This window comes from Asanoa ferruginea (assembly GCF_003387075.1).
GTDB lineage: Bacteria > Actinomycetota > Actinomycetes > Mycobacteriales > Micromonosporaceae > Asanoa > Asanoa ferruginea.
In genome coordinates this window covers 6,125,696-6,183,366 of sequence record NZ_QUMQ01000001.1, presented here as the reverse complement: position 1 = coordinate 6,183,366, position 57,671 = coordinate 6,125,696, and the positions used below count along the sequence as shown (strand labels likewise).

Sequence of the window (57,671 nt, the reverse complement as noted above, 5' to 3'; positions counted from 1 at the left end):
ACTCGCGCCGGTCGAAGACGATGCAGGTGTAGTGCGGCGACAGGGCGTCGACGAAGCCGACCTGCCGGTAACGGCCGAACGACGTCCAGTTCTCGAGGCTGGCGTCGAAGCCGCCGGGGCTCAACATCAGCAACGCCGGCCCCTGACCGACCGCCTCGTAGCGGGTGTGAATGCCGTCGAGCTCGACGGTCGGCATGGTGCCTCCTACTGCTTGTCGACCGGGATGCCGCCGCGGATCTGACGGCCGGCGCGCACGTCGTCGATGCAGGCGGTCAGCGCGTCGTAGGCCACCCGCGCCACGTTGGCGTAGGTGTCGGGCTCCTCGTCGAGCCACTTGGCGGAATAGCCGATCGCGGCCGTGGCCATCCGGATCCGGCCGTCCAGCCAGGGCCCGCCACCAAAGCCGCCGAGCACAGGGATCGACACCGCCCGCACGACGGCGGGCCCGACCACCGGCCCGGAGTTGGTGAAGTTGAGCGCCACCGCGCCGGCGGACTCGAGCCGCTTCGCCTCGGAAACCAGCTCCCCCAGCATGTCGTCGGGGACCTGGACCGTGTGGGCGGCCGAGTATTCCACGCCGTATTTGAGCGCCGTCTGTGGCGTGATGCCGAACTGCGCGAACACCGGGATCCCGGCCCGCGTCACGGCCTCGACCGCCGCCGGGAAGTCGGCGGCGCCGTCGAGTTTCACCAGGTCGACGCCGGCCTCCTTGACGAGCCGGATCGCGGCCGGGACGGCCTCGCCCGCTTGGAGCGGGCCGAACGGGAAGTCGCAGCTGAGCAACGCGTCCGTGACGCCGCGGCGCACCGCCTTCGCGACGACGAGCAGCTCGTCGAAGGTGATCTCGAGCGGGTTCCGCTGCCCCCAGAGGTTGACCCCGACCGTGTCGCCGACCGACACGATGTCGGCGCCGGCCCGGTCGGCGATCCGAGCCATTTGGTAGTCCCACGCGACGATGCAGACGCTCTTCGCCCCGGACGCCTTCATCGCCTGGAGCTTCGGGACGGTCATCGTGCTCATGCCCGGGTCGCCCTCAGCAGCTCGGTGAGGTCGTCGGGCTCGGCGGGCACCAGCAGGATCCGGGCGTGCGGGCGCAACGCGACGAGCGCCTCGCTGGTGAGCTGGCCGGGCGTGACGACCAGGCCGGCCGTCATGATGCCGCGGACCTTGCAGGCGGCGCCGATGGTGGCGGCGGCCTCGGCGTTCTGACCGTTGGTCGAAACCATGACGACGGTGTTGCTGTCCTCCAGCTCCCCAGCCAGATCGACGGCGTCGCCGTCCATGGTGACCAGCTCGTGGCCCGGGTCGGTGGTCGAGTAGAACCGCGCCTGCCCCCACTCCTCCGCCGCCGCCGCGCGCACGATCGACTCGGCATCGGCGTCCAGCGCCACGACCCGCGTGTTTCGGGCCGCGGCGAGCGGATAGTCGATGCGGAACGCCGCCTCTTTCGCGGTGGTCGCGACAGCGCAGGCGCTGACGCCAGCGGGAACCGACAACTGTCTGGGCATCTTCCGCCGCCTCAAACCGTGGTCTGCGGGACACCCGGCTTGGCGATCATCGCCTCACCGATGCCCTCGACGAATGCCTGGTCGGCCGGCAGCACGATGGCGACCGAGCGGACCTTCTGGTCCTGGGGGCGGTTGCCGACCGGCTCGACACCCTCCTGGAGCGCCAACGCCGACTTGCGCAGCTTCTGGCGCGCTTTGATGATGCCGGCGTCGGTGGCGACCAGGCGCTCCTTGGTGCGGTCGACGATCGGACCCATCGACTCCTGGATCGAGGAGTCCTGAAGCGCGATGCCCCTGATGCCGGAGAAGGTCTCGCCGCGGCGCTGGGCCTCGCGGTCCATCAGGTAGTCGTTGTCCTTGTTGGCAACCGGCCGGTAGGCGGCGTCGTTCTCGCTGTGCACCCCCATGCCGGCCCGCATGGCCGCGACCTCGACGTCGGTGAGGTGGCGGGTCGGGTGGTAGTCGAAGCTGTAGGCCCAGCAGTGCTCGTCGTCGATCGGCACCCAGAAGTGGCCGTGCACGGGGTGGTCGCCGCGCGGGGGCACCATCGTGAAGTTCGGGAGAACCCACGGCGTGACCCGCCAGTAGTAGTGGTTCTCCTCAGCGTTGCGGCGCGCACCGATGAGCAGTCCGCCCTCGTAGTCGACGACCTCGAAGAAGGGCTTGAGGTCGCCCTTGTTGTATTGATTGCCCTTCGAGCCCTTGAACAGCGGGTCGCTGTCGAGGTTGCCGGAGTGCAGGAAACTCACGTGGCTGGAGTCGATGCCGCCCTCGAGCGCCTGTAGCCAGTTGCATTCCTGGAGGCGCTTGGAGGTGAACGCGTGGCCCTCGGGAACGGTGACGAACTCCCACTCGGGTAGCGGCGGTTGCTTCTCGGGGTCGCCGAGGTAGGCCCAGAGCACGTCGCCGAGCTTGACCATCGGGTAGGACTTCAGTTTCACGTTGGCACAGAAGTTGCTGGTCTCGGGCTCGCTCGGAACCTCGATGGCCTGGCCGGTGACGTCGTATTTCCAGCCGTGGTAGGGGCAGCGCAGGCCACCCTGCTCGTTGCGGGCGAACCAGAGTGAGACGCCACGGTGCGCGCAGAACTCGTCCATGAGCCCGTAGCGACCCTCGGAGTCACGGAACGCGATGAGCCGCTCGGAGAGGATCTTCGCCCGGACCGGCGGGCAGTCGTTCTCGGGGAGTTCTTCGGCCAGCAGCACCGGCTGCCAGTAGCGGCGGAACAACTCTCCCATGGGAGTGCCGGGGCCTGTCTGCGTCAGCAGTTCATTGATCTCGGTGCGCAGCATCTATTTCCTTCCAAGGACCCGTCTCGAAGCCATCAACACCCGGCCATCGCATGGATGGCATTTGCGGACTAATGGCCTAACCATCATGCCCTCGCCCATTTGGTTCGTCAACCGCCGCCGGCGTGACCTTGACAGCGGCCAGATAGTCGAGGACCTCGGCCAGGGGTACGACATCCGCGTACTTCTGATCCATGTCGAAGAGGTTGATGGCCCGCGGCGCCTCGTGCCGGTCGTAGACGCACTCCTCGACGACGATCATGTTGAGCCGGTAGGAGCACCCGTCGACGACGGTCGCACGGACGCAGCCGCTCACCGACTCGCCCGCGACGATGAGGGTGTCGATGCCCAGGTTGTTGAGCTGCATGAGCAGGGGCGTCCCGAGGAAGGCGCTCGGGGTCGTCTTGCGGAGCACCACCTCGCCGGGCAGCGGGGCGGCCTCGTCGACGATGTCGTAGCGGCGGCTGTAGCGTTCCGCCGCCGCCACCGGGTCGCCCTCGCCGAGCGTCGTGCCGCGCTTGCCGCGTCGTGACGACCATCCCGGGACGCCGGAGTCTTCCTCGCGAAGCCCGGTGATGTGGATGATCGGCACCCCGGCAGCGCGGGCGCCGGCGAAGAGCACCTTGATGTTGTCCAGCGCCGCCCAGCCGGCCAGTCCGGTCGCGCCCGGCCACTTCTTGACGGCCTCCATGAGCGGGAGCCGCTCGTCGCCGACGACACCGCGGTAGTTGTCGATCGAGATGACGGCGGCGCGATTCCCGTAGCCGTAGCGGCGCTTCGGCTTGCTCGCCGCAATATGCGCTCTGTCCTGCTCCGACAAGAACTGGTCCCACACCCGCGCCATGATCGTTCCTCTCGAGCTCACGGCTTCCCGGACAGTTGCTTCTGCGCCTCCGCCTCCACCGCCGCCTCCTCCCGGTGGCGGCGAACGCCAGCCAGCGTGGCAAGGGGCGAGTACTTCGGCGCCCAGTAGGCGAATGCGAGGGCGGCCAGGACGCCGAACGAGCCGACCGAGACGATGCCCAGACTCAGGGCCGCGGCCGCGGTCACGGCGGACACGGCGACGGGACCGAAGGCATTGCCCGCGTCGGCCATGAGTCGCCACACGGACAGGAACCGCACCTTGCCCTCCGCCGGAGCGACGTCGGCACCCAGCGTCATGCCGATGCCCGCCGTGAGCCCGTTGCCGGCACTGAGCACCATCGCGACGACGACGAACCACAGCGTGTTCTGCGTGAGGGGCAGCAACATGACGCCGATGCCGTTGAGCGCGTTCCCGGGAACCGCGATGGCGAGCCGCCCGAACCTGTCCATGATCTTGCCCGCTGGATAGAACAGGGACATGTCGACGGCACTCGCGATGCCGAAGATGAGGCTCGTCTGGGCCGCGTTCAGCCCGAGATGGTTGGCCCACAGCGGAAGCACGATCTGGCGTGAGGCCCGCACCGCCGTCATGAAGAAGATTCCCCAGCCCAACGTCGCCACGACCCGCCAGTGGCTGCGGAAGATGTCGCGCAGGCCGACCGTCACGACCGCGACGCCCTGTGCCTTCGCCCGCCGAGCACCCGAATCGGCACCCGGCAGATCGGGCACCACCAACAGGACGACCATGGTGATGACGGTCGCGGCGACAGCGACCCAGTACGCCGCGCGCAGATCGAAGAGGGCGATGGCCGCCGCACCGGCGAACGGGCCGGCGAAGCTGCCGATCCGGTTGGAACCACCGAGGCTTGACATGGCCCGGGCTCGCAGCAACGGCGGCACGTTCTGGGCGATGTATGCCTGCCGGGCCAGTGCGAAGGTCGCGTTGGTCATTCCGACGACGAAGATGGCGACTTCGAGGAGGATGACGGACCGCACGAGCGGGGCGGCGATGAGGGCGGCGAGTGCCACGGTGGAGCTGTAGAGCATCGCGCGCCGCTCGCCGACCTGCTGGGCGAACCATCCCGAAGGCAGTTCGCCGACGAGCAGCCCGATGCCGAGCAGCGACACCGTGAACGCCGCGCGGCCGGGACTCGCACCAAGGTTGATGGCCGTGAGAACGAGCACCGGCGCGATCGCCCCGCCGGAGAGCCCGAAGGTCACCGACGGCAGGAAGGCCGTCGGGATGAGCGAACGGAGCGTGACGGGCGTGGCCACCGTCGAGGGATCAGACATGGCCGTGTCCAAACGCGAGGGACTTGATCGTGATCGGGACGTTGCCCGAGATCGGCCGGGGGCGACCGAGATCCACGTGGTCGAAGGCGCGCAACTGGATCCCGTCGAGCACCACGAGCGAGGCACCGACGCCCAGCTCGTCGACGAGGATCCGGCCCACGGTCATCGCGATGTCGCCATCCACCAGCAGGTAGACGGTGCGGCCGGCGACGGCACGGTCTCCCAGCCCGACGACCACGGCGCGGGCCAGCGCCGCGATGCGGCGGTAGCGTGGTTCCCCGCGCCACGTGAACGCGAGGACGGCCTCGCGGTCGGGGTCGGCCAGGTCGCGGGTCTCGAATGCGCACCGGATGCTCGCGGCGAGGGCCGCCTCGTCGAGCTCGGCGGCGGGCACGTGTGCGACCGGCAGATTCCGCCTGGGCAGGCTGGCGTCCGGATCGCTGACATACCCGGTGAGGCCGGAGAGCTGCACGGTGTGTTCCGACGCGCCCACGACGGTCGCCCGGATCGCCTCCTCCCCGACGCGCAACGGCCCCGGGAACACTCCCTCGTCGAAGCGCCGCTTCAACCCCGCGGCCAACGAGGGGCCGAGGTCGCCGAACTCGCGCGTCTCGCGGCCGTGCAGATAGGCCGAGACACCACCCGAGACGACGACCCCGTCGACACGCGCCGGGACGGCGAGCGGTGGGGTGAGGAACAGGTCCGGCCGTCCCCCGACGGCGTCCGCCAGCTCCTGCGCCAGGTGCTCGCCGACCGCGGCGAGATCAGCCGGCGCCACCGCGGCACCGAGCGCCCAGTCGAAGCCCGCCGCGGCGGCATGGCGCACGCCACCCGGCTCGAGCCGGATGAGCCGCCCGTCACCATCGACGGCGACGAGCCGCCCACCGACGAGGAAGGCCGCGGTGCCGACGACCCGGCCGGCGTCGACGAGCGTCAGCTTCGTCGTGCCGCCGCCGATGTCGATGTTGAGGATGACGCTGCCCTCGTCATGTGACTGGCGCACCGCTCCCGAGCCGTAGGCCGCGAGCAGGGCCTCCATGTGATGGCCGGCGGTGGCGCAGACCAGTTGGCCGGCCCGCCGCGCGACCACCTGGGCGATCGCCTCGGAGTTCGCCCGCCGCAACGCCTCACCGGTGAGGATGACGGCGCCCGTGTCGATGTCGTCGGCCGTCCAGCCCGAACCGGCATAGGCGGCGTCCAGCATCTCGCCGAGAGCAAGGGCATCGATCAGATCGCCATCCACGTACGGCGTCAGGCGAACGCCGCCGTCGAACACGAGCTCGCGGCTGACCACGACGTACCTGCTCGTGAGGTCGGCCGAGTGCCGTTTGAGGTGGAGCCGCGAGAAGGCGATCTGCGTCGTCGCCGAACCGACGTCGACGCCGACGCTGTTCAGGATGACGTTGTCGACCGCCCACATCGCGTAGTCGTCGGGCTCCCCGTCGAAGTGCTCGTCGTCCACCACGCCCGTCACGACTTGGGCGGGAGGTCGGGCAGCTCGGCCTCGTAGGCGGAGTCCATCTGTGGCACCAGGCCGTTCTTGGCGAGCGCGGCGGCGAAGGTATCGCGGACCACGGGCGCCTCGTCGACGTAGTCGATCTGGTCGCCGCCGATGCGCTGGCTGATCCAGGCCTTCGGCACACCCTGCGCGTTGCGGATCGAGACACCCTCGTGCTTGAACGCGAGGTAGCGAGCGGGCTCCGTCCCGGTGTTGAAGTGCTGGTGGTACCACATGTTCGGCGGAACGATCAGGCTGCCGGGCTGCCAGTCGTAGCGGTGCGGTTCCTCGCCCTCGGGCCACATGAGGCTGAAGCCCTCACCCGACAGGATGATGACGTGCGCGCCCGGGCCGTGCCGGTGACCCTTCTTGTAGGTCGCGGTCGGGAACTGCGAGATGTGGCTGTTCATCGACCCGCGGGCCATCGAGAAACGGATGTGCCCGCCACCCGCGCCGCGCTCCTTGGCCGAGATCAACTGGAGGTTGACAGCGTCGGCGACGAAGTTGGTCTTGAGCAGAAGGCCGTCGACCTCGTCCTTGTCGGCGAAATAGTCCGGCTCGCCGGCGAACTTCGCCGTGAAGTCATAAGGGGTGTTGAAAACGAACTCCGCGTCGTCGTAGAGGTTGACGATGGGCGGCGCGTTCGTCGATGAGACGAAGCGGGCCACCGCGCTGCCCGAGCCGTTGAAGTGCTGGTGCCACGTGTTGAGCGGGATCGCGAACATCGACCCCGGGCCCCACTCGAAGGTGACCTTCTGTCCCGCGTCGTTCCACACCGAGGTGGAACCGTTGCCCGAGAGGATGAGGATCATCTCCTCGAAGAGCTGGCGCTGCGGGTTGAGCTCGCCGCCGGTCGGGATCTCGCAGACGTAGCAGTCGTTGGAGGTGCGCGACGCCTCGTGGTTGATGTAGACCCCGCGCCCGCCGCGGCGGGCCCACGGCTTGAGCTCCACCTCGTTGAGGTCGGGAACCCAGTGGGCGCCGATGATGTCGAGCCCTTCTGCCGCGACCCAGCGTACGTAAGGCGAGGACTTCTCGGTCTTGAACTTGCTTGCCAGTTCGTCGGAGACGGTGGCATCTTTTTCGGCCACAGTGGACCTCCTTGGTTGTCGCAGTATTGGGTCGCTACGCCGATGCCGGTTCGAAGTAGTGCACGGCGTCGTAACCGAGGTGCTTGAACAGGCGATTCTGCGACGAGATCATGCGAAGCGGCGTGCCGTCGGCCGCGAAATGCTGTGCGATGGTGTTCTGGGGGATGTAAAGCGTGTCACCCTTGTTGAAGTCGTAGCGCTTGGGCTCGAGGGCGATGCGGGCGTAATACTTCTCCGCGATCTCGGCCTGCACTTCCCAGTGCAGCGAATAGCCGCTGCCGGACTTGATATACATGACCTCGTCGGCCATCTTCCAGTATTTGCCCGACCGGCCGCCGGCGGGAATGTCGAGCTCGTAGACGTCGACGCTCCACTGCCGGTGGTTGTTCTGTGCGATGGAGTTGATGGTGCGCACCCGGCCGAGCGGGGTGTTCTCCCAGGTGGTGTCCTCGACGCTGACGACCTTCTTGCGATCGACCGAGCCCGGCGTCCAGATCCGGCCCCACTCCTCGCGCTCGCCGAACTCGTCGGGCCGATCGATCGGACCCGGGCGGCCCTGCTGGATCAGGCCCATGAACATCCACGTGGACTTCGCCTTCATGACGAGACAGAGGGCCTTCTCGTCATAGGGGTTGTTGTGCTGGTGGAACGAATCGGGGTGGACGAAGACGAGGTCGTCGGTCTTCCAGTCGTAACGGATGCCGTCGTGCATCTCGAAGCCGCGGCCGTCGAGAATGTAGAAGCACGCCTCGTTCTGGTGCCCGTGACCGTTCGCGCGGCTCCGCGGGGCGAGCTCGACGAAGTGGATCTGGAGCGTCTGGGTGAGGAACTGGTCATCGCCAGGCCCGATGCGCCACCAACCGCGCCCCTTCGAGGATGCCCGCTCCTCGGCCGTGCCCGAGTGCCCGACCGAGCCGTCGTCGACGACGACCGACTCGTCGCGCACCCGGGGCGCCGCGAGCTGCGCCTGCCGGATGTGGTCGAGGCCGTAGGACTCCGAGTACATGCCACGAACGAAGGTGCGTTCTGCCTTCTCCATATGCGATCTCCTTCATTGATAGGTGGGTCGTGTCTAGACGGGTACCGGCTGCACCCTCTGCGGGCCGTCGTACACCCGGACGGCGTTGCGGTGCAGGAGGAACGATCCCGAGAAGACGAGCGTGACGAGACCACCGACCGCCATGCCGCCGGCGGGCCCGAAGGCGGACGCGAGCGTCCCGACGACGATCTGCCCGAACGACGGGCCACCACCGGAGGCGACCTGGTAGAGCGAGGTCACCCGGCCGCGTAGTTCGTCCGGGGTATCGAGTTGCACCGCCGACTGCCGGATCACCGTCGCGAGCGCGTCCGTCCAGCCAACCGCCAGGGCCGCCACGACCGTGAACACGAGGATCGACGACAACCCGAGGCCGATGCACGCCACGCCGTACGCCATCGTCGAGTACAGGACGATGAGGCCTTGCCGGCCCCCGCTGCGCACCACCCGGAACACGGTCCAGGTCGCCAACAACGCACCGGCACTCGGCAGGGACGAGAGGATGCCGTAGCCGAACTCACCGACATGGAGAACGGTCGTCGCGAGGGCGGGCAGGACCACCCGGTAGGCACCGAAGAGCTGGGCGGACAGGTCCAGCGCGATGAACTGGAGGATGAGTGGACGCTTGGCTACATACTTGGCGCCCTCGACGAGATCGGCGGCGAATGTTGCCGCCTTCTTGCCTCCCGGCAGCGGCTTGACGCGGATGAAGCCCACGAGCACGACGAGCACCGCATAGGACAACGTGTCGAAGACGTAGACCCAGCCGACACCGGCCACCGACATGATGAGACCGCCGAACGCCGGGCCGACGAGGATCGCCAGCTCGCGTGACGGGTTGACGATGGCGATCGCCTCGGGCAGTTGCTCGGGCCGCACCAGGGCCGGGATGAGCGCCGTACGCGCCGGCCGGTCGAACGACGATGACGCCGTGACGAACAGGACCGCGACGAGGATCTGCCATACCTGGATGTTCCCGAGGAAGGTGAACACCGCGAGGAACAGCGCGCCCAGCAGCGATACCGACTGGCTGGCCTGCAAGAGTCGACGCCGGTCGATGCGGTCCGCAAGCACGCCACCGATGGGGTTGAGGACCACGGTGCCGATACCCTGGGCCACGCCGACGAGCCCGGTAACCGAGATCGAACCGCTGATCTGGTAGACCTGGTAGAGCACCGCGGCCTGGGTGGCACGGGTGCCCAGGTTCGACACCACCGTGCCTATCCAGAAAAACGAGAAATCCCGGTTGCGCAGCAACTGGCCCAGCGCGCTCAGAGCAGCCCCACTTCCCGGTAGTAGCGCTCGGCGCCGGCGTGCAGCGGGAGTGGGTCGCCCATCGTCACGCTGGAAGGCTCCCAGGCCATCTGGACGGCCTGGCCGAAGAACGTGCCACGGTTGGTGTCGTAGAGCTTCGTGAGGTCGTAGACGAACTGCTCGTCGGTCGACTCGGGCAGGTAGATGAGCAGGTCGCTGATCCGGTCGAGGGCCTTGACCCAACGGTCCACGCCGCGCAGGAAGTGGAACGGAACCTCGCCCGGCGTGCCGTGACCGTCGGCGGTCAGCTTCGCGAGCAACTCGTCGTCGAGGTCGAGGAACCTCAGGTTCATCAGCTCCGTCGCGGCCGACCAGTGCCGGGTCACCATGCTGCGTCCCATGTAGAGGTTGCCGATGATGACGTCGAAGTCGGTGGAGCGGTAGTCGTTGCCACCGATCTCGCGAACCGTGCCGCCCTTCGCCTCGATCTCTTCCTTCGTGAGGTGGTAGTACTTCAGCACCTCGTTGGGCACGACGGAGGCGATGGATCTGAGGTTGTGGGTGACGAGCCGGATCGGGTAGTCGGACTCCCCGATCTCCTTGAGGCTGGTGAACCCGAGCTCCCAGCGAGCCGCCGCGGTCAGCCAGGACGGGCGGCGCACCCGACCGACGGAGCGCAGCGGGACGAACGTCTCACCCTGGAAGAGGTGCTCGCCACGAACGGCCCAGCCGAGGGTCTGCGGGACGGTGGCGCCGAAATCCGCCTTGCCGCCGCCGACATACCGGGGGTTGTTCGTCGATCCGGACTCGCTGAGCACCTCGACCTGGTAGCCCAGCGGCTCCAGCAGGCGACGGGTGATGTGGCCGATGATCCACCACGGCTCGCCGACGCCACTGCCGGCAAACTTCAACTCTTTCGCCATCGCCATGACCTGCCCCTACCCATCTGTCCGCCGGTGTTCCTGAGCCTCGAACAACGTACACGCGCAATGGTTTGTTGGTCTATCCTTTTGCCCTCGGTCTACAGACGCCCGGCCTCTTCGTAGTAGCGCCGGGCACCCGCGTGCAGTTCCAGCGGAGCGGTCGACGTCACGGCCGCCGGGTCCCACACCATGTGAACCGCCTGGTTGAAGAACACCTCGCGGTTGGTGTCGTAGAGCTTCGTGAGGTCGTAGACGAACTGCTCGTCCGCCGACTCCGGCAGGTAGATGATGATGTCGAGATTGCGCTGCAACACCTTGACGCGTCGGTCGACCCCGCGCAGGAAATGGAACGGGATCTCACCGCGGGTGCCCTCGCCGCGTGCCTCGAACTGGTCGAGCAACTCGTCGTCGAAATCGAAGAAGCGCAGGTTCTCGTGCTCCGACGCGGTGTACCAGTGCTTCGTGACCGCCGTGCGTCCCATGTAGAGGTTCGCGATGATGACGTCCGCGTCGCCGGCCCGGAAGTCACCCTTGCCGATCTCCTTGACGGTGCCGCCGCGCGCCTCCACCTCGTCCTTGGTCAGGTGGTAGTACTTCAGCAGCTCGTTGGGAACAACCCCGGCGATCGACGACAGGTCGTGGGTCTGGACCCGCACCGGATAGTTCGACTCCCCGATCTCCTTCAGGCTCGTGAAGCCCAGCTCCCAGCGTGCCGCGGCGGCAAGCCAGGCCGGACGCACCAGGCGGCCGACCGCGCGCAGCGGCGCGATGTCGTCGTCCTTGAAAAGGTGCTCCCGGCGGGTCGCCCAGCCCAACGTCTGGACGACACACGCACCGACATCGGCCTTGCCACCGCCGACATACCGGGGGTTGTTGGTGGACCCGGACTTGCTGAGCACCTCGACCTCGTAGCCGAGCGGCTCGAGCAGGCGCCGGGTGACGTCGCCGACCACCCACCACGGCTCGCCGACGCCGCTACCGGCAAATATCAGACTCTTAGACATCAGTGTCCCTTCGATTCGGTTAGAGGATTCCGACTTCGCGGTAGTAGCGCTCCGCACCGGGATGCAGGTCCAGCGGCGGGTTCGTCCTGGCGACCCGACCCGGGTCCCATGCCATGTGGAGGGATTGGTTGAAGAACATTCCGCGGTTGGTGTCGTAGAGCTTCGTGAGGTCGTGGACGAAGTCCTCGTCGAGGTCCGCCGGGCAGTAGATGATGAGCCCGAACTCCCGCTCCAGCGCCTTGACCGGGCGGTCGATGCCGCGCAGGAAGTGGAACGGAATCTCACCCGGTTTGCCGTTGCCCTCGGCGACGTATTGCGCGAGCAGTCCGTCGTCGATGTCGAAGAAGCGCAGGTTCAGGTGCTCGGAAGCGGTCATCCAGTGCTTCGTCACGGCGGTGCGGCCCAGGTAGAGGTTGGCGACGATCAGGTCGACGTCGCCGGCGCGCAGGTCGCCGCCCTTGCCGAAGTTGCGGACCGTGCCACCCCGCGCCTCGATCGCTTCCTTCGTCAGGCCGTGGTAGGCGAGGTACTCGCGGTGCAGCAGGCTGCCGATGGAGTCCCAGGCGTGCGTCTCGACCCGCACCGGGTAATCGGATGCGGCGAGTTCGGCCATGCTGGTGAAGCCGAGCTCGTGGCGCGCGGCCACACCGAGCCACGCGGGCCGGGACAGCCGCGCGATGGCCCGCAGCGGCACGAACTCCTCACCCGTGAAGTTGTGCTCACCCTTGACCGCCCAGCCGACGATCTGTTCCACGACGACACCGAAGTCGGCCTTGCCGCGCCCGACGAACCGTGGGTTCTCGTCGGCCGCCGACTGCGTCAGCACCTCGACCGAGTAACCCTCCGGCTCGAGCAGGCGCCTCGTGATGTCGCCGATGATCCACCAGGGCTCACCAACGGTGCTGCCTGCCCATTTCAGGTCCCTTTTCACAACTCTCCTTCTGACGGTGCTGACTGCGAGTTCGACGCCTCCGGGGCCTGGAGCAGGCCGGCCTCCCGGTAGTAGCGCTCGGCGCCCGGGTGCAGTTGGAGCGGGCCGGTGTGCACGGCTCGTGCCGGGTCCCAGGCCATGTGGAAGGACTGGTTGAAGAAGATGCCCCGGTTGGTGTCGTAGAGCCTCGTCAAGGTGTGCACGAAGTCCTCGTCGGCGTCGGCCGGGCAGTAGATGAGCAGGTCGATGGCCTGCTGGAGGGCCTTGATCGGGCGATCCACCCCGCGCAGGAGGTGGAAGGGGATCTCCCCGGGCTGGCCATGTCCGTTCGCCGTCAACTGGGCGAGGATGTCGTCGCCCAACTCCAGGAACCGCATGTTCTGGTGCTCGGTCGCGGTGAACCAGCTCTGGGTCACCGCGGTGCGACCCAGGTAGAGGTTGCCGATGATGAAGTCGGCGTCGCCCGCCCGGTAGTCGCCCCTGCCGATGACCCGGGTGGTGCCGCCCTTCGCCGCGATCTCGTCGGGCGTGAGGTGGTAGTGGGTGAGCACCTCCATCGGGAGGACGGCGGCGATCGTGTCCAGTGCGTGCGTCTCCAGGCGCAACGGATAGCCGGAGGCGGCGACCTCTTCGATGGTCGTGAAACCCAGTTCGGCGCGCACCGCGATGCCCAGCCAGGCGGGGCGAACCAGCCGCCCGATGGCGCGCATCGGCGCGAAGGTCTCGCCCTGGTAGAGATGCTCACCGTTGACGGCCCAGCGGATCGTCGGAATGACCGACGCGCCGAGCTCGGCCTTGCCGCCGCCGACGTAGCGCGGGTTCTTCGTCGAGCCGGACTCGGAGAGCACCTCGACCTGGTAGCCGAGCGGTTCCAGCAGTTGCCGGGTGACGTCACCGACGACCCACCAGGGTTCGCCGACCGAACTGCCCGCGAATCTAATCCTTGGCATTGAGGAAGAATCCCTCCTGGACGGCCTGGTTCCACTGTCGACAGACGGCGGGCAGAATGCCTTGCGGCAGGTTCGGCTCGGCACCCCAGAGCTGGTGTACGCCGGCCTGGAAGTGTGTGAGGGCGGTGCGAGGGGCCGGGTTCATCGCCGCGAACGCCGGCAGGACGACCTCCTCGTACACCTCCTTGCTGTGGTCCCGGCTGTTCTTGGAGATGCCGAACAACGTGTTCGGCACCCGCTTGACCCCGGGACCCGTCAGCTCACGCGCGAGGCCCAGGTAGTGCTGGACCAGGTCGTCCGTCTCGGTCTCCGACAAGCCCAGCCGCTCCGCCGTCACCTGCGCCGCCTGGGTTAGCGCCGGCTGGATGTCTTCGGTGATGACGTACTCGCATTTGAAGAGCGGCCGCGCCAGCAGCTTGTCCCACTTCTCGAAGATCTCCTCCATGAGGGAGGGCAGCCGCATGAGCGCCGCGGGCCCTTCCTTGCCCAGTGCCTCTGGGCCCGCATACCTGGCCAGGTCGCGCCACGAGCGGATGTTGACCTCGTAGAACGGGTCGGCGCGCTTCGTGTGGTTCGCCGCGGTCTTGACTCGCTCGTAGCCCTCGACCTTGCCCAGCGCGCCGCCCCACGCCTGTAGGCGCTCGGCGATGTAGCCGAAGGGAGAGTTCTCCGTGGCGAGGATTCCCTCGATGTTGGGCACCCGCTGGGACAACATGCACACCTGCGGGCCACCCGTCGAGTGGCCCTGCACGTAGATCGAGTATTCGTCCACCGGGAAGTGCCGGCGCATCGCCTCGACGAAACCCGCCTCCATGACGAGTGGCCACGCCGCCATCCGGTACCAGAACGTGGTGCCCGGCTTGGCGTGGACGAGGGTGCGCGTCCCGTACCGGGCTGCCTTCGACGTGTCCTGGACAACCTCGTACTGGTCCGGGGTGATGAACTCGTCCTTGAGCCAGATCGGGGTGCGGACCGTGCCGTCCGGGTTCATCGTGTCCCCGGGCCAGTTGCGGCTCGGATCCTGGAGGTAGAGCCGGCCCGGGAACGTCCCGCACACCACCCGCCAGCCGAACTTCGAGGAGAGCATCGTCGCGAACGGGATCATCTGCCGCCAGTCGTCCTGACCGCCGTGCAGGAGGAACGCGCCGATCTTCTTTCCGTCCGCGCCCACCGCGATCGCGGCCGGGTCAGCGGGTTCGTAGACCCGGACGCCGATATCCCATTGCAGGCCCGCGACCTCGATGCGGAACACGTCCTCCGTGTCCGTGATCTCGATCGTCGGAAGCGCGGCGACCTCCGCGGTCGCCTGCACGCATTCGTCCGTGCTCATCACCCGTGCGGGCTCCCAGTGGCCGGTCATCGGCGCCCTTCCCGGACGAAGAATCCTTGGGTGATGGCCTGATCCCACTGTTGGACCACGGCGGGCAATATTCCCTGCGGAAGGTTGGGCTCGGACCGCCACAACATGTGGGTTCCGGCCTGGAAGTGCTGCAGTCCGACCCGGGGCGCCGGATTCATCGCGGCGAAGTGCGGCAGGGTGATCTGCTCGAACGCCTCGGGGCTCGCGTCCCGGCTGTGCCGCGCGATCCCGAACAGCGTGTGCGGCATCGGCTTGACCCCGGTGCCGGATAACTCCCGCGTGAAGCCGAGGTAGTGCTCGACCAGGTGCTGGGTCTCGGCATGGGAGAGGCCCAACCGCTCCGCGGTCACCTGCGCGCCCTGCGTCAGCGACGCCACGATGTTGTGCGTCACCGGGTATTCACACTTGAAAAGTGGCCGCACCAGTTGCCTGTCCCAGCCGTCGAGCACTTCCTCCATGAGGGAGGGCAGGCGCATCAGGGCCGCCGGACCTTCCTTGCCCAGGGCCTCGGGACCGTAGTAGCGGGCGATGTCGCGCCAGGAGCGCAGATACACCTCGTAGAACGGGTCGACGCGCCCCTCATAGCTGGCGGTCTCGGTGAAGAGGTCGTAGCCCTCGACCTTGCCGAGCGACCCGCTCCACATCTGCATCCGCTCGGTGATGACCCCGAACATCGAGTTCTCGGCGGCGAGCAGACCCGCACAGTTCGGCACCCGCTGGGCGAGCATCATGGTCATCGCGCCGCCGGTCGAGTGTCCCTGCATATACACGGAGAACTCGTCGACGGGGAAATGCCGGCGCATCGCCTCGACCATGCCCGCTTCCATGGCCAGCGGCGACGCCGCCATCCGGAACCAGAAATTGGTCCCAGGCTTGGCGTGGACCACCGTTCGCGTCCCGTACCGGGCCTTGAGCCGGGTGTCCTTGACCACGTCGTACTGGTCCGGGGTGATCAGCTCGTCGGTCAACCAGATCGGCGTGCGGACCGTGCCGTCGGGGTTGATGGTGTCGCCCGGCCAGTCGCGGCTCGGATCCTGCAGATACAAGCGGCCCGGGAAGGTGCCGGTCACCACCTTGTAGCCGAACTTCGCGGCGAGCATCGTCGCGAACGGAAGCATCTGGCGCCAGTCGTCCTGGCCGCCGTGCAGCAGGAACACGCCGATCTTCCTGCCGTCCGCGCCCACCGCCGTCGAGCCACCCACCGGCTCGTGCACATGGACGCCGATGTCCCATCGCATCCCGGCCTCATCGATGCGGAACACGTCCTCCGTGTCCGTGATGTCACGCGTCGGCAGTGCCGCGACATCCGCGGACGCCCGCACACACTCCTCGACGCTCACCACCCGCGCGGGCTCCCAACGACCGGTCATGCTTGCGGGAGCACGGTCTTCGGGCCGGCGAAGTGGCAGGCCGCGGAATGGTCGGTGCCGTCGAGGTCGCGCAGCGCGGGAGACTCCTTCGAACAGATCTCCTCGGCCCGGAAACAGCGGGGATGGAAATGACATCCCGACGGTGGATTGCTCGGGCTCGCGGCGTCGCCGCGCAGCACGATGCGGTTCGACATCCCGCGCTGTTTCGGGTTCTCGATCGGCACGGCCGACAGGAGCGCCTGCGTGTAGGGGTGGGACGGGTTGTCGAAGATCTCTGCCAACGGCCCGGTCTCGACGATCCGGCCCAGGTAGATGATGGCCACCCGGTCGCACATCTGCCGCACGACCGACAGGTCGTGGGAGATGAAGAGGTAGGCGAGCCCCAGCTCCTGCTGGATGTCCTTGAGCAGGTTGACGATCTGGGCCTGTAACGAGACGTCGAGCGCGGAGACCGGCTCATCGAGAATGAGCAACTGAGGGTTGAGCGCCAGGGCCCGTGCGATGCCGACCCGCTGGCGCTGCCCGCCGGACAGCGCGTGCGGGTAGCGATCGCCATGACTGGTCTCGAGCCCGACAAGGCTGAGCAACTCGTTCACTCGCGCGACCCTGGAGGCGCGATCCCCGACGCCGGCGACAACCATCGGCTCCGCGATGATGGAACGCACCGTCATTCGAGGGTCGAGGGACGAGTACGGGTCCTGGAAGACGATCTGGAACTGGCGCCGGAACTTGCGGAACTCGCGTTCGGAGACGTCCTGCACCGGCCGGCCGTCGAAAACGACGCGACCGCCCGTGGGGCGCTCGAGCCGCATGATCGCTCGTCCGGTCGTCGTCTTGCCGGAACCGGATTCTCCGACGAGCCCCAGGGTCTCGCCCAGCGCCAGCGTGAGGTCGACACCGTCCACCGCCTTGATGGTGGAGCGGCGCTGCCCGAAGAAGCCCGCACGAACCGGGAAATGGACCTCCAGGCCCTCCGTCTTCAGCAGCGGCTGCGTCTCTACCGCACTCATGACTGCGCTCCCCGCAATTCGTCGCTGAAATGACAGGCGGTCCAGCGGCCGCCGACGTCGATGAGCTCTGGAGTCTCCGTGCTGCACCGCTCCCGCCCGTTGGCGATGGAGCACCGGGGATGGAAGGAACAGCCGGTGGGCAGGTGGGTGATGTTCGGCGGATTGCCGGGAATCGAGTTGAGTCGCTCGACCCGCTCGCTGACCCGCAGCGCGCTGCCCAGCAGACCCTTGGTGTAGGGGTGGCGGGGATCGTCGAACAGCTCGGTCACCGTGCCCGCCTCGACGACGCGACCGGCGTACATGACCATGACCCGGTCGGCCATCTCCGCGATGACGCCGAGGTCGTGCGTGATGAGGATGACCGCGGCGTCCGTCTCGTCCTTCGCCTTGCGCAGCACGTCGAGGACCTGGGCCTGAATCGTCACGTCGAGCGCCGTCGTCGGCTCGTCGGCGATCAGCACCCGGGGCGAGTTCGCGATCGCCATCGCGATCATCACGCGCTGGCGCATACCACCCGAGAACTGATGCGGATACTGCTTGACCCGCTGCTCCGGGTCGGCGACACCGACGATCCGCAGCAACTCGACGACGCGCTCCTTGCGCGCCGCTTTGTTGAGCTCCGGGCTGTGGAGCTTGAGGGTCTCCTCGAGCTGATGCCCGATGCGCTGCACCGGGTTGAGCGAGGACATAGGGTCCTGGAAGACCATCGCGATCGGGCCACCGCGGATCTTGCGGCGTTCCTCGGCGGACATCTTCAGTAGGTCTTTGCCGTCGAACCGGACCTGCCCCGACGTCACGCGGCCGGGGGTCAACCCGAGCATCGACATCATGGAGACCGACTTCCCGGAGCCGGACTCGCCGACCACACCGAGCGTCTCGCCCGGGTAGAGCCCGAAGGCCACATCGGTGACGGCCGGCAGCGTGGCATCGAGCCCGACGAAGACGACGGAGAGCTTCTCGACCTCGAGCAGCGGGTCGTCGGATCGCCCGGGAACCCTGGTCAGGCTATTCGCGGCAATAGTCATGACACCTTTTCCTCAGCGATCTGTGGAGCATCCAGATGCTCCGCCAGGAACTTGACGATCCGTTCGCCCTGATCGCGCATGGTCTCGCGATACCGCAGCAGCGAGTGATCGTCGTCGGGGTACTCGACGTAGTCGACCAGGTCGCCCTTTCCGAGCTCCTTCATCCGAGCGACCCAGCGCCGCGACTCGTTGAGCGGCACCGACCCATCCCGGCGGGCGCTCAGCAGCAACTGCGGAACGGTGACGTGCTCGACGAAATTCAGCGGCGAGCGCTCCTCGTAACGGTCGGGAATCTCGGTGTACGAGCCGCCCATCTCTTCCCGGGCCCGCTGCGGGTCGCGCGTCGCGGTCGCGTATCGCGCCTGGCCGGTGAACCGATCCATCGCGATCCACTTCCACGCCGAGACAGGCGCCCGGATCACCTGTGCGTCGAACACCTGCGGGGCGCGCGTGGCGATCAGGAAGCTCATGTAGCCACCACCGCTGCCGCCCCACGTCGCCTTCCGGTGGACGTCGACGTAGGGCAACTCGGCGATGAGGTCGAGCACGCCCATGACGTCGGAGAACTCGACCCCGCCCCAATCACCGTCGTGGAGATCGTGGAAGGCCGCGCCGAGCCCCTTGGTGCCGCGCGGGTTGGGCGCGACGAGGACGACGCCACGGCTGATGACCCACTGCCACAGGGCGTTCATCGTGTGCGTCCAGCAGCCGGGGTGGCCGTGGAGGGCGACGACGACCGGATACTTCTTCGCCGGGTCGAAGTTCGCCGGCTTGAAGACGAGCGTCCGGATCGGCAGGCTGTCCTCCGCCGGATACCAGGCCTCCTCGGCGACGGACAGGCGGGCGGCGTCGAGGCTGCCCATGGAGAAGGTGATCTGGCGTGGCTCCCCGCCGTTCGGCGAAACCGCCCAGATGTCATGCACCCGGTTGGAGGCACCCTCCAGGTAGTAGACCGAGGCGCCGTCGGGCGAGAACTGTGGGCTGCCGCGCATCGCGGTGCCGCCCGTCAACGTCACGAGCTCGCCGGCGCCATCGGCGCGCAGCACCCCGACCTGGTTGCTCAGGCCTACGCCGTCGGCGAACGTCAGCGTGATCGACTGCCCGTCGGGCGCCCAGGAGCCCGCCGAATGCTGGCGCGGGAGCCGCGTCAGGCCGGTCACCTCGCCGGTGGCGACGTCGACGACGGCGAGCTGACTGAATCCGCTGTCACTGGCCGAGACGAGGACGCGCCCCGAATCCGGCGCGAAGACGGGGCCGGTCACCTTGCTCCAGGCGTCCGCGGCGAGTCGGCGCTCGTTGCCGGTCGCGACCTCGTGCAGCCAGGTGTCTCCGCCGCGCTCGAACGCGATCCACCGACCGTCGGGCGACCAGACCGGAAACCGCTCGTTGTCGCTTCCCGGTGACAGGAGCCGAGGCCAAGCCGCGGGTGTACGTACGTCCAGCAGGAACACCTTCGTTCCCCGGCCCGTGCGCGTGAAGTAGGCAAGCGTCGAGCCATCCGGCGACGGTGCGGGACTCGTCTCGATCATCGCGTCGTGGAACGTGTGCTGACGCAGGTCGCTGCCGTCGAGCGAGACCGAGAAGATGTTGTCGATCGCCTGGTAGTAGCGCGAGCTGGTGAAGAAGACCCGCTCGGCGGTCACGGCGAGCTGCGCCTTGGGTTCGGCGCGATGCTGCGCCAATGGCGAGGTCTGAAGTTCAGGGTGAAAGACGCCCGTGAGCCGCACCGGCTCGCCACCGCTGGCATCCGCCCGGAAGATCTCCGCCGTGCCGGTCTCGAGCGAGTCACGGACGAACACGAGCCCCGACCCATCGGAAAGCGGCGCGAACTCCTTGACGTGGGCCGCGGAAAGAAAATCACTCAGCGAGTACGACGGTTCGGTGGTCATCCAGGCGCCCTCTCATGGGGTCTCACGGCCCCCACGGGGTGGTCCGCCGGCACTTTCGGCATGCGGACCAGCCCCGCGGGGGTCCAACAACTACTTCTGAAGGACGTCGATGTCAGTGCCGTTGATCCACTCACCGGCGTTCGGTTGCCACTTGATGTTGTCGGCGGTCGCCCACAGGTTTTCGTAGGTGCCGAACCAAATGGCGGCGTCCTGGTCCACGAGCATGTTGCCGGCGTCCTTGAGCAGCGCTTCGCGCTTGGTGGTGTCAGGTTCGGCGGCCTGCTTGGTGAGGACATCGTTGAGCGCCGGGTCGTCCCACATGGTTCGCTTCGACTGCCCGGCGAGCCAGTACTGCGTGTAGACGGCACCGGCGTCCTGGTAACCACCCTTGGTGATCAGGTAGAACCCGACCTTGCCCTTGCTCTGGTTCGCGGACAGGACCGCGAAGTCAGGTGAGTCGAACTGGACGTCGAAGCCGACTGCCTTGAGTTGCTCCACGACCACCTGGTTGACCTGGGTGTCACCCGGGTAGTTCCCCGTCGCCGAGGTGAACGTGATCTTGACCGGCTGACCACCGCCGATCTCCTGCACGAGCGCCTTGGCCGCCTCCGGGTCGTAGACGTGGCCCTTCCAGCTCGGGTCCGCACCGGGGATGAAGTCCGGCATCGGGCCCTTCATCTCCGTCACCGTGCCGTCGAACACGCCGTCGACGATGGTGTGCACGTCGATCGCCTTGCTGATGGCCTCGCGCACGCGGGGGTCGTCGTACGGCTTGATGGTCGGGTTGAACGGCATGAACAGGATGCGCACACCGGGGTTGGTGACGACCTTGACCCCCGGGGTGTTCTTCACCGTCGGGATGTCCTGCGAGGGCAGTTCACGAATGATCTGGACCTCACCGGACTTGAGCGCCGCGAGCCGTGCCGCGTCGTCCGGGATGACCTTGAGCACGAGCTTCTGGACGCTCGGCTTGTCGCCCCAGAAGTTGTCGTTGCGAACCAGCGTCATCTGCTGACCCTCGACCCAGCTCTCCAGCTTGAAGGGGCCGGTGCCGATCATCGCGTGGTTGGCTTTGTCCTCGCCCATCGTGTCGTAGGCGTGCTTCGACACGATCATCCGGCCCTCGATGTCCGAGAGGAACGAGGCGATGGGGGTGTCGAGGTGGAGCACCACTGTGGACTGGTCCGGCGCTTCCATCTTCGTCACGTGGGCGAAGTGGCTCGCCATGAGCGAGTCGGGGTGGTTCTTCATGCGGTCGAAGCTGAACAACACATCGTCGACGGTGAACGGCGTCCCGTCGGAGAACTTCACGCCCTGACGCAGGTGGAACGTCCAGGTCTTCAGGTCGGCGCTGCTCTCCCAGCTCGTGGCCAGGTAGGGGTCATACTCTTTCTTGTCGTAGTTCCAGTCGAGCAGCGCGTCGAAGATGTTGCCCCACTGCGAGTTGCCGCTGCCCGTGCCGCTTTGCGCGTAGATGTTCCACGACGGCGGCTCGTCCTGCTCGCCCACGGTCACCGTGGAGTCCTGGACGATGACGCCCGAAGACGTCGCGCCGGCACCTCCCGAACCGCTACCGCCGTTACAAGCCGTCAAAGCGAAGACGCCGGCCGTCGCCAGCGCGATGAGCACTGTGCGGCGTCTCTTTCTGCTTCCGAGAGTCATCTTTCACCTCTTTCTGGTTGACCGAGATCTGCAACGGCGAACTGATGTGCAACGCTCTATCGAGCGCGATTCCTCAACCGGGGGTCGGTGAGATCGCGAATGCCATCGCCCATGACGTTGGCGGCGATGACGATGAGAAACAGCGCGACACCGGGCGGGATCGTCAGCCAGGGGTCGGCATACATGAAGTTCCGGCCATCGGCGAGCATGTTGCCCCACGTGGGGGTGGCGATCGGCACGCCGAGACCGAGGAAGCTCAGACCCGCCTCGCCGAGGATCGCTCCCGAGATGGAGAACGTCGCCACGACGATGGAGGGCGCGACCACGGCGGGCAGGACGTGCCTGTTCATGAGCCGGAACCAGTGTGAGCCCATGGCTTCGGCGGCCAGGACGTATTCGCGCGTTCGTTGACTGAGTGCCTCGGATCGCGCGACCCGGTTGAACGCGGGCCAGCGCGACAGCACCAGGATGACCACAACTTTCCAGGTGCCGGCGCCCGTGATGGCAACCAGCAGGATCGCGAGCAGGATGAACGGGAACGCCTGGAAGAGCACGACGACCCGCTGGATGGCGGCGTCCACCCAGCCGCCCAGATATCCGCCGATGACACCGGTCGTCACACCGATGAAGGCGGCCCCGACGGCCGTGGCGACGCCGACCAGCAGGGAGATCCGGGCACCGTAGATGAGGCGGCTGAGGATGTCACGGCCCAGATAGTCCGTGCCGAGGAGATGGGACATGCTGCCACCACCGGACCACGCCGGCGGCTTGAGCTTGTTCACCAGATCCTGGGCGTAGGGGTCATGTGGCGACAGCAGTCCGGCGAACACGGCGACGATGACGAAGCCCAACAGGATGCCGCCGCCCACCACGACGTTCCACCCACCCGGACGACGCAACAGCCGGCGCGCCCGTGCCCAGAACGACAGGCTCGAAGAACCCTTCAACATGGCCATGTCAGTACTTGATCCTCGGGTCGATGAAGCAGTAAGCGATGTCAACGGCCAGGTTCGTCAGCACGAAGACGACGGCGAACATCAGCACCGTGGCCTGAATGACCGGATAGTCGCGGAAATCCACGGAGTTGACGAGCGTCTGCCCCAACCCGGGCCACGAGAAGATGGTCTCCACGACGATCGACCCGCTGAGCAGTGACGCCGCCTCCAGGCCCATGACGGTGGCGACGGGGCGACCGGCGTTGCGTAGGGCGTGGCGGAAGTTGACCGTGCTCTCCCGGGCACCCTTGGCCCGGGCGGTGCGGATGTAGTCGTCGCCAAGCACCTCGAGCATGCTCGAGCGCGTCATCCGCACGAGCAGACCGGTCATGGCCGCACCGAGCGTGATGGCTGGCAGCGCGACATACCGCAGCGAGGTGAAGAACAGGCCAGGGTCGAGGTGGATGATGGCGTCGATGAAGTTCACCCCGGTTGGACCGGGAGGCACGACGTCCGCGGGCAGCCGGCCGCCGGTGGGGAACCACCCCGTCGGCACGGCTACGTAGATGATGAGCAGCAACCCGATCCAGAACGTCGGCGCCGAGATTCCGATGAGACCGACAATGCTCGCCGTGCGGTCCTGCCACTTGTTGTGCTTGGTCGACGCGATGGCACCCAGGGCGATGCCGATGATCCACCCGAAGAGCAGTGCGGCGATCGCCAGATCGAGCGTGGCGGGCAGGCGCCGCCACAGGAGCTCGCTGACCGAGCTGTGGTACTGGAACGACGTGCCCAGGTTTCCGTGCAGCAGTTGGACCAGGTACTTCCAGAACTGGACGAGCACCGGATCGTTCAGCCCGTACAGCTCGGTCATCCGCTGCCGGTCGAGCTCGGTGGCATTCTCGGGCAGCATCGCCGAAACCGGGTCGCCCGGGACGAGCCGGGTGATGAAGAAGATGATCACGACGATGGCGAGAAGCAGGGGGATCGCTCCGAGCACGCGCCGCACGACGTAGCTGGTCAACTGCCTGTCATCCCCTGTCTCTCCCTCATCGCGGGAACTCGGCCTCGATACGGCGGTAGAGCGTCCGGGTGGAACGCGAGTGGTCGACGCGTTGCATTGGACTAACCATTGCATCACTATTCGCCGCGGGTCAAGATGGTCTCCCGGATGAATTGGGGAGCCGTGACTCGATCGCAACGTCCGGCCCGCCCCAGACCACGACCGGGGTCCTACGAGGAGGTAGCTGGGATGTCAGCGCGCGTCGGCACGCAGTTCCGGGCCATCGTTGATGCTCGCCCGACGGATTACCGCGCGGCCGTGCCAGGCGCCGTACTCGTGGCGCCGGATCTGCGTGCCTCGGGGATCGCCGATGGTGCCGTCCTGCGGCTGACGACCGTCCGCGGTCGCGTCGGCCTTGTCACGGTGGCGCCCACCGACCCGTCTCCCGAAGCGGCGGTGGACAACGGCGCTCTCCGGATCGACCGGCTGACGCGTCAGGCGATCAAGGCCTACCCCAACGAGCCCGTCACCGTCGAGGTCGTCGAGCTGCCTCCGGCGTCCGAGGTCAGCCTCGTGCCGAGCGTTGCGCTGGGCGCACACCAGGCCAACCTCGTTCCCGCGCTGAAGTCGATGCTCGTGACACACCGGGTGGCGCTGCGCGAGGGCATGCTCATCTATTTCACGCCGTCGGATCGGCTGGTCGGGCTCACCTTCGAGGTTCATGCCGTGGCGGGCCGGGAGGGCCTCGTCACCGCGGACACCGACGTCTGGCTCATCTCCGCCGACCACGAGCACGGCCCCGGCGAGGGTCATGACCACCACGACCGGCCGAGCACGGTGCTCGACACCACCTTCGAGGACGTCGGCGGGCTGACGACCCAGCTGCGCGAGGTGCGCGAATACGTCGAACTTCCGTTGTTGTTCCCCCACGTCTACCGCCAGCTCGGCATCGACGCGCCCCGCGGGGTGATCCTCCACGGCGCTCCCGGAACAGGAAAGACCCTCCTGGCCCGTAGCGTCGCCAACGAGGTCAACGCCAACTACTGGCACGTCGACGGCCCCGAGATCGTCGGCACCTACAGCGGCGAGACCGAGGCCAACCTGCGCAAGGTGTTCGCGGACGCGAGCGCGTCGGCGCCCGCGATCATCCTCATCGACGAAATCGACGCGATCGCGACCGTACGCCGAACGGCGTCCAGCAGCTCCGAATCGCGCGCAGTGGCCCAGCTGCTCGCCCTCATGGACGGGCTCGGGCGCGCCGAAGGGCTGCTCGTCATCGGCACCACCAACCGGCTGCACGCCATCGACCCGGCCCTGCGCCGGGCCGGCCGGTTCGACCGCGAGATCTTCTTCCCCACACCCACCCCCGGCGAACGCGAACAGATTCTGCGGGTCCACTGCCGCGAGATGCCGCTCGACGAGAGCGCCCTCGACACCCTCGGCGAAATCTCGTCCCAGGCGCACGGATTTGTCGGCGCCGATCTCATGGAACTCGCCCGGGAGGCCGGGCTCCACGCGTTGCGCCGGGCAGCGGCCCGCTTCGTGGCGGCCCCGTCGCTGGCAAACAGCCCCGATCCCGCCGATCTCATCGTGCGGGCGGACGACTTCCGCGCCGCGCTGCGCACCGTGCGTCCGGCGGCGCTCCGCCAAGCGGCCAGCGAGCATCCACCGACGAGGTGGGGCGACATCGGCGGTTACGACGACGTGAAGAAGCGGCTCCGGTCGATCGTCGAGGCGTTCGTTTCCGTCGGCAGCGGCCGATCGGCGGGCACCGGGCTGGCCACCGATGCGGGCATCGTGCTCGCCGGCGCGCCCGGAACCGGCAAGACGGCGCTGGTGCGGGCCATGGCGGGCGAATCCGGCGTCAACCTCGTGACGGTGCACGGGCCGGAGCTGTTCTCGCAGTGGTTGGGCGAGACGGAGGAGACCCTGCGGGCCGTGTTCGACCGGGCCCGCAACGTGGCGCCGTCGATCCTCTTCTTCGACCAGCTCGATGCCATCGCGCCGCGACCGGGCGGGCGGAGCGATGACGGGGCACGGGCCCAGCGCCGGGTCATCAGCCAGCTCACCGCCGAGCTGGATGCGCTCGATCCGGCCTCGCGGGTCCTCGTCGTCGCCGCGTCCAACCGCCTGGCCGAGGTCGAGCCGGCGATCCTGCGGCACGGACGACTCGGCGTGCACATCCACGTCCGGGCTCCGAGCGACGACGATCGCGCCGGGATCCTGCATCGGCAACTGCGCCCCGCCAATCTCGCCGAACCGGCTGAGGCACTCGTCGCGGCCCTCGTGCCGTTGACCGCCGGGCTCGTCGGCGGCGACCTCGAGTTCATCTGCCAATCCGCCGCCCAGGCGGCGTCGGCCGAGGAACGACCCCTCTCACGTGCCGATCTGCTGGCCGCCGTCGAGAACGCGCGCGCCAATCCAACCGAAGGAGACTCAAGTGGAGACTGAACGGTCCAGGACCCGCGAGCGCGAACAGGTGGCGCAGAACGTCCACGTTCATGCCGAGGACTACGCCAAGGAGCGCATTTACGTGCGCCAGGTGAGCAGTTCCCGGTATTCGATCGCCAAGGAACGCCAGGACCGGCTGGCCAACATTCCGCGGGTCTTCACTGCCTCTGGGGTGGAGGGCTGGGGAGCCGCGAACATCGTCGCCCCGGGCGACGACATCTTCCGTACCCAGTCCCTGCACGTGCATTTCGTCGTCGTCCCGCCGAACGGCCGCAACGACGGTCACGGCCACCAGAACGAGGCCTTCTTCTATGCGCTCGACGGTTACGGCTACGAGCTGCACGACGGCAAGCGCTACGACTGGAACGCCGGCGACGCCATCGCGGTGCACAACGACAGCGTCCACTGGCACAACAATCCGGACCCCGAGAAAAAAGCCACCTGCATCATCTTCAAGCCGAAGCCGCTGGCGCTCTTCCTCGGCCTGACCTACCAGGGCAAGATCGGGACGGTCCCGGCGAACGACGAGCTCTGGGAGCCGCGCAGCGAGTGGCTCACCGGGCGCCCCGAGGGCGACGAACTCGTTCCGAAGGTGCTCACTCCCAAGGACACGCCCTGGGAGTGGACCCCGTTCGGGCATGTCCGCCAGTTGGCGGGTGAGGGTGTCCCGCTGCGGATCAAGGCGACCGACGTCTACCTGCACGAGATCCCGGCGGGTAGCCGGTCGGGGCGGCGCTGGCAGATGGCTGACGAGGTTTCCTACGTCATCGACGGCGAGGGCTACGACCTGCACTGGGACGTGGAGGCCGAGATCACCGACCAGTACTACGCCCGGATCGCGAAGGAGCCGACCCGGTGGGAGTGGAAGAAGGGTGACGTCATCTGGACGCCCCAGAACACCGTGGTCCAGCGATTCGCCACCGGCACGTCACCGGCGACGCTCATCTCCGGTTCGAACCGGCTTTTCAAGAACCTCGGGTACGCACGGATCGTCCATTTCGAGAACGCTCCCGAGTACGACGCCGCGGCGGCGCATGCTCGCTGAGCCGTCACGAGCGGCGGTCCTACCGGGCTTCCGGTAGGACCGCCGCCTCGGCCGGTTACAGCAGGCCGGCCTCGCGGTAGTAGCGAACGGCACCCGGGTGCAGTTCGACCCCCTCGGTGTTGGTGACCGCCGCCGGGTCCCACGCCATGTGGACGGCCTGGTTGAAAAACTGATCCCGGTTGGAGTCGTAGAGCTTCGTCAGGGTGTAGACGAAATCCTCGTCGGTGTCCGCCGGGCAGTAGATGAGGATCCCGTCGACCCGGTCGAGCGCCTTGATCGGGCGGTCGATGCCGCGCAGGAAGTGGAACGGAACATGGCCCGGCTTGCCATGCCCGTCTGCCCCCAACTGGGCGATGAGGTCGTCGGCGAGGTCGAGGAACCGCAGGTTCATGTGTTCCGAGGCCGTCATCCAGTGCTTCGTCACCGCCGTACGCCCCATGTAAAGGTTGGTGATGATGACGTCGATGTCACCCCCGCGCCAGTCGACGTCGCGCATCTTGCGCACCTCGCCACCGTTGGCCACGATCTCGTCCTTGGTCAGGTGGTAGTAGGCCAGCACCTTCTTGGGGACGACCGACGCGATAGAGTCCAGGTCGTTGGTCGCCAGCCGGATCGGTCGTCCGGAAGCGGCGATCTGCTCGAGGCTCGTGAAGCCCGTTTCGTAGCGCACCGCCGCCGTGAGCCACGAAGGCCGCCGGACTCGGCCGATCGCCCGCACGGGGACGAACGTCTCGCCCTTGAAGTTCTCCTCACCGCGGATGGCCCAACCGAGCGTCTCCGGGACGGTGGCACCGAAATCGGCCTTGCCGCCGCCGACAAAGCGTGGGTTGTTCGTCGACCCGGAGGCGGTCAGCACCTCGACCTCGTAACCGAGCGGCTCGAGCAGCTTCCGCGTCACATCGCCGAGCACCCACCACGGTTCACCCACGGAACTGCCGGCAAACTTCAGGCTCTTCTTCACGGGCATTCTCCCCCACATTGGGCAATCGGTATATTGGTCATACCTATGTTAGGCTACGAACCGCTTCGTGCCGTGTCAACGGATCGGATGGTGATGTCGCTTGACGCCGCAGGTGTCCGGGCGCCGACCTTCAATGTTCGCCTCGCTGGGAATCCGCAATTACCGGCTCTACTTCAGCGGGCAGACCATTTCGGTGGCGGGCAGCTGGATGCAGAACATCGCCGTCGGCTGGCTGGTGCTCGAGCTCACCGGCAGCGGCACGATCCTGGGCTTCGTCACGGCGGCGAAATTCGTTCCCCTGGTCGTGCTCGGGCCGTGGGGTGGGCTCGTCGCCGACCGGGTGGACAACCGGAAACTTCTCCTGTGGACGCAGGTTGCCCAAGCCGTGCTGACGGCGGTGTTGGCCGCGCTGGTCTGGGCCGGTGCCGCAACCGTGCCGCTCCTGGTGATCGTGGTATTCACCATCGGCCTGGTCAATGTGCTCGACGGTCCCTCGCGGCAGAGCCTTATCCCCCAACTCGTGCAACGCGAACTCGTCGGCAATGCGATCGCCCTCAATTCGATCACCCTCAACCTCGCCCGGATCGTCGGTCCGGCGATCGGTGGCGTGCTCATCGCACATCTCGGGCTCACGCCCTGTTTCGTCATCAACGCACTCTCGTTCGGACCGGTCATCGCGAGCCTGCTCCTGCTGCGCAGCTCGGAGATCATCCCGGCCAAACGTCAGGTGAGCGGCAAGGGGCAGATCAGGGCCGGGATTTCCTACATCCGCCGTACGCCGGCGCTCGCACTGCCCATGATCATGGTGACCGTCATCGGCACCCTGGCGTGGGAGTTCCCGGTCACGCTGCCGCTGCTCACGACCACGACCTTCCACCAGGCGGCCAGCGGGTACGGCACCGCGATGGCCTTCCTGGCCGCCGGCGCGCTCGGCGGCGGATTGGTGGCGGCCCGCCGTCACCACATCAGCGTGCGATCGCTCGCCTATTCGTCCATGCTCTGCGGCCTCACGATCAGCGCCGCGGGGCTCGCGCCGAGCCTGACCCTGACGCACGTCGCGCTCATGTTCGTCGGGGCCAGCGTGACGAGTTTCAACTCCGCGGCCAAGACGGTCATGCAACTGGCCAGCGCGCCGGAGTTCCGGGGCCGCGTCATGGGCCTGTGGCAGATCGCCTGGCAGGGCAGCGCCGTCATCGGCGGGCCCGTCGTCGGATGGATCGGCTCGACAGCCGGGCCGCGCTACGCCCTTCTCACCGGAGGCATCGCGGCCGCGGCCGTCGGCCTGCCCATGGTCGCCCGGCGGACCGCGAGGTAGATATCGGCCAGCGCCTCGGGCAGATCCTTCGGGTCTCCGATGACGTGGTATTCGTGGGGATCGCACACCGGGGCCAGGTAGTTCTCCCCATACGGGTCGACGGTGATGAGCAGCGGGTTGACCGCACGGGACCGGGACTCGGCCAGGGCGTGCGCGGTGTCGGCGACGGCATAGTCGAACTCCGCTTCGCGGCCGTATTCCTTCTGGTATTTCTGGCCGTAGTCGACGTCGAACGGCCGCCCATCGGTGACGACAACGAGGATCTTCGTCGCCGCGTCGACCTGCTGAAGCCGGTGAGTCAAATGCCGGATGACCGCGCCGATCCGCGTGGTGTCGTCCGGGACCATGCTTCCGAGCCGGCGCCACACGACCGGGGTGAGCCGCTCCTCGATGTCCTTGACGACAGAGAGGCGGACATCCTCGCGACCCGTCCCGCTGAAGCCGTAGATGCCGAAGGAATCGCCCACCCGATTGAGCGCCTCGGCGACGAGGCTGACGGCATCGCGCTGGAGGTCCAGGATCCGCTGGATGGGCACGCCGGGGTTCGCCGCGTCCGGCGGAAGCCACAGGGCGGTCGAGCCGGACAGGTCGATCGCGAAGGCGACGGCCACCTCCCGCCGCGGCCGGCGAAGGTCGGTGTAGAGGTGGTCGCTCGGCTCGGTCTTCAGCCTCAGGTCGATCATCGCGTCGATCGTCGCGTCGAGATCGAGGTCGTCGCCCGTGCTGGTGCGCCGGGTCGCCGCGGTCGACTGCGGGCTGATGCGCTCGATGGCACGCACCAGGCGGGAAACGATGTGACCGTAGCGGGCAAGCACTTCGAAGTGGTCGTGCTCCGAGCTGTTGGCGGGCGCCGTGAGCAGTCGCACGAGGGTGTGATCGGGGCGGACCCGCCCGGCGAACCGATCCCATTCGGGATAGGTGAACTCCCGCCTGCCCTTGGCGTGCAACGCCGGTTCCCACACGAGGTCGGGTGCGTCGCTGGTCGGCGGCGGAAGTGTCATGCCGCTGTCGGCGGGTCGCTCGTCCGGGCGAGACCCCTCCTGCGGCTTCTCCTCGGCCGGGGGGCGCTCCTCCCCTTCGATGTCGAGGAGATCGTCGTCGCCGGCGTCCGGACCGGGCGCGACCTCACCCTGACCCTCGGCCCGCCGCGCGGCGAGGTCGAGGACGTCGGCGAGCGACAGATCGCCTTCGCCGACGCCGACGTAGCGCGGCCCGGGCCAGTCGCGGTAGCGGACGTGGTGGTACCAGGGGCCAAGACCCTCGGCGCCGGCCATCCGGGCCGGGAGGGTGGCCAGGTCCAGCGGACTCATCGCTTCGGCGTCGCCGTCCAGGTCGGCGAACCGCAACTCGCGCACGGTCCGGTGCATGCCCACGTCGGGCTGCTCGATGAGCAGGTGGCAGATGCGCAACGCCGCCTCGACGCTGGACTCCACGGTGGACGCGGGATCACGCAGGAGCCGGGCGATCGCCACGATCTGCTCAATGGTCGGCGCCAACTGATTGGGCGCCAGAACCTTGGAACCGCCGAGGCTGAAGCGGATCAGCGCCTCGATCGCCGCCGCGCGCGGTGACAGCACGGAGGTCTCGGGCCGGTCGTGGAGGGCACCGTGTTGAACAGCCCGCAACGGACCGGCCACGCCCGGAAAGAGCCGCGCGGTCGCCGCGTCGATGCGGATGTCCTCACAGGTGGCAAACATGTGCACGCCGAGCGCGGAATGGCCGAAGAGGCCCGCCAGTCGCTCCAGCGCCGGAACGCCCGGGTCGCCGATGTCGGCCGGACGGAGGCGCCGGAAGAGCAATTCGTCGCGCTCGAGCTCGAGGCGGAACGACCCGAACCGTTCGTGCATGGCCCGATGGGTCATCGCCACCTGGAAGAACTGGCCCGAGGTGAACGCGAAATGCTCGTCGAGCGGCGCCTGCGCCGGCAGCCAGACCTCGGCCTCGGTGTCGGCGCGCTCCCATGGGTTGGCCCCGCCGTCGTAGGGAATGAGCGAACAGACCTTGCCCGTGAGCGCCCGGTAGTAAAGCGCCAGGTGGTGCCGCGCGCGGTCCTCCGCGGCGGCCTGCTCGAGCGCGTCGAGCACACCGCGCTCCCGGACCAACACCCGGTGGCGGGCGGGAGTCTGCACCTGCGTGACGGTCAACGTCGCCTCACTCGGGGAAGATCGCGCTGACCACGTCGACGATCGCGCGCTGCACGTCGGAATCGTCGCTGAGTGCCTGCACCAGGCCCACCTCACAGGCGCGCCTCGGTGCGATGCCCTTGACCATGAGCTCACCGACATGCACCAGCAGCCGGGTGCCGGGGCCGTCGATGACACCGGCCTCGCCGAGGCGGCGCAACTGCTCACCGAGGAACGCCAGTTGCCCCGCCCGCGTCTCGTCGAGGTCGGCCTCGTGCGCGATGATCTGCGTCTCGAGGTCGCTCGCCGGGTAGTCGAACTCGATGGCCATGAACCGTTGCCGCGTGCTCGGCTTGAGATCCTTGGTCGCCACCTGATAGCCGGGGTTGTAAGAGATGACGAGCAGGAAATCGTCATGCGCCTGGATGGTGGTGCCCAGCCGTTCGATGGGCAGCATCCGGCGGTGGTCCGTGAGGGCGTGCAGGATGACGGTCGTATCCTTGCGGGCCTCGACCACCTCGTCGAGGTAGCACAGCGCACCGCTGCGCACCGCCTTGGTGAGCGGGCCGTCGAGCCAGGTGGTTCCCTCGCCCGAGAGCAGATAGCGGCCCACCAGATCGGCCGACGTCAGGTCGTCGTGGCAGCTGACCGTGACGAGCGGCTCGGCCGGGGCATCGGGCCGGTCTCCGAACAGGCGCCACGCCATGTGTTCGACGAACCGGGTCTTGCCGCTACCGGTCGGACCCTTGAGCAGCACCGGGATTCGCTGCTCGTAGGCCGCGGAGAAGAGTTCCACCTCGTCGCGCACCGGAAGGTAGAACGGTTCGACAGCATGGCTCAGCCGCGTACTCGTCATGGCCTAACCATACAACCATTAACAAGCGGCAAGCTAGGACGAGCGGCGTACGCGATCGGCCGTGCGCTTCAGGTGTTTGGTCATGATCGCGATGGCCCGGTCGGCGTCGCGGGCGGCGATCGCGCGGATGAACTCGGCGTGCTCCTGGGTGCCCTTGTGGCCCATCAGCGGCGCCGTCACCTTCGCCTCGACCAACGACATCAGCAGCGGCCCGTGGAACGACTGGACGAGCATCTCGATGGCCGGGTTGTGGGTGCACGCAGCCACACGGACGTGGAAGTCGGCCGACATCGACATGTCGTATTCGCCGCGGTCGAGCGCCGCCTTGTGAACCGCGACCATCTCACGGAGGGCGGCGATGTCCTCATCGGTCGCCCGCTCCACCAGCAGCGGAATGATGCCCAACTCGAACACCTGACGGGCCTCGGTCACGTCGGCGGCGGTCAACGGCGACAGGTTGAGCAGATCCGCCAGCCCCTCCCCGATCTGCTGCGACGTCGGCGAAGTGACAAACGCGCCACCACGAGCGCCCACCCGGATGTCGACCAGACCGTTGGCCTCCAACACCCGCAACGCCTCACGCACCGTCACCCGACTCACGCCGAACCGCTCACACAGGTCACGCTCGCTGGGCAGCCGGTCGCCGGGCTTGAGCCGGCCCTGCCGCAGCAACAGCTTGATCTGGTCGACGATCACCTGCGACACCCGATTGAGCGACACCGCCTTGAACATGTCGGCGTCGTCGCCGGCCCAGGCGGCGGGCGGAGTTTTGGCGGTAGCCATCGGCTCTTCCTCAGAATGGACGGGCGGGGACTACAGAAATGATGTCATACCACTCTACCAATGCCAGCGCTTCAGGCCTCTTGGCGCCGGGCCGAGGTCGCCAGGTCAGGCATCAGCGAGATGTGGATGGCGTCGTCGTCGGTCTCGCCGGCCAGCACCCGGATCGCGTGGTCGACCTGCTCCAGCGCGAACCGATGGGTGGCGAGCTTCTCCAGCGGGAAGCGGTGGGACGCGAGCTGCGCCAAGGCGAGCTCACACGCCCGGTAGGAGTGGCCGCGCGCACTCTTGATGGTGATCGCCTTCTCCGTGAGCTGCTTGACCGGGAAATCCGGGAACGCCGCGAGTTCGCCCTGGATGAGCAGGACACCCTCCCGCCGCTTGAGCGCCTCGATGCCGAGGAGCACGGGCGCGACGCCCGCCCGGGAGGTGCAGTCGAGGACGAAGTCGACGCCGCGTCCGCCGGTGAGCTCCCTGACCCGCTCCAGCGGATCCTCCTGGCGGATGTCGATGACGTGGTCGGCACCGAGTTCCTGGGCCAGGTCGAGCCGGGCCTTGTCGCGGGTCGTGCCGGTGACGATGATCTGCGCGGCCCCGGCCTGCTTCGCGGCGACCACCTGGGACAGCCCCTGCTGCCCCGGCCCCTGGATGAGCACGGTGCTGCTGTAGCCGACGCCGGCGGCGAGCAACGCCCACTCGATGCCGTTGGACAGCGGTGTCACCAGGCCGGCGAGCTCCGGGGTGACGGTGTCGGGCACCTTGTGCAGCACGGCGTTCCAGGGCAGGTACATGAAGTCGGCGAAGCCGCCCCACAGCGTGCCCGGGTTCGCGGCCGAGGTGTAGCCGTAGCGGCGGGCATCGGGGTTGGTGCGCCAGTCGGTCGCCTCGCAGTGCCGGTATTCGCCGATCCGGCACCATTCGCAGGTGTAGCAGCCGACGTAGTGCTCGACGAAGACGCGGTCACCCTCACCCAGGCCGTGGCGGCGCTGGAAGTTGCGACCCGCGCGCGCGATGACGCCGACATTCTCATGACCCATGATCACCGGACCGTGGATCATGCTCGGCGGGTTCGCGTAGATCTTCACGTCGGTGCCGCAGATGCCGGCGACCTCGACCCGCAGCAGGGCCGAGTCGTCGTCGATCTCCGGCATCGGAAGCTCTTGCAGTTCGGTCCTACCCGCCGAGACCCGCACCGCCGCACGTACCAATTCGGGCATGACCGCAACCCCTCATTGAGCGAAATGGTCAGCCCAATATACCGTAGAGCCGGACGTCGACATCTACGACCCGATCGGAAGGGCAGTGAGACGATGGCGCAGCTGTTGGTGACCGTCACGCGGACCCAGGGCAACAACCGGGCCTTGAAGGCGGGCACGGTCTCGCCCGCCCGCCACCCGCTGACCTTCAACGAGGTGCCGGTGCTGGTCGACGGGTTCCGGCGGATGGTCCGCGAGCTGGCCTACGACATCAGCGAGATGGCGCTGACCACCTACCTGTGCGCGCGCGAACACGGCGTCGCCTTCACCGCGCTGCCCATCTTCCTGGTCCGCGGCTTCCACCACGGCGCCATTGTCGTCCGCCGCGATGGCGAGATCACCAAGCCGAGCCAGCTCGAGGGCCGCCGGGTCGGCGTCAACCGCGGCTACACCGTCACCACCGGCGTGTGGGCGCGCGCCATCCTCGCCCTCGAACACGGACTCGACCTCGACTCGGTGACCTGGGTGCTGTCCGGCGACGAACACGTCCAGGCCTACCGGCCGCCGGCCAACGCCGTCCCCGCGGGACCGGGCAAGAAGCTCGACCAGATGCTGCGCGACGGCGAGGTGGACGCGGTGATCGGCGCACCGATCGACGGCCCCGACGTCACACCGCTGATCCCCGCACCGGAGGAGGCGGCGCTCGCCGCCCTGCGCGGCTACGGCCTCTACCCGATCAACCACCTCGTGGTCGTCCGTGACGACGTGCTGGCGGCCGACCCGACCATCGCCCCGGCGGTCTTCGAGGCCTTCGCCGAGTCCAAGCGCCGCTACGTCGCAGGTTTGCGGCTCGGAGCGGTCAACGACTCGACCGACCGGATGTACGCCCGGGTCATGGCCGAGACCGGCGCCGACCCGCTGCCGTACGGGATCGAACCGAACCGCAAGGTCCTCGAGCTCTTGACCGCTCAGGCTGTCTCTCAGCACATCCTGCGCGAGCCGGTCGACGTCGATTCGCTCTTCGCACCGTCTACGGTGGACCTCGTCGGCTGACCGGCGGGAGGGTTCAGACGACCTGCTCCGGCGGAACGTCGAGAACGATCCCGTCGAGCTGCGCGGTCAGCGGTATCTGACAGGAGAGCCGGCTGCCGGCCCGCCTGTCACCGACCGCGAGGTCGAGCAGGTCGTCCTCCATGTCGCCGGGCCCGCCAACGTCCGCGAGGAACTCGTCGCGAACCCAGACGTGACACGTTCCACATGAGACGTTGCCACCGCACTCGCCGATGATGCCCGGGACGCCGTTCCGCACCGCGGCGGACATCGCGCTCTCCCCCACGGCGGCCTCGACGACGCGCTCCACACCTGTGTGATCGACGTACACGACCTTAGGCACGATTGATCTCCGGTTTCAGCCCGCGGCGACCGTCGGCGACGGCATGCCCCGAACGAACACGCGCTCGCTCTTACCCATCGACGCCTCCGCAGGTTGGCTATTGGTATGACCATAATTCCGAAGTCGGTTTACAGCAAGCCGACTCACGCGGCAGTGGCCTCCTCCCCCGGCCTGCCGGCTAGCCGGCCTTGCGCGTCGATCACATTGGCGGTCAGTTCGTGCGCGGAAGGCCCGGCCGGGAATGCTTCCCGGCCGGGCCTTCGAAGACCCTCGGTAGGTGTCAGCCGACGTGCGGCCGGTGGCCCTTCTCCTGCCTGGGCATGTGCTGCTTCGCCGGTGGCCCTTCCACCTTCGGCAGGTTGTTGATCGCGTACTGGGTGAAGTTGTAGTCGGCCACGGTGTCCGGCATCGTCGGGGCCTCGGCCCGCCTCTTGTCGAACCGGAATGCCGCGGTCAGGTCACCACAGGTTTTCCGGCGCCACGCGCTGATGTTGGTTTCCTTGACCCCGGTGATGTGCTCCAGGAACCGCAACTGCGAGGTGTGGTCGGAGACCTCGGAGCAGACGTAACCGCCCGCGGTCCACGGCGACACGATGACGCACGGCACGCGGTAGCCGAGACCGTTGGGCCATCCCCGACCCTGCTCACCGACGTTGGAGGTCTTGAAGACGAACTCGTCCGGCGTGCCGGCCGGCGGGGTCGGCGGCACGACGTGGTCGAAGAGGCCGTCGTTCTCGTCGTAGGACAGGATGAAGACGGTCTTGGCCCACACCTCGGGGTTCGACGCGATGGCGTCGATCTTGCCCGCGATGAACTGCGCGCCGGCCGCGGCCGAGCCCGGGGTGGACGGGTGCTCGTCGTAACCGGCCGGCGGCAGGATCCAGCTGACTGTCGGCAGCGAGTCGTTCAGGCAGTCGTACTCGAACTGACCCAGGGGCTGGGTCGCCACGCCGTTCTCGTAGAAGCCGTCGCCGGGCTGGGCCTGGGCGAAGTCGGTGAACTTGGTGATCGCGGCTGCTCCGGTGAGGGCGCCGGGCTGGCGGTAGACCTTCCAGCTCACGCCGGCTTCGCTGAGTCGCTTCGGGTAGGTCTTCCAGGAGAACTGGTTGGCCGGACCGCTGGTGGTCAGCGAGGGGCCGCCGGCCAGACCGTCGACATCGATCGTGCCCGACATCCACATGTGCCGGTTCGGGCCCGTCGGGCCGATCACCGAGCAGTGGTAGTGGTCCAGGACGGTGAAGGACTCAGCCAGTGCGTAGTGGAACGGGATGTCCTCACGGGTCAGGTAGCCCATGGTGAACGGAGCGTTCTCGCCGTCGCTCGGAATGTGCGCCGGGATCCAGTTGTCCATCTTGCCGCCGTTCCACGCCTCGTGCTGGCCCACCCAGCCGTGGTCGGTGGAGGGCAGCGCGTGGCCGGCAAGCTTCTTGGTGTCGAGGTGGAACGGCAGCACGTAACCGTCCGGGTGACCGTCCCAGGGCTGGTGGAAGACGGAACGGCCGTTCCTCAGGATCAGCGCCTTCGGGTCGTCGAAGCCGTCGACGCCCGACATCGTGCCGAAGTAGTGGTCGAAGCTGCGGTTCTCCTGCATCAACATCACGACGTGCTTGATGTCGCGGAGACGACCGGAGGTCTTAGGCGGCGAGGCAAGCGCCTTCTGCACGTTCGGCGGTAGCGCCAACGAAGCGGCACCGAGGGCGGCGGCAGCCCCGGTCCCGAGAAGTCGTCGACGGGTGAATGGGGATTGGCCCTGGTTGTCCTCTGGCATTGGGTGGAGTCCTCTGCTCTCTGGCCTGGCTGCGGGCTCCTTGATCATCTCGGAGGAACGTGAACGAGACCCTAACCAGCGCCTACCGGCCCAGAAAGACGGCGAACTGTTGGACGTTGCGGCCCAGTAGTCCCCAGGGTCACATAGCTTGGGCTGTCGTGAGACCGCAGTGACGCGCTGAGTCCACATTGGAAGCCAGGACGAGGGGTCGTCACTGGCTCGACGGCCGGGTCCACCCACGCCTGGCGCCGGTCTGATCGGTGGCGTTCGGGTCTGTTCGAGCCTGTTCGAGATCCTTCCGTCCGGCACTACCGATTCGTCACGGTGGATGCGTCGGCGCCTTCGACCGACGATCCGACCTCTTGGAGGGCGAATATGCACAGGACAGTCCTGGCCATCCTCAGCGCGGCGGGAGTCGCGCTGATCGGAGCCCTGCCGTCGGCACCAGCCGCGGCTTCGGCGCCAGTCGAGTCGATCACCGTATATGTGGGAAGCGCGGCCGGAGCCGCCCCATCGGGTGCCCGTGACGGCCTGCGCCGCGACACCGCTGTCGCCACCGTGGAGCAGGCGCAGGAGGTACTGCGCGCCAAGAAGGCCGTGAACGCGACGATCCTGGTGGACGGCGCTACCTTTCGCCCCTCGGCTCCTGTCCAGGTGACCTGGTCTCCGCCGGGCGGGCGGCTCACGCTCGGCACCGTTGGTGTCCTGGCGGCGACAACCGACTGCAACACCTTCGACGACCTCAACCCTGCCCTCGAGTACGGCATGGTGCTGACCGCGGACAACGTGACCATCAACAACTATGTCTTCCAGAACTGTCGCAACGGCGGCATCCGGGCCATGGGCACGTCGGGTAACCGGATCTCGGGCCTGATCGTCGAGAACAGCACGTTCCAGCGGCTGGGTGGCTACTGGCAGGGCGGCCCTGGCAACGGCTATGGCGGCATCCACGCGACCTACGCCGACTACATCTGGATCGAGAACAACCTGTTCTCCAACCTGCGCAACTCCGAGAGCCCCGCGTCGATGCACGGTGTCTACCTGGCCAACTACACCTACAACACGACGATCTACAACAACCGGTTCGAGCAGATCTCCGGCGACGCGGTGCGTACGCGCAACCGTGGCGACAACACGATCGTCGACCTCAACAAGTTCTGGAAGGTCGGCGCGTACGCCGTGTTCAGCGACTGGCGCTTCAACAGTGAGGGGTGCAGCACCGACGGGCTGTTCGATCGCAATCAGGTAGGTAACACGACGTTCAACAACGACAGGTGGAACGAGGACGCGCAGGGGAGCATCAACCCGGTCCGTGTGCGCCTGTGGGGCCATGACACCGCGACCAACGCCAACCTCTACGGCTGCCCGAGCGACCCGATCGTCTTCGGCGGCAGCAACGTCTACGTGACCAGCCGCCCCTGGTAATCATCAGCGACGCAGGCCCCGACCCCGGTGGTCGGGGCCTCCGTCACGTGGTGCAGCGAGACGTCGGCGCAGCGCTCACGAACGATCGGGGACCGCGCGGCGGGAGGTGGCTGGCAGGTCGCGGCCGTCGGTAGGAGGCGGCGGCGCGACGTTTGCTTCGAGAGCCGTCGGCGCGAGCGTAGTGGTGTCGTCGGTCGCGGCGGGGCCGCCGCGGCCGTCCTGGTCGGCGGTGATTACCTTGCGCAACGATGCCGACAGCAGCGCGGCCGTTAGGCAGCCGGCCACCGTGAGACCGAGCCAGATCGTGCTGTGGCCGCCGCCGATGAGGGGGGCCGCGGTGATCGGGCCGACGATGCCGCTGATGCCCCAGACCATGGAGCCCAGGGCGTTGAAGCGGCCGCGGAGTTCGTCGGTGGCCAGGGCGTTGAGCAGGGTTGGGCTGATCGGCGACAACAGGGTCTCGCCGAAGGCGAACACGGCCGCGCAGGCGATGACCGCCACCGCCGAGATCGCCAGGTTGCGGCCGTCGACCGCCCCGGCCACGCCGAGGACCAGCCAGGATGCGGCCATGATGACGCCGACCAACGAGAGCAGGCGGGTGCGGCTGCGGCCCTGGATCAGGCGCACGACGAACAACTGGGCCAGCACGATGACCAACGTGTTGGCGGTGAAGGCGTAGGCCACCGTCTGCGGGCCCACGTGGGCCACGTCGATCGAGAAAGCGGTGAAACCCACCTCGATCTGGGCGTAGCCGCTGATCGTCAGCACGATGCTGAACGCCAGCAGGCGGCGGAAGCCGCGGTGGGCGAAGACCTCGCGGTAGCCCGGTTGGCGTTGCTGGGTCGGCGTGGGGTCGGCAGACACGATGCGGCGGCCGACGCCGCGCATGGTCAGCAGGTTGATGAAGGGCACCAGGTAGAGCACCGCGTCGATCAGGTAGATGAGTTGGAAGGTGCCGGGGCGGTCGAGGTCGACGATCGCGCCGGCGATGACCGTGCCGGTGCCGATGCCGAGGTTGAGCAGGGCGAAGCTCAGGCCGAACGTCTTCTGGCGCTCGAGGCCGTCGGTGACCGAGGACAGGATCGTGTTGTTGGCCGCCCAGACCACGCCGGTGCCGGCGCCGATCAGTGTCACCGAGAGGAGGGCGTGCCAGGCCGTGTCCGCGAAGCCGACGCTGCCCACCCCGGCGGCCTCGACCAGGAGCAACGGCAGCAGGACCCGGCGCGCGCCGTAGCGGTCGACGGCCCAGCCGCCGATCGGGCCGATGGTCAGGGCGCACACGGCCAGCCAGGCGATGATCAGGCCCGCGGTGCCGGACGGGATGTCTCTGACCTTGGTCAGGTAGATGAACATGAACGGCAGCGTCAGGCCCCGGCCGGTGGCCGAGAAGAAGGTCGCGGCCAGCAGCCGGCGGGCCTCGGGTCGGTGGGGCAGGACGTCGCGCAGCATGGGTTCATCTTGGCGAGGGGGTACGACACTTCGCGAACGAGTTATCGGCCCGGCCGAGGCTCGGCGGGAAACCGTTTGATCCAGCCCGCGCCCGCTGGCAGCCTGGCTCCCCGTGCCCGAGGTCGAAGCATCTGAGGATCGCGAACGGCCGCTGCGGTCACCCGCCTTCCGGTGGTATTTCGCCGGCCGCTCGATCTCCATGGCCGGCAGCTTCATGTCGCCCGTCGCCCTGGCCTTCGGGGTCCTCGAACTGACCGACAACGCGAGCTGGTTGTCCGCGGTCATCAGTGCCTCGTTCGTGCCGATGGTCGCGACGATGCTCCTCGGCGGCGGCATCGCCGACCGCTACCGCCGGGACACCGTGCTCCGGCTGACCAGCCTCGGTGCCGGCCTCACCCAGGCCTGCGTCGCGGTCCTCCTGCTCACCCACCAGCACCCGGCGCTGCTGCTGCCGTTCGCAGCGGTCAACGGCGTCCTTCAGGGACTCACCACCCCGGCTTTGCGCGGCATCGTCTCGAACCTGGCCGTCGGACGCGGTCTCCAGCAGGCCAGCTCCCTACTGGCCTCCGCCGGAAACACCGCCCGCATCGTCGGGCCGACCACCGCCGGCCTGCTGACCGCCTCGGTCGGCGGCGGCTGGGCGATCGCCGCGGACGCCGCCTCCTTCCTGCTGGCCGCGGCCATGTTCGCCCGGATCTCACTGCCTGACCTACCGCCGCGCGCCGTCGGTGCGCCCACGATGCGCACCGAGATGCGGGAGGGCTGGGCCTACTTCCGGTCGCAGACGTGGATCTGGACGGTGACGCTCGCCTTCGCCGTCTTCAACGCCACCAACATGGGCTTCTGGCAGATCCTCGGCCCGACGATCGCGAACGACACGATCGGGGCCGCGGGCTGGGGCCTGGTGCTGAGCGCCCGCGGAGTCGGGGCGCTGCTGGCCAGCGTGGTGCTGGTGAAGGTGGCGCTGATGCGGCGCCCGATGGTGCCGGCCCTGTCGGCGATGGCGCTGGCCACTGCCCCGCTCATCCTGCTCGGCACCGGCGCGAACACGTTCTGGCTGGCCGCGGCGTCGCTGCTCGGCGGCGTGGTCGCCGAGTTCTTCACGGTCGTCTGGGAGACCGTCAACTACACCCACATCCCCGAGCGGCTGCTCTCGCGCGTCGGTGCCCACGACGAGTTCTGGTCGTCGGCGTCGTTACCCATCGGTCAGCTGTCCGCTCCTCCCCTCGCGGCCGCGTTCGGGACGACAGCGGTCGCTGTCGCGGGTGGCGGGACCGCCGCGGCAGCGATGCTCCTCGCGTCCTTGGTCCCATCCCTGCGGCGGATCGAGATACATCGGACGCCGGACCCAGCTGACGGGCAGTCCAGAGCCGAGCAGCAAACCACCCCGACGTAGACGACGACTCCGAGGAGGGGCAAGCCCGCCAAGACGGCGGCACGCTCACGCAACGGCGTCGCGGGGCCAGGCGACGGATGCGTCGTCATCTATAGACTCGCCGGATGAGTTGGTCTGCCCCGTTGCTGGCCCTGCTGGGGACGGTCGTCGGCGCTTCGGTCACGTTGTTCGCCGATCGCGTCCGCGCACGGCGCGACCAGAATCTGCGCCGGCATGAGACGCTGCGCAACGCATACGGCACCTACTTGGGGGCCTTGCACACGACCAGTGAAGAGCTCCGTGCCGTGTCTCTCGGTGAGCACGCGGCCGACGTCTCCAGGCAGTCCGCGGCCCGCACCGCCTTCCGCTCCGCGAAACTCAACATCCACCGCGAGCAACTCGTGCTGCTGGCGCCGGAGCGCGCCGTGCTGGCCGGCGACGAAGCGTTCCGCACGCTGCGCGAGTTGCGCGACGTGGTTGCCGAGGGTGGCGACCTGCAGTCCGTGGAATATCAACAGGTCCTCGACCGCTACCAGGCAGCGCTAGGAACACTGCGCGATGTGATGCGCGCAGACCTTGGCAGTCCGGCACTCGGGCACGGCGTCACGTTCTAGGACACGAACACCGCCACGGTACGAGCCGGCACGGTGAAGCTGCCGCCGCCGGTGTAGCGGGCGGTCTTCACCACCGCGTCGCCGCCAGAAGCCTGGGCCGGATGCAGGGCGTAGGAACGGCCGGCCGTGCCGGGGATGACCTGGGTGGTCGCGGCCGGGCTGGCGTTGAAGACCACCACGATGCGCTCCCACCGCCGGTCGAGGTCCTTGCCGGTCGTGTCGTCGAGGGTCATCGCGATGACGCCCGGCGTCTGGTCAGGCCCGCCGAGAGGGAACGCCACCCGGCGCTGGATCTCAGCCGCCGACGGCAGCGCGAACAGCGGCGACGATCCCGCGATCCGCAGCAACTCGGCCGACCGGGAGGACGCGGCCGCGATGTCGGCCGGGCCGGGCTTCAACGCAGGATCCGCGAGCAGTGGCTCCATGTAGGGCCACTTCGCCTCGTTGTCACCGCGCGGCGGCAGGCCCGAGCCCCACGTCGACGACTGGCCGGACCAGTCGACCCGGTTGAACCAGTCGCCCGAGTCGAACGAGTTGCGGTCCAACGACTTCGAGCGCAGCAGGTCGGTGCCGGCATGCCAGAAGCCGACGCCCTGGGAGAACGTCGTCGTGGCCAACGACAGCGTGTTCATCCGGACCCGGTCGGGCATCGGCAGCGACTGTGGCAGCTTGTATTGCAGGTTGTCGAACAACGTCTCGTTGTCGTGTGCGTCCACATAGGTCACCGTGTCGGCAGGTGACGCCGCATAGCCGGCGGGTGAGCCGTTGTAGTCGACCTCAGCTCCAGTCACCACGGCACCGGTGCGGGACGCGAAGCGGTAGGACGCGAGGTTGCCGGCCAAACCCACCTTGATCTGGTCCTGCTGCAGCAAGAGGCGGGCGAGCTGCTCCGAGGGCGTGCCGTTGACCGGGTCGCCGTTGGGGTCGGTGAACAGGCCCGATCCGAAGCCCTGGAGGTGCGGGTTGGCGTCGAACGGGCCGCCGCCGCGCACCGCGTCGCGCAGGCGGTCGGAGAACGTCGCGATGCCGGTGCCGGCCATGTTGGCCTGGGTCGCCTGCACGAAGCGGGCGTCGTTGGCCACCTCACCGAAGTTCCAGCCCTCGCCGTAGAGCAGGATCGAGCGGCCGTCCACGCCGTCGCGCGCCAGCGTCAAACGATCCAGCGCGTGGCGCACGGCCAGCATGTTGGCCTTCGAGTGGTGGCCCATCAGGTCGAAGCGGAAGCCGTCGACCTTGTAGTCGCGGGCCCAGGTGACGATCGAGTCGACCATCAGCTTTTCCATCATGCGGTGCTCGGTCGCCGTGTTGGCGCAGCAGGTCGAGGTCTCCTGCGTGCCGGTCAGGGTGAGCCGCTGGTAGTAGCCGGGCACGATCCGGTCGAGCACCGACTTCGGTGCCTGGCCCGACGCGGTCGTGTGGTTGTAGACCACGTCCATCACGACCCGCAGGCCCGCCCCGTTGATGCCGGCCACCATCGAGCGGAACTCCCGGGTACGCGCCGCACCGGACGGGTCGACCGCGTAGGAGCCCTCCGGCGTCGTGTAGTGCCACGGGTCGTAGCCCCAGTTGAAGCCATCCGTCGGCCGGACCGGCTCCACACACGCCTGCTGCTCCTGGGACGCCGGTGGCAACGACGGCAGGTCACAGCCCGGCACGGCCTGGTCTGCGCGCAGCTCGGGCACCGTCGCGAAGTCGAATACCGGCAGCAGATGCAGGTGGCTCACCCCGGCGGCGGCCAGCGACCGCAAATGCTTCATCCCAAAGCTGGAGCGATCGGTGAACGCCGCGTAGGTCCCCCGATGCGCGGCGGGCACCGACGTGTCACCGATCGAGAAGTCACGCACCTGCAGCTCATAGACCTGGGCGGCGGTGGACGCCACCGCCGCCGGCTTGCGCAAATGCGCGAAACCAGCCGGGATGAGCGCCGGATCCGACAGCGATGCCACCACCGACCGGGTCGAGTCGGCCGTGAGCGCCACCGAGTAGGGATCGGTGACCAGATTGGTCTCCACCCGCCCGGTAGTCGGCGCGAACACCCGCACCGAGTAGAGATAGGACGCGCCGCGCCAGGACCGGGAACCCACCGCGGTCCAGACGCCGTCACCGTCGCGCCGCATCGGCACCAGATCCGAGACGCCGTCGACCGACAGCGACACCGACTGGGCAGTCGGCGCCCACAGCGCGAACGACGGCACGCCCCGCGACGACCAGGTCACGCCCAGGGTGCGCCGCGCCGCCCCGGAATAGACGTCGTCGAGCACGCCTGGGATCTGCACGCCGGTCGCGTCGACCAGGGCGCCACCCGCGTCGAACGCGGCGACCGCCACCTGACCGGTCAGCACGGAACCGACCGGCACGGACGACGGGACCGTCAGGGCGCGGAAACCCGCCAGGTGGGGGAAGTCCAGCCGGACGTCAGCCGGCAACCCGGCCGCGCGTATCCCCAATGGATGAGCGGAACCACCGACCACCGCGCCGTCGGTCACGGTCATGCCGCCCGACGGCGCGGTGTAGAGCGCGAAGCGCACCGCGCTCGCCGGCGGCTGCCAGGCGATCAGGCCCCGCCGCACCCAGTGCGCGGTCGACTCGGCGCCCAGCGCCCGGGGTGCGTCGTCGACGATCCGGTGCGTCTCGTGGTCGTAGGTGAACGTCAGCACCCCACCCGGCGCCGTCAGCGGGATGTTGGCCCCGCCGGGCGCGCCGCCGGCGCCGTAGTTCTCGTCCCAGGTGCCGTTGAGCGCGACCTTGTATTCGAACGCGCCGGCCGGCACGGTGAACGACGCCCGGAACAGGCCCGGCGACCCGGCGACCGGGAGCAGCGCGGTCTGCACGCACTCCGGCTGCCAGTCGCCGGGACAGCCCAACTCGGACTGGAGCGACCCGACCAGCGTGACCTGGGAGGGCAGCGGCGTGTGGTCAGCGAACGCCGGCGCCCCGATGAGCGACAGCAGCAGACCGAGCACAGCGGCGACAGCAATGCGTGACCGCATCGGACCCTCCCCAAGAGCGACGGCATTGACGCTTCTCGCATTGGAGTCGTCCGGCGACTCCGCGTCAACCCGCTCCCGGCGAGTCGCGAAATCGAGTCACATATTGATCATGTGACCCGCCAGCCCGTGGATCGCCTCCTTCACCGCCTCGCTCAGCGTCGGGTGGGAGTGCACGTTGCGCCCGACCTCGTGGACGGTCAGGTCCCACTGCTGCGCCAGCGTCAGCTCCGGCAGCAACTCGGTCACCTCGGGCCCGATCAGGTGGGCGCCGAGCAGCTCGCCATATTTCGCGTCCGACAGGATCTTGACGAAGCCGACCGTGTCGCCGAGCCCGTTGGACTTGCCGTTGGCGGTGAACGGGAACTTCGCGACCCGCACGTCGTAGCCCTGCTTCAGCGCCTGCGCCTCGGTGTAGCCGAAGCTGGCCACCTGCGGCTGGCAGAACGTCGCCCGCGGGATCATCACGAAGTCGAGCTCCATGGTCTCCGCGTTGGCGATCGTCTCGGCCGCGATGACGCCCATGCTCTCCGCGGCGTGCGCGAGCATCAGCTTGGCGGTCACGTCACCGATCGCGTAGATGCCGGAGACGTTGGTGCGCCCCCGCCCGTCGACCGCGATCGCGCCGCGCGGGGTCAGGTCGACGCCGGTGTTCTCGAGCCCGTACCCGGTGACATTGGGTTGGAAGCCGATCGCCTGTAGCAGCTTGTCGGCCTCGATCACCCGGGTCTGCTCCTCGGTGCCGACCACGGTCACCCGCACGCCGGAGTCGGTCTCGGACACCGATTCGACGCGGGTCGACACCAGCACCTCGATGCCCAGCCGCTTGTAGCGCTTGAACAGCTCGGCCGAGACTTCCTCGTCTTCCAGCGGCAGCATCCGGTCGAGGAACTCGACGATCGTCACCTTCACGCCGTAGTTGTGCAGCACGTAGGCGAACTCGACCCCGATCGCGCCGGCACCCGCGATGACGATCGACCGCGGCAGCTCGGAGCTGAGGATCTGCTCCTCGTAGGTGACCACGCGGTCGGACAGCGAGGTGCCGGGGATCAGCCGGGTCGACGCGCCGGTGGCGATGATGCAGTTGTCGAACGTCACCGTCTGGTCGCCGACGGCGAGGGTGTGCGCGTCGACGAAGGTACCCCGGCCATTGATCTCGGTGATGTTGTTCTTCTTCATCAGGTAGTGGACGCCGCGCACCCGCCCGTCGGCCACCTTGCGGCTCCGGTTGAACGCCACGTTGTAGTCGAAGGTCACCTCGCCGGTGACGTTGATCCCGAAGGTCTTCGCCTCCTGGGTGAAGATGTGGTTGAGCTCCGCGTTGCGCAGCAGCGCCTTCGACGGGATGCAGCCCACGTTGAGACACACGCCGCCCCAGTAGCGCTCCTCGACGACCGCGGTCCGCAGGCCGAGTTGGGCGCCGCGAACCGCGGCGGTGTATCCGCCCGGGCCCGCGCCGAGAACGACAAGGTCGAAATGCTCTGTCATAGGACCAAGACTAGGACTCCCGGAGGCGGATGGCGGCGGCTAGCATCCGGCCATGCGGATCGGTGTCATCGGGTGCGGCAAGATCAGTTCGATCTACTTCAAGAACCTGACCCAACTGACCCAGACCGACGTCGTACGCTGCGCGGATCTCGACGTCGAGCGGGCCAAGGAGGCGGCGGCGCGGTTCGGCGTGCCGGCGGCCGGAACGGTTGACGAGCTGCTCGCCGACCCTTCAGTGGATCTTGTGGTCAACCTCACCATCCCCGCGGCGCACGTCGAGGTCGGGCTGGCCGCGGTGCGCGCCGGCAAGCACGTCTATGGCGAGAAGCCGCTGGCGATCACCACCGCGAGCGCGGGGCAACTGCTGACAGAGGCAACCGACGCGGGGGTACGGGTCGGAAGCGCGCCGGACACGTTCCTCGGTGCCGGGCTCCAGACGGCGCGGGCCCTGCTCGACGAGGGCGCGATCGGCACGCCGCTGTCCGGTGCGGTGTTCATGCTCTCCCCCGGCCACGAGCACTGGCATCCGGCGCCCGACTTCTACTACCAGCCGGGCGGCGGACCGCTCTTCGACATGGGCCCCTACTACCTGACCGGGCTGGTCAGCCTGCTCGGCCCGGTGGCGGCGGTGAGCGCGGTAGCCACCTCCGGCTACGCCACCCGGCGCACCCCGCAGGGGCGGGAGATCCGGGTCGAGGTGCCCACCCACGTCAACGCGGTGCTCGAGTTCGAGGGCGGCGCCACCGTCACCGCCGTGTTCAGCTTCGACGTGCCCGCCTCGACGATCCCGCACGGCATCGAGCTCTACGGCAGCGACGGCACGCTGGTCGTCGACGACCCCAACAACTTCGGCGGGCCGGTGCTGGTCGGCGGCCGCGACGTCGAGTGGCGCGAGGAGTCGCTGCGTACCCCGTGGTCGGCCGACTCGCGCGGCCTCGGCGTGGCCGAGATGGTCGAGGCGATCGAGGCCGGCCGCGACCACCGCGCTTCCGGCGCGCTGGCACTCCACGTGCTCGACATCATGGAGAGCATCCACACCGCCGCCGAGCGCGGTGCCCGGCTGCCGGTCGCGTCGACCTGCCCGCGACCGGCACCCTTCACCGGCCTCGCCTGAGCCACGCCCGGCCGCGCGTCGCGGCCAGGCCCGGCCCAGCCGGCCGCGCGTCGCGGCCAGGCTCGCCGGCGGCCGGGCCCGGCCTCGCCTAACGCAGTTCGGCGGCGCGCTTGACCAGGTCGGCCAACTCGCGCACGTCCTTGTCCTCGGTGCGGGCGGCCGCCCGGTCGGCGATCCGGCGCAGGTCGTCGAGGGCGATGGCAGACTCGCCGCCGCGCAGTGACTCGGCCAGGTAGGCGGCCACGTAGTCGACCGTGAAGCGCGGTGCGGCCGCCTCGAAACCGCGGTCGAGGTCGGAGACGGTGACCACGCCCGAGCCCTCGCTGGGCGACCGGGTGGTCGGGTCGAGCCAGCGCACCCGGACCCGGGCCACCTCGGCACCGAGGTCGGCGCCTTCGCTGAGCCGGACCGCGTAGAGGGCGGTCACGCTGTGCCCGGGGCCGACCTCGCCGCCGTCGACGTCGTCGTTGCGGAAGTCCTGGTCGGCGACGGCGCGGTTCTCGTACCCGATGAGCTTGTAGTCCCTGACCGTCTTGGAGTCGAACGTCACCTGCACCTTGGCGTCGAGGGCGCGCACCTCGAGCGTCGCGGGCAACCGGTTGACGAAGACGTCGCGGGCCTGTTCGAGTTCGCTGACGTAGACGGCGAAACCGTCGCCGCCGTCGGCGAGTTTCTCCATCAGCGCGTCGCCGTAGTCGCTGCCGACGCCGACGCCGAGCAGCGCGATCTCCTTGGCCGCCTCTTCGCGGACCTTGCGCAGGATCTCGGCCCCGTCGGTGCTGCCGGTGTTGGCCAGCCCGTCGGAGAGCACGATCACCCGGTTGGAGGTGCCCTCCCGGAAGCCGTCGCGGGCGACCCGATAGCCGAGTGTGAGCCCGGCGTCGAGGTTGGTGCTCGCGTCGACCCGCAGCCGGTCGATCGCGTCGTGCAGGTCTTCGCGCTCGGCGACCCGGGTCATCTCGCGCAGCACCTTCGCCTTGGTGCTGAACGCGACGATCGCGACCGAGTCGGTCGGCCGGAGCCGGTCGACGAGCGTGTGTAGGGCGTCGCGGACCAGGTCGAGGCGGCCGGGCTCGGCCATCGAGCCGGACACGTCGACGACGAAGGTGAGGGTCGCGTCGGGGCGACGCCGGTCGCTCTCCGAGCGGGTCTGCAGGCCGACCCGCATGATGCGCAGGTCACTGTCGGCGTGATGGGCGGCCGGCGGCCGGGCGCCGTCGGTGTAGACCGCGAAGCCGTCGCCCTGGGGCTCCGGGTAATCCTGGTCGAACGCGTTGACGAACTCCTCGGGCCGGACCATCGTCGGGTCGGGGAGGTTGCCGTCGGTGAGCACCCGGCGGGCGTAGCCGTAGGAAGCCGTGTCGATGTCGACCGCGAATGTCGACTGTGGATCGTCGAGCGGGTTGCGTTCGCCGTTGCCGCCTTCGCTGTGATAGTTGGGCGCCGACGCCTCGTTCGCGGTCGAGTCGCCGGCACCGCCTTCCGCCGTGCAGCCGGCCAGAGCCAGCAATGCCGCCACGGACACCGCGGCGACGCGTATGAACGTTTGCCTCATCGTTGTCCTCCCCGTCCTGATGTCCCTACTCGCCATTGGACAGACGGGCCGGCCGGCCGGCTCCCGTTGTGGCCGAGCCGTTGCCTAAGCGTGAGGAGTGTGACCGGCGCGAGTCATCGCCGAGACCGCACGGAGGCCTTACCGAGACTTTAGGTGTGATCTCCGTCCGGTTCGGGATGGCGCGGGCGGCGCGAGGCGTTGCTCGGCATGTGCGGGATATCGATGTCGTGGTGATCGGGGCCGGGCAGGCGGGGCTTTCCAGCGCCTACCACCTGCGCGGCTCGGGGCTGAGCCAGGTCGTGCTCGACGCCAACCCGGGCCCGGGCGGCGCCTGGCAGCACCGCTGGCCGACCCTGCGGATGGCCACCGTGCACGGGATCTTCGACCTGCCCGGGATGCACTTCGAGCCGCCTTCGCCCGACGAGCGGGCCGCCGATGCCGTGCCCGCCTACTTCGCCGCGTTCGAACGCGAGTTCGGGCTCGACGTGCGCCGGCCGGTGCGGGTCGACGCGGTCCGGGAAGGCGGCGACGGGCGGCTGCTGGTCGATACCGACCATGGGATGTGGCGCGCCCGCGCGCTGATCAACGCCACCGGCACCTGGACCCGGCCGTTCTGGCCCCGCTACCCCGGCCAGGAGACGTTCCGCGGCCGCCAGTCGCACACCGCCGACTATCGCGGCCCGGCCGACTTCGCCGGTAAGCGGGTCGTGGTCGTCGGCGGGGGCACGTCGGCCGTCCAGATCCTGCTGGAGATCGCCGACGTCGCGGCCGCCACCGCCTGGGTCACCAGGCGACCGCCGGTGTTCCGCGAGGGACCTTTCGACCAGGAGTACGGCCGGGCCGTGATCGCCAAGGTCGAGGCCCGGGTCCGGGCCGGGCTGCCGCCGCGCAGCGTGGTCAGCGTCACCGACCTGCCCTGGACGCCGGCGATGGCCGCGGCGCGGGAGCGCGGCGTCCTGGTCCGCCGGCCGATGTTCGACCGGATCTCGCCGGACGGGGTGGTCTGGGCCGACGGCTCTCACTGGGACGCGGACGCCATCCTGTGGGCCACCGGGTGGCGGGCCGCACTCGACCACCTGGCGCCGCTGCACCTGCGGGGGCCGGGCGGCGGCGTCGTGATGGACGGGACCCGGGTGGTCGCCGACCCGCGGATCCACCTGGTCGGCTACGGGCCGTCGGCGAGCACGGTCGGCGCCAACCGCGCCGGTCGGGCGGCCGTGCGGGAGCTACGCGAGCTACTGGCGCCCGCCGGATCAGGCGGCTCGGGTGGGCCGGCGCCTGCCGGATCAGGCGGCTCGGGCGGGCCGGCGCCTGCCGGATCAGGCGGCTCGGGCGGGCCGGCGCCTGCCGGATCAGGCGGCAAGGGTGGGCCGGCGCCTGCCAAATCAGGCGGCCCGGGTGCGCTGGCCGCTGCCGGATCAGGCGGCCCGGGTGCGCTAGCGGCCGCCGGATCAGGCGGCTCGGGCGTGGCCGGCGGTGCGGAGCAGGAACTCGGCGTTGCTGCCCGTCTTGGCTAGCTGGTCGAGGAGCTGCGGCAGGGCCTGCATGTTGTCGCGGCCGGCCAGCGCGCGGCGCAGCAGGTGCACGGCCGCCAGCTCGTCGGGCGGCAGCAGGAGGTGCTCGTTGCGGGTGCCGGAGGCGTTGATGTCGACGGCCGGGAAGATCCGCCCGTCGGCGCTGGCCCGGTCGAGGGTGAGCTCGGCGTTGCCGGTGCCCTTGAACTCCTCGTAGATCAGCGTGTCGCCGCGCGAGCCGGTGTCGATCAGGGCGCTCGCGATGATGGTCAACGACCCGCCGCCGTCGATGGCCCGGGCCGCGCCGAGCAGGCGCTTCGGCGGGGCAAGGGCACCAGCACCGACACCGCCGGACAGGGTACGGCTGTTGCCGCCGGCCAGGTTGTTGTAAGCGCGGCCGAGCCGGGTCAGCGAGTCCATCACGATGACCACGTCGCGGCCGAGTTCGACGAGCCGCTTGGCCCGCTCGATGGCCAGCTCGGCGACGCCGGTGTGGTCCTGGGCGGGCCGGTCGAACGGCGAGGCGATGACCTCACCGCGGACCGAGCGCTGTAGGTCGGTGACCTCTTCGGGGCGCTCGTCGATGAGCAGCACCATCACGTGGCACTCGGGGTTGTTGCGCAGCACCGACTGGGCGATCGCCTTGAGCACGATGGTCTTGCCGGCCTTGGGCGGCGACACGATCAGCGCCCGCTGCCCCTTGCCGATCGGCATCACCAGGTCGATCACCCGGGTGGTCAGCACGCGGGGGTCGGTCTCCAGGCGCAGCCGCTGGCTCGGGTGCACGGGGGTCAGGTCGTAGAACTCGGGGCGCTTGCGGGAGGCCTCCGGGTCGCGGCCGTTGATGGTCTCGACCGTCTCGACCGGGCGGGGCCGGTCGCTTCTGGGCTGGGGCTTGCGGGCGCCGCCGTTTCGGGACCGGCTGTTGCGGTCACGCTGGTCGTCGCCGTTGCGCAGCGTGCCGGTGATCTTGTCGCCGGGGCGCAGGCCAAGCTTGCGGACCAGCGGCGGCGGTAGGTAGGCGTCCTGCGGGCCTGGAGCATAGCCCTGGGTACGCACGAAGTATTGCTCGCCGCGCTGGTCGACGATCCCGTCCACGGGATCGAGGTCGGTCTCTTGTGGAGCATTGGGTGGGGTTGCGCGCACGCGCGTCTCCTCATAGCTGTCGTCCCCGGTCGGCTCAAACATCGGGCGGACCAGCGGCGGTTGACATCGATCGGGCTGAGCCTCGATCACGATCGGCCTCCCGGGGGGCAGCAGGACAGCTGCGCGCACATCCGCGGGGGAACGGCCTGGGTTGACGGTAGCGCGCCGTTACCACCACCGCAAGCAACCCGGGAATATCCCTTACGGGTGGGGTTGGCACTACCGCGGATCGGGTTGGCCGCTGGATCGTGTCTCCGGCGTGCCGATTCTAGCGTCAATTCATGACCGCGACGGTAATCCCCTCACCCGTCGCCAACGCTCCACGCCCGGCGTCCGCGCCGCGCGAACGGGCCATCGATGGCTTGCGGGCACTGGCGATCCTCGGCGTCGTATGTGGACACTGGTTGGTCGGTGGGCTCAGCCCCGGCGGCGCCGGCGGGCTGGTGGTCGACAGCCCGCTGCGCGCGGCGGCCTGGCTCGCGCCCCTGACCTGGATCCTCCAGATGCTCGGCGTGTTCTTTCTCGTCGGCGGGTATGCCGCCGGGCAGAGCCTGACCCGCTGGCGGGCCGGCGGCGGGAGCGACCGGGCCTGGTTGCGCCGGCGGTTCCTGCGGCTGGCCTGGCCTGTGGTGGCGGCAGTGGCCCTGGTCACCGCCGCCCTCCCGATCGCCGCGCTGGCGGGTGCGGCACCGGCCACGCTGCGTACCTGGGTGATCCTGCTCGTCCAGCCGTTCTGGTTCATCGGCATCTACGCGGTGGTGACCGCGCTCACTCCGGTGGCGATGTGGCTCGACCGGCGCTGGGGCTGGGCGGCGGCACTGCCGATGGCCGGAGCGGTGGCGGTGCTCGACGTCGCCCGTTACGGGCTGCACCTGGTGCCGGACTGGGCCGGTTACCTGACCGTCGTACCCGCGTGGATGTTCACCTATCAGCTCGGCGTGGCGTGGGCGCGCGGCGGGATCAGCCGGACCACCGCGTGGCGGCTGCTGTGGGGTGGCGCGGCCGTGTTCGCGACGCTGCTGGTGGTGGCCCATTACCCGGCCAGCATGGTGACCGTGCCCGGGTCGGGCCGGTCCAACTCCAACCCGCCGTCGCTGCTCGTGCCGGCGCTGGCGGCCATCCAGTCCGGTGCCGCGATCCTGCTCCGCGGCCGGCTGGACCGGTTGCTGCACCGGCACTCCGCGCTCTGGACAGCGGTCGCGGTGCTCAACCTGTGCGCGATGACGATCTTCTGCTGGCACCAGACCGCGCTGGTCGCGGTGTCCGCCGCAGCGGCCCGGCTGGGTAACTTCGCCGGCTTGACCGACCCGCCGGTGAGCAGCGGCTGGATCGCCGAGCGGCTGGGCTGGTTCCCGGTGCTGGCGGTGGCGCTCGGGCTGCTGGTCGCGCTCGTCCGCCGGTTCGAACGGCCGGCCGCGGTGGTCACCCGGCGACACCGGATGTTCGCGGCGGCGATCGTGGCGGCCTTCACGGCGTACCTCCTGATGGTCTATTGATCCCGTTCTGCGGCGCGCCTCGGGTCCTCTCCGCACCCGCTTGACTACGCTTCGTGTGCTTGCCGACACGTTGGGTTGTTCACTCGGGGGTCTGGATGGCGCGCTGGTATGCGGCCGTGCTCGCGCTGGCGGCGTTTCTCGCTCCGCTGTCGGCGTCGCCGGCGCTCGCTGGTCCTCGGCCCCCTGGACCCGCTCGGCTTGTCTGGTTTCCTGCTGGGGACGGGATCTTCTCGGTCGACGCGGAGTCGCGGACAGTGCGCTACCGGTCGTGTTCGGTGGACACCGGGCGGGTCTACAACCCCGGTATGCGGGTCGCGGGCGGGGTCGCGACCGGCCGGATCACGTTCGAGGGGACCCCGTATCGCTACCGGGCGCCGCTGGTCGGTCGGTTGACGGGGACGGTGGAGGTGGGCCGGCGCTCCCTGAGCGGCACCACGGTGACCAGTCCGCAGCCGCCCGCGAACCCCGCGCTCGGCCGCCGGCTCCTCCCGCTGACGGCTCGGCTACAGGCGATCGTCGCCTCGGCGCCGGTGACCGCCGGGGTCTCGGTGCGCGACCTGTCGGGGCGCTACGGCGACCAACAGATCTCGGTGGCGGGCCGGTTCCGGCCGAAGGCGGCGAGCCTGATCAAGCTGTGGGTGCTGGTCGAGTTGATGCGGCGGATCGACTGCGGGCAGGCGGCCTACACCGACGGGGTCCTGGTGCTGCCGGAAGACGTGGTCGGCGGGACGGGTGAACTGCAACACGAGACGTTCCCGCAGGTCGTAACGCTGTTCCGGCTGGCCCAGTACATGATCAAATACAGCGACAACACGGCCACCAACGTCTTGATCGACTACCTGGGCGGGTTCGAGCCGGTCAACGCTCTGATCGACTCGATGAACCAGCGCGAGACGGTGCTCGGCCGCAAGATGCTCGCCACGCCGCCGCCGGAAAACTTCACCAGCCCCGACGACGTCATCTCACTGCTCGGTGCGGTCTGGGATCGTCAGGTGCTCCGGCAGGTCAACCGCGACCTGATGCTGAGCTTCATGCTCGAGCAGACCCTCAACGGCAAGATCCCGGCCGCCCTTCCGTCCGGGGTGCCCGTCGCGCACAAGACCGGCGAACTGCCGGACGTGTCACACGACGTGGGCTATTACCTCATTCCGGGTACGGAGATCGCGGTCGCCTTCCTCACCGCGGGCGTGGAGACCGAGGGGGCGGAGACGGTGCGGCAGTTGGCCCGGGCGGTCTACGACTACGTCGACGCGCCGCCGCCCGCCTCCTCGCTGCCGATCACCGGGGTCCGGGTCTGGCCTCTGGCTGCTTTTCTCCTGGGCTTCGGCCTGCTGCTGCTGGTTGTCTTCAGGCGTAGAGCGATCCGCTGAGGTATTTGAGTCCACTGTCGACCTGGACGGTGACGACCTTCTGTCCCCGTGCGGCGATTTTCTCGGCGGCGGCGAGGTTGGCGCCCGTGGACGGCCCAATGAAGATGCCATGCCTTCGTGCCGCTTGCCTCGCGGTTTCGAAGGCCTCGCTGTCAGAGACCGCGATGACCTCGTCGAGGTCTGTCTCCTTGAGCTGCGGTGGCCAGTAGCCGATCCCGCCCCCTTCGATGTGGTGCGTGCCCGCGGCGTGCCCGGAGAGCACCGCTGACTCGGCCGGCTCGACGGCCACGCGTCTCAGGTCCTTCTGGTGCGCGCGCATCGCGCGGGTAGCGCCGAGGAACGCGCCGGCAGTGCCCACGTACCCGCAGAATGCATCGACGGTTTTGATCTGCTCGATGATCTCCTCCCCCATCCGCCGGTAGCCGTCGGTCATGTCGGTGTTGTGGAACTGATCGGTCCAGAACGCCCCGGTCTCAGCGGCGATCTCGGCCGCCCGGGCGATCATGGCCGGGATGAGCTCGGGCGTGATCCCGTCGGGGCTGTGGATGAGCTCTACGTTGGCGCCGAACGCCCGCATGGTCCGGATCTTCTCCGCGGCGAAGGCGTCGGACGACACGATCCGCAGCGGATAGCCCTTCACGGCGCACACGAACGCCAGCGACGACCCGGTGCTCCCGCCGGTGTATTCGACCACCGTTTGGCCTGGTCGCAGCCGACCGTCACGCTCGGCGGCCTCGATCATGGCGAGCGCCATCCGATCCTTGTAGGAGCCGGTCGGGTTGGCGGCTTCGAGCTTCACCCAGACCTCCCCCGGGCTGTCGCCGCGCTCGAGCGCGACCAACGGCGTGTTGCCAATCCCGTCGAGACCCGACACCGACCCCTCCCACCCCAGCAGCCCCAATCAGCCTGGTCACCGACACTACGGACCACGCCGCAGAGAAGGCACCCCCATGCGCTACTCTGTAGCGGCTGCCGTCGGGGGTACGACACCCAGACGGCAACGGGACGTGGCGCAGCTTGGTAGCGCACTTGACTGGGGGTCAAGGGGTCGTGGGTTCGAATCCCGCCGTCCCGACAGCGTAAGGGTTTCCGCAGGTCAGCTGCTTGCGGAGGCCCTTTTTGCATAGCTCGGCATCGATGTCAGGTCTAGCACGCCGCTGTTGGACCCCTTGACTCGGAGTTATTTGACCATGCCGACCATCGACATTCGTAAGACCACTGCCGGCCTGTCCCCCACCTGGTCCGGCTACCTGCGCGACTGGGACCGCACCCTGCGCGCCGCCAACCATCCGGAGACCACCCGCTACAGCTACCTGCTCGCGGCGGCACAGCTCGGCCGCTACCTCGGAACCGAGTGCGACGAGTTCGACGCCCCGCAGGCCGCCGACGATCCCTGCCTGGTCGCCCGCGGCCATGTCGAGGACTTCCAGGCCTGGATGGTCGACACCCGCTCAGCGTCAACGGCGATGAACAAGCACAAGAGCCTGCAGCAGTTCTTCAAATGGCTCACCGTCGACGAGGAAGCGATCCGCCGCTCGCCGATGGACCGGGTCCGCCAGCCCAAGAAGCCCGAGAAGCTGGTCCCGGTCCTGACCGCCGAAGAGACCCGCAGGCTGCTGGCCGCGTGCGCGAGCTCGACGTTCGTGGACCTGCGGGACCAGGCCCTCATCCGTCTCTGTTCTATAACACCGGCGGACGCCTGGCAGAGGTCGGGAACCTGACGCTCGATGACCTCGACCTGCACGCCGACACCGTCCGATTCCACGGCAAGGGCGCCAAGGACCGCCGCGTGCGGATCGGGCCTCGGACCGCCCGGGCGATCAGCCGATACCTGCGGGCCCGATCGGGGCGCCGAGGCGCCGACCTGCCGCGCCTGTGGCTGTCAGCGCGCGGCGCCTGCCGCCTCGAACCGAACGGCATCAAAATCCGCCTCAAGCAGCTCGGTGCCGCAGCCGGGGTGCCGAACGTTCATGCCCACCGGTGGCGGCACAGCTTCGCCCACGAGTGGAAGCTCGCCGGCGGCGACACCGGCGACCTGATGCTCCTGCTCGGCTGGTCGTCGGACGACATGCCCCGCCATTACGGCGCCAGCGCCGCAGCCGAACGCGCCCAGCAGACCCAAGCTCGCCTGGCAATCGGCGAACGAGTCTGAAGGTGGCGCCACTACTGCGGTCCCAACACCCGTCACTCCATCAGGGACAACTAGCAGCGCCGCTTTGTCATTGCGGTCGACGCAGTGTGGCTTTGGAGGTCTCCACCAGCACCGTTTGTAGGTCAGTGCTGACACCACCCGGACCAGGAGGGCACCCTGGTGTTGGTGGGAGTTGACACCACCGCTGGCGGGCGCGCAAGCGG

Annotated in this window: 47 protein-coding genes, 1 tRNA gene and 1 pseudogene (1 of these 49 cut by a window edge); 14 read left to right on the top strand and 35 right to left on the bottom strand. The window is 68.5% G+C overall.

The annotated features are described in order from the left end of the window. The 22 genes and pseudogenes from DFJ67_RS44760 to DFJ67_RS28780 form a co-directional block, all read right to left on the bottom strand. A pseudogene (locus tag DFJ67_RS44760) lies at positions 1 to 127 on the bottom strand (alpha/beta fold hydrolase); its annotated part reaches 176 nt to the left of the window's first position; the annotation flags it as partial. Positions 128 to 204: 77 nt separating this feature from the next. Next, entirely contained in the window at positions 205 to 1,020 is an 816-nt protein-coding gene (locus DFJ67_RS28880) for a 3-methyl-2-oxobutanoate hydroxymethyltransferase (RefSeq protein ID WP_116070922.1), read from the bottom strand. Then, the gene (locus DFJ67_RS28875; protein ID WP_147315645.1) at positions 1,017 to 1,508 is read right to left on the bottom strand and encodes a 3-methyl-2-oxobutanoate hydroxymethyltransferase; all 492 of its coding nucleotides are present in this window, start codon (positions 1,506 to 1,508) and stop codon (positions 1,017 to 1,019) included. Before DFJ67_RS28875 ends, DFJ67_RS28880 begins: the two co-directional genes overlap by 4 nt. Before the next feature lie 11 nt (positions 1,509 to 1,519). Further along, the gene (locus DFJ67_RS28870) at positions 1,520 to 2,800 is read right to left on the bottom strand and encodes an aromatic ring-hydroxylating dioxygenase subunit alpha (protein ID WP_116070920.1); all 1,281 of its coding nucleotides are present in this window, start codon (positions 2,798 to 2,800) and stop codon (positions 1,520 to 1,522) included. 76 nt (positions 2,801 to 2,876) lie between these two features. Continuing rightward, positions 2,877 to 3,641 carry an isochorismatase family protein gene (locus DFJ67_RS28865; protein ID WP_116070919.1) on the bottom strand — a complete coding sequence of 255 codons (765 nt, stop codon included), beginning with the start codon at positions 3,639 to 3,641 and terminating at the stop codon, positions 2,877 to 2,879. Positions 3,642 to 3,658: 17 nt separating this feature from the next. Next, positions 3,659 to 4,954 (bottom strand): MFS transporter, encoded by a 1,296-nt coding sequence (locus DFJ67_RS28860; RefSeq protein WP_116070918.1) that lies wholly within the window; start codon positions 4,952 to 4,954, stop codon positions 3,659 to 3,661. Further along, complete coding sequence (locus DFJ67_RS28855) at positions 4,947 to 6,428, bottom strand: ethanolamine ammonia-lyase reactivating factor EutA (RefSeq protein WP_116070917.1); 1,482 nt, start codon at positions 6,426 to 6,428, stop codon at positions 4,947 to 4,949. Before DFJ67_RS28855 ends, DFJ67_RS28860 begins: the two co-directional genes overlap by 8 nt. Then, positions 6,425 to 7,543: a cupin domain-containing protein gene (locus DFJ67_RS28850; RefSeq protein WP_116070916.1), complete on the bottom strand. Its 1,119-nt coding sequence runs from the start codon at positions 7,541 to 7,543 to the stop codon at positions 6,425 to 6,427. Before DFJ67_RS28850 ends, DFJ67_RS28855 begins: the two co-directional genes overlap by 4 nt. Before the next feature lie 34 nt (positions 7,544 to 7,577). Then, complete coding sequence (locus DFJ67_RS28845; RefSeq protein WP_116070915.1) at positions 7,578 to 8,582, bottom strand: cupin domain-containing protein; 1,005 nt, start codon at positions 8,580 to 8,582, stop codon at positions 7,578 to 7,580. A gap of 33 nt (positions 8,583 to 8,615) precedes the next feature. Next, positions 8,616 to 9,836: an MFS transporter gene (locus DFJ67_RS28840; RefSeq protein WP_275407693.1), complete on the bottom strand. Its 1,221-nt coding sequence runs from the start codon at positions 9,834 to 9,836 to the stop codon at positions 8,616 to 8,618. Positions 9,837 to 9,850: 14 nt separating this feature from the next. Beyond that, positions 9,851 to 10,756 carry a TAXI family TRAP transporter solute-binding subunit gene (locus DFJ67_RS28835; protein ID WP_170216035.1) on the bottom strand — a complete coding sequence of 302 codons (906 nt, stop codon included), beginning with the start codon at positions 10,754 to 10,756 and terminating at the stop codon, positions 9,851 to 9,853. A gap of 98 nt (positions 10,757 to 10,854) precedes the next feature. Continuing rightward, positions 10,855 to 11,760, bottom strand: a complete 906-nt coding sequence (locus DFJ67_RS28830; RefSeq protein WP_116070913.1) for a TAXI family TRAP transporter solute-binding subunit — start codon at positions 11,758 to 11,760, stop codon at positions 10,855 to 10,857. 19 nt (positions 11,761 to 11,779) lie between these two features. Beyond that, positions 11,780 to 12,691: a TAXI family TRAP transporter solute-binding subunit gene (locus DFJ67_RS28825; protein WP_170216034.1), complete on the bottom strand. Its 912-nt coding sequence runs from the start codon at positions 12,689 to 12,691 to the stop codon at positions 11,780 to 11,782. Next, a complete protein-coding gene (locus DFJ67_RS28820; RefSeq protein ID WP_116070911.1) occupies positions 12,688 to 13,641 on the bottom strand; it encodes a TAXI family TRAP transporter solute-binding subunit in 954 nt (317 codons plus the stop codon). The genes DFJ67_RS28825 and DFJ67_RS28820 overlap by 4 nt, the downstream gene beginning before the upstream one ends. Beyond that, positions 13,628 to 15,001 (bottom strand): hypothetical protein, encoded by a 1,374-nt coding sequence (locus DFJ67_RS28815; RefSeq protein WP_116070910.1) that lies wholly within the window; start codon positions 14,999 to 15,001, stop codon positions 13,628 to 13,630. Before DFJ67_RS28815 ends, DFJ67_RS28820 begins: the two co-directional genes overlap by 14 nt. Beyond that, positions 14,998 to 16,371, bottom strand: a complete 1,374-nt coding sequence (locus tag DFJ67_RS28810) for a hypothetical protein (RefSeq protein WP_147315644.1) — start codon at positions 16,369 to 16,371, stop codon at positions 14,998 to 15,000. Before DFJ67_RS28810 ends, DFJ67_RS28815 begins: the two co-directional genes overlap by 4 nt. After that, positions 16,368 to 17,381, bottom strand: coding sequence for an ABC transporter ATP-binding protein (locus DFJ67_RS28805; protein WP_116070908.1), 1,014 nt, complete (start codon positions 17,379 to 17,381; stop codon positions 16,368 to 16,370). Before DFJ67_RS28805 ends, DFJ67_RS28810 begins: the two co-directional genes overlap by 4 nt. Then, positions 17,378 to 18,406, bottom strand: a complete 1,029-nt coding sequence (locus DFJ67_RS28800; RefSeq protein ID WP_116070907.1) for an ABC transporter ATP-binding protein — start codon at positions 18,404 to 18,406, stop codon at positions 17,378 to 17,380. The genes DFJ67_RS28805 and DFJ67_RS28800 overlap by 4 nt, the downstream gene beginning before the upstream one ends. Then, the gene (locus tag DFJ67_RS28795) at positions 18,403 to 20,295 is read right to left on the bottom strand and encodes a S9 family peptidase (RefSeq protein ID WP_116070906.1); all 1,893 of its coding nucleotides are present in this window, start codon (positions 20,293 to 20,295) and stop codon (positions 18,403 to 18,405) included. Before DFJ67_RS28795 ends, DFJ67_RS28800 begins: the two co-directional genes overlap by 4 nt. Positions 20,296 to 20,385: 90 nt before the next feature. Then, positions 20,386 to 21,924, bottom strand: a complete 1,539-nt coding sequence (locus tag DFJ67_RS28790; RefSeq protein ID WP_170216033.1) for an ABC transporter substrate-binding protein — start codon at positions 21,922 to 21,924, stop codon at positions 20,386 to 20,388. Positions 21,925 to 22,013: 89 nt separating this feature from the next. After that, a complete protein-coding gene (locus DFJ67_RS28785) occupies positions 22,014 to 22,907 on the bottom strand; it encodes an ABC transporter permease (RefSeq protein ID WP_275407694.1) in 894 nt (297 codons plus the stop codon). 7 nt (positions 22,908 to 22,914) lie between these two features. Then, complete coding sequence (locus DFJ67_RS28780) at positions 22,915 to 23,916, bottom strand: ABC transporter permease (protein ID WP_170216031.1); 1,002 nt, start codon at positions 23,914 to 23,916, stop codon at positions 22,915 to 22,917. 228 nt (positions 23,917 to 24,144) lie between these two features. On the opposite strand from DFJ67_RS28780, the gene DFJ67_RS28775 reads away from it, so the two are divergent. After that, on the top strand, positions 24,145 to 26,346 hold the full coding sequence (locus tag DFJ67_RS28775; RefSeq protein ID WP_170216030.1) for an AAA family ATPase: 2,202 nt from the start codon (positions 24,145 to 24,147) through the stop codon (positions 26,344 to 26,346). Further along, positions 26,336 to 27,391: a cupin domain-containing protein gene (locus DFJ67_RS28770; protein WP_170216029.1), complete on the top strand. Its 1,056-nt coding sequence runs from the start codon at positions 26,336 to 26,338 to the stop codon at positions 27,389 to 27,391. Before DFJ67_RS28775 ends, DFJ67_RS28770 begins: the two co-directional genes overlap by 11 nt. Positions 27,392 to 27,446: 55 nt before the next feature. Here DFJ67_RS28770 and DFJ67_RS28765 read toward each other — a convergent pair whose 3' ends face one another. Next, the gene (locus DFJ67_RS28765) at positions 27,447 to 28,352 is read right to left on the bottom strand and encodes a TAXI family TRAP transporter solute-binding subunit (protein ID WP_170216028.1); all 906 of its coding nucleotides are present in this window, start codon (positions 28,350 to 28,352) and stop codon (positions 27,447 to 27,449) included. 100 nt (positions 28,353 to 28,452) lie between these two features. Between DFJ67_RS28765 and DFJ67_RS28760 the strand changes: the two genes are divergently transcribed. Beyond that, a complete protein-coding gene (locus DFJ67_RS28760; protein WP_147315641.1) occupies positions 28,453 to 29,667 on the top strand; it encodes an MFS transporter in 1,215 nt (404 codons plus the stop codon). On the opposite strand, the gene DFJ67_RS28755 is transcribed toward DFJ67_RS28760, so the two are convergent. The 4 genes from DFJ67_RS28755 to DFJ67_RS28740 all read right to left on the bottom strand — a co-directional run bounded on the left by DFJ67_RS28755 (position 29,592) and on the right by DFJ67_RS28740 (position 34,643). Beyond that, positions 29,592 to 31,811 (bottom strand): nitric oxide reductase activation protein NorD, encoded by a 2,220-nt coding sequence (locus DFJ67_RS28755; protein ID WP_116070898.1) that lies wholly within the window; start codon positions 31,809 to 31,811, stop codon positions 29,592 to 29,594. The genes DFJ67_RS28760 and DFJ67_RS28755 overlap by 76 nt on opposite strands. A gap of 7 nt (positions 31,812 to 31,818) precedes the next feature. After that, positions 31,819 to 32,646 carry a CbbQ/NirQ/NorQ/GpvN family protein gene (locus tag DFJ67_RS28750; RefSeq protein WP_116070897.1) on the bottom strand — a complete coding sequence of 276 codons (828 nt, stop codon included), beginning with the start codon at positions 32,644 to 32,646 and terminating at the stop codon, positions 31,819 to 31,821. 33 nt (positions 32,647 to 32,679) lie between these two features. Continuing rightward, on the bottom strand, positions 32,680 to 33,429 hold the full coding sequence (locus tag DFJ67_RS28745) for a FadR/GntR family transcriptional regulator (protein ID WP_211333969.1): 750 nt from the start codon (positions 33,427 to 33,429) through the stop codon (positions 32,680 to 32,682). A 71-nt stretch (positions 33,430 to 33,500) separates the two neighbouring features. Then, positions 33,501 to 34,643 (bottom strand): zinc-dependent alcohol dehydrogenase, encoded by a 1,143-nt coding sequence (locus DFJ67_RS28740; RefSeq protein WP_116070896.1) that lies wholly within the window; start codon positions 34,641 to 34,643, stop codon positions 33,501 to 33,503. A 93-nt stretch (positions 34,644 to 34,736) separates the two neighbouring features. Between DFJ67_RS28740 and DFJ67_RS28735 the strand changes: the two genes are divergently transcribed. Beyond that, positions 34,737 to 35,675 (top strand): substrate-binding domain-containing protein, encoded by a 939-nt coding sequence (locus DFJ67_RS28735; RefSeq protein WP_116070895.1) that lies wholly within the window; start codon positions 34,737 to 34,739, stop codon positions 35,673 to 35,675. A 13-nt stretch (positions 35,676 to 35,688) separates the two neighbouring features. On the opposite strand, the gene DFJ67_RS28730 is transcribed toward DFJ67_RS28735, so the two are convergent. Further along, positions 35,689 to 36,015 carry a 2Fe-2S iron-sulfur cluster-binding protein gene (locus tag DFJ67_RS28730; protein ID WP_116070894.1) on the bottom strand — a complete coding sequence of 109 codons (327 nt, stop codon included), beginning with the start codon at positions 36,013 to 36,015 and terminating at the stop codon, positions 35,689 to 35,691. A 280-nt stretch (positions 36,016 to 36,295) separates the two neighbouring features. Beyond that, the gene (locus tag DFJ67_RS28725) at positions 36,296 to 37,783 is read right to left on the bottom strand and encodes an alkaline phosphatase family protein (RefSeq protein ID WP_116070893.1); all 1,488 of its coding nucleotides are present in this window, start codon (positions 37,781 to 37,783) and stop codon (positions 36,296 to 36,298) included. A 375-nt stretch (positions 37,784 to 38,158) separates the two neighbouring features. Here DFJ67_RS28725 and DFJ67_RS28720 point away from each other — a divergent pair, with 375 nt between their 5' ends. Continuing rightward, positions 38,159 to 39,208, top strand: coding sequence for a right-handed parallel beta-helix repeat-containing protein (locus tag DFJ67_RS28720; protein ID WP_116070892.1), 1,050 nt, complete (start codon positions 38,159 to 38,161; stop codon positions 39,206 to 39,208). Between the two features lie 75 nt (positions 39,209 to 39,283). On the opposite strand, the gene DFJ67_RS28715 is transcribed toward DFJ67_RS28720, so the two are convergent. Next, entirely contained in the window at positions 39,284 to 40,657 is a 1,374-nt protein-coding gene (locus tag DFJ67_RS28715) for an MFS transporter (RefSeq protein ID WP_116070891.1), read from the bottom strand. Between the two features lie 112 nt (positions 40,658 to 40,769). Between DFJ67_RS28715 and DFJ67_RS28710 the strand changes: the two genes are divergently transcribed. Beyond that, positions 40,770 to 42,053, top strand: a complete 1,284-nt coding sequence (locus DFJ67_RS28710) for an MFS transporter (protein WP_170216027.1) — start codon at positions 40,770 to 40,772, stop codon at positions 42,051 to 42,053. Between the two features lie 104 nt (positions 42,054 to 42,157). Continuing rightward, positions 42,158 to 42,646 (top strand): hypothetical protein, encoded by a 489-nt coding sequence (locus DFJ67_RS28705; protein WP_147315640.1) that lies wholly within the window; start codon positions 42,158 to 42,160, stop codon positions 42,644 to 42,646. On the opposite strand, the gene pulA is transcribed toward DFJ67_RS28705, so the two are convergent. Both pulA and lpdA read right to left on the bottom strand, forming a co-directional pair. Continuing rightward, a complete protein-coding gene (pulA, locus tag DFJ67_RS28700; RefSeq protein WP_116070888.1) occupies positions 42,643 to 45,636 on the bottom strand; it encodes a pullulanase-type alpha-1,6-glucosidase in 2,994 nt (997 codons plus the stop codon). The two genes, DFJ67_RS28705 and pulA, sit on opposite strands and share 4 nt — an antisense overlap. Positions 45,637 to 45,732: 96 nt before the next feature. Next, positions 45,733 to 47,121 (bottom strand): dihydrolipoyl dehydrogenase, encoded by a 1,389-nt coding sequence (gene lpdA, locus DFJ67_RS28695; protein ID WP_116070887.1) that lies wholly within the window; start codon positions 47,119 to 47,121, stop codon positions 45,733 to 45,735. Positions 47,122 to 47,173: 52 nt separating this feature from the next. Here lpdA and DFJ67_RS28690 point away from each other — a divergent pair, with 52 nt between their 5' ends. Then, positions 47,174 to 48,235: a Gfo/Idh/MocA family protein gene (locus DFJ67_RS28690; RefSeq protein ID WP_116070886.1), complete on the top strand. Its 1,062-nt coding sequence runs from the start codon at positions 47,174 to 47,176 to the stop codon at positions 48,233 to 48,235. Between the two features lie 88 nt (positions 48,236 to 48,323). Here DFJ67_RS28690 and DFJ67_RS28685 read toward each other — a convergent pair whose 3' ends face one another. Continuing rightward, positions 48,324 to 49,790, bottom strand: coding sequence for a vWA domain-containing protein (locus DFJ67_RS28685; RefSeq protein ID WP_116070885.1), 1,467 nt, complete (start codon positions 49,788 to 49,790; stop codon positions 48,324 to 48,326). Positions 49,791 to 49,999: 209 nt separating this feature from the next. On the opposite strand from DFJ67_RS28685, the gene DFJ67_RS28680 reads away from it, so the two are divergent. Then, on the top strand, positions 50,000 to 51,307 hold the full coding sequence (locus DFJ67_RS28680) for a flavin-containing monooxygenase (protein ID WP_244940442.1): 1,308 nt from the start codon (positions 50,000 to 50,002) through the stop codon (positions 51,305 to 51,307). Here the strand turns inward: DFJ67_RS28680 and rho are convergent. Further along, complete coding sequence (gene rho / locus DFJ67_RS28675) at positions 51,242 to 52,450, bottom strand: transcription termination factor Rho (RefSeq protein WP_308442562.1); 1,209 nt, start codon at positions 52,448 to 52,450, stop codon at positions 51,242 to 51,244. The two genes, DFJ67_RS28680 and rho, sit on opposite strands and share 66 nt — an antisense overlap. A gap of 281 nt (positions 52,451 to 52,731) precedes the next feature. Here rho and DFJ67_RS28670 point away from each other — a divergent pair, with 281 nt between their 5' ends. Then, positions 52,732 to 53,946, top strand: coding sequence for an acyltransferase family protein (locus DFJ67_RS28670; protein WP_116070883.1), 1,215 nt, complete (start codon positions 52,732 to 52,734; stop codon positions 53,944 to 53,946). A gap of 59 nt (positions 53,947 to 54,005) precedes the next feature. Then, entirely contained in the window at positions 54,006 to 55,316 is a 1,311-nt protein-coding gene (locus DFJ67_RS28665) for a serine hydrolase (RefSeq protein WP_147315639.1), read from the top strand. Here the strand turns inward: DFJ67_RS28665 and DFJ67_RS28660 are convergent. Further along, positions 55,294 to 56,190, bottom strand: coding sequence for a PLP-dependent cysteine synthase family protein (locus DFJ67_RS28660; RefSeq protein WP_116070881.1), 897 nt, complete (start codon positions 56,188 to 56,190; stop codon positions 55,294 to 55,296). The two genes, DFJ67_RS28665 and DFJ67_RS28660, sit on opposite strands and share 23 nt — an antisense overlap. Before the next feature lie 127 nt (positions 56,191 to 56,317). Here DFJ67_RS28660 and DFJ67_RS28655 point away from each other — a divergent pair. The 3 genes from DFJ67_RS28655 to DFJ67_RS44010 all read left to right on the top strand — a co-directional run bounded on the left by DFJ67_RS28655 (position 56,318) and on the right by DFJ67_RS44010 (position 57,468). Further along, positions 56,318 to 56,391: transfer RNA gene (locus tag DFJ67_RS28655), tRNA-Pro, on the top strand. A gap of 115 nt (positions 56,392 to 56,506) precedes the next feature. Further along, on the top strand, positions 56,507 to 57,037 hold the full coding sequence (locus tag DFJ67_RS44015) for a tyrosine-type recombinase/integrase (RefSeq protein WP_239097362.1): 531 nt from the start codon (positions 56,507 to 56,509) through the stop codon (positions 57,035 to 57,037). Continuing rightward, a complete protein-coding gene (locus DFJ67_RS44010; RefSeq protein ID WP_239097361.1) occupies positions 56,941 to 57,468 on the top strand; it encodes a site-specific integrase in 528 nt (175 codons plus the stop codon). The genes DFJ67_RS44015 and DFJ67_RS44010 overlap by 97 nt, the downstream gene beginning before the upstream one ends. Positions 57,469 to 57,671 lie beyond the last annotated feature (203 nt).

Coding starts and splice junctions, on each gene's coding strand:
- DFJ67_RS28690 (WP_116070886.1), top strand. CDS start 47,174: ATGCGGATCGGTGTCATCGGGTGCGGCAAGATCAGTTCGATCTACTTC.
- DFJ67_RS28865 (WP_116070919.1), bottom strand. CDS start 3,641: ATGGCGCGGGTGTGGGACCAGTTCTTGTCGGAGCAGGACAGAGCGCAT.
- DFJ67_RS28875 (WP_147315645.1), bottom strand. CDS start 1,508: ATGCCCAGACAGTTGTCGGTTCCCGCTGGCGTCAGCGCCTGCGCTGTC.
- DFJ67_RS28870 (WP_116070920.1), bottom strand. CDS start 2,800: ATGCTGCGCACCGAGATCAATGAACTGCTGACGCAGACAGGCCCCGGC.
- DFJ67_RS28820 (WP_116070911.1), bottom strand. CDS start 13,641: ATGCCAAGGATTAGATTCGCGGGCAGTTCGGTCGGCGAACCCTGGTGG.
- DFJ67_RS28810 (WP_147315644.1), bottom strand. CDS start 16,371: ATGACCGGTCGTTGGGAGCCCGCGCGGGTGGTGAGCGTCGAGGAGTGT.
- DFJ67_RS28830 (WP_116070913.1), bottom strand. CDS start 11,760: ATGTCTAAGAGTCTGATATTTGCCGGTAGCGGCGTCGGCGAGCCGTGG.
- DFJ67_RS28785 (WP_275407694.1), bottom strand. CDS start 22,907: ATGTTGAAGGGTTCTTCGAGCCTGTCGTTCTGGGCACGGGCGCGCCGG.
- DFJ67_RS28805 (WP_116070908.1), bottom strand. CDS start 17,381: ATGAGTGCGGTAGAGACGCAGCCGCTGCTGAAGACGGAGGGCCTGGAG.
- DFJ67_RS28705 (WP_147315640.1), top strand. CDS start 42,158: ATGAGTTGGTCTGCCCCGTTGCTGGCCCTGCTGGGGACGGTCGTCGGC.
- DFJ67_RS28725 (WP_116070893.1), bottom strand. CDS start 37,783: ATGCCAGAGGACAACCAGGGCCAATCCCCATTCACCCGTCGACGACTT.
- pulA (WP_116070888.1), bottom strand. CDS start 45,636: ATGCGGTCACGCATTGCTGTCGCCGCTGTGCTCGGTCTGCTGCTGTCG.
- DFJ67_RS28745 (WP_211333969.1), bottom strand. CDS start 33,429: ATGGCTACCGCCAAAACTCCGCCCGCCGCCTGGGCCGGCGACGACGCC.
- DFJ67_RS28880 (WP_116070922.1), bottom strand. CDS start 1,020: ATGAGCACGATGACCGTCCCGAAGCTCCAGGCGATGAAGGCGTCCGGG.
- DFJ67_RS44015 (WP_239097362.1), top strand. CDS start 56,507: ATGCCGACCATCGACATTCGTAAGACCACTGCCGGCCTGTCCCCCACC.
- DFJ67_RS28670 (WP_116070883.1), top strand. CDS start 52,732: ATGACCGCGACGGTAATCCCCTCACCCGTCGCCAACGCTCCACGCCCG.
- DFJ67_RS28720 (WP_116070892.1), top strand. CDS start 38,159: ATGCACAGGACAGTCCTGGCCATCCTCAGCGCGGCGGGAGTCGCGCTG.
- lpdA (WP_116070887.1), bottom strand. CDS start 47,121: ATGACAGAGCATTTCGACCTTGTCGTTCTCGGCGCGGGCCCGGGCGGA.
- DFJ67_RS28815 (WP_116070910.1), bottom strand. CDS start 15,001: ATGACCGGCCACTGGGAGCCCGCACGGGTGATGAGCACGGACGAATGC.
- DFJ67_RS28685 (WP_116070885.1), bottom strand. CDS start 49,790: ATGAGGCAAACGTTCATACGCGTCGCCGCGGTGTCCGTGGCGGCATTG.
- DFJ67_RS28740 (WP_116070896.1), bottom strand. CDS start 34,643: ATGCCCGAATTGGTACGTGCGGCGGTGCGGGTCTCGGCGGGTAGGACC.
- DFJ67_RS28800 (WP_116070907.1), bottom strand. CDS start 18,406: ATGACTATTGCCGCGAATAGCCTGACCAGGGTTCCCGGGCGATCCGAC.
- DFJ67_RS28795 (WP_116070906.1), bottom strand. CDS start 20,295: ATGACCACCGAACCGTCGTACTCGCTGAGTGATTTTCTTTCCGCGGCC.
- DFJ67_RS28845 (WP_116070915.1), bottom strand. CDS start 8,582: ATGGAGAAGGCAGAACGCACCTTCGTTCGTGGCATGTACTCGGAGTCC.
- DFJ67_RS28775 (WP_170216030.1), top strand. CDS start 24,145: ATGTCAGCGCGCGTCGGCACGCAGTTCCGGGCCATCGTTGATGCTCGC.
- DFJ67_RS28735 (WP_116070895.1), top strand. CDS start 34,737: ATGGCGCAGCTGTTGGTGACCGTCACGCGGACCCAGGGCAACAACCGG.
- DFJ67_RS28860 (WP_116070918.1), bottom strand. CDS start 4,954: ATGTCTGATCCCTCGACGGTGGCCACGCCCGTCACGCTCCGTTCGCTC.
- DFJ67_RS28715 (WP_116070891.1), bottom strand. CDS start 40,657: ATGCTGCGCGACGTCCTGCCCCACCGACCCGAGGCCCGCCGGCTGCTG.
- DFJ67_RS28835 (WP_170216035.1), bottom strand. CDS start 10,756: ATGGCGAAAGAGTTGAAGTTTGCCGGCAGTGGCGTCGGCGAGCCGTGG.
- DFJ67_RS28750 (WP_116070897.1), bottom strand. CDS start 32,646: ATGACGAGTACGCGGCTGAGCCATGCTGTCGAACCGTTCTACCTTCCG.